At 33.8% G+C, this 57,671-nt stretch carries 58 protein-coding genes and 1 tRNA gene (1 of these 59 running past the window's edge); 31 read left to right on the top strand and 28 right to left on the bottom strand.

What is annotated here, in order from left to right; translation table 11 throughout:
• The 15 genes from IR213_RS10670 to IR213_RS10600 form a co-directional block, all read right to left on the bottom strand.
• Positions 1 to 263, bottom strand: partial view of an ABC transporter permease gene (locus tag IR213_RS10670; protein ID WP_194312304.1) — the 5' end (the start) only. It extends 844 nt beyond the left edge of the window; 263 of the gene's 1,107 nt are visible here — the first part of the coding sequence; its start codon is at positions 261 to 263; the stop codon falls past the left edge of the window.
• A 6-nt stretch (positions 264 to 269) separates the two neighbouring features.
• Positions 270 to 1,004 carry an ABC transporter ATP-binding protein gene (locus IR213_RS10665; RefSeq protein ID WP_194312303.1) on the bottom strand — a complete coding sequence of 245 codons (735 nt, stop codon included), beginning with the start codon at positions 1,002 to 1,004 and terminating at the stop codon, positions 270 to 272.
• Between the two features lie 84 nt (positions 1,005 to 1,088).
• Positions 1,089 to 1,985 (bottom strand): ABC transporter ATP-binding protein, encoded by an 897-nt coding sequence (locus IR213_RS10660; protein WP_194312302.1) that lies wholly within the window; start codon positions 1,983 to 1,985, stop codon positions 1,089 to 1,091.
• 7 nt (positions 1,986 to 1,992) lie between these two features.
• The gene (locus IR213_RS10655) at positions 1,993 to 2,868 is read right to left on the bottom strand and encodes an HlyD family secretion protein (protein WP_194312301.1); all 876 of its coding nucleotides are present in this window, start codon (positions 2,866 to 2,868) and stop codon (positions 1,993 to 1,995) included.
• A gap of 18 nt (positions 2,869 to 2,886) precedes the next feature.
• Positions 2,887 to 4,149: a TolC family protein gene (locus IR213_RS10650; RefSeq protein WP_194312300.1), complete on the bottom strand. Its 1,263-nt coding sequence runs from the start codon at positions 4,147 to 4,149 to the stop codon at positions 2,887 to 2,889.
• On the bottom strand, positions 4,146 to 4,739 hold the full coding sequence (locus IR213_RS10645; RefSeq protein ID WP_194312299.1) for a TetR/AcrR family transcriptional regulator: 594 nt from the start codon (positions 4,737 to 4,739) through the stop codon (positions 4,146 to 4,148). The genes IR213_RS10650 and IR213_RS10645 overlap by 4 nt, the downstream gene beginning before the upstream one ends.
• Positions 4,740 to 4,838: 99 nt before the next feature.
• Complete coding sequence (locus IR213_RS10640; RefSeq protein ID WP_228479167.1) at positions 4,839 to 5,441, bottom strand: methyltransferase domain-containing protein; 603 nt, start codon at positions 5,439 to 5,441, stop codon at positions 4,839 to 4,841.
• 17 nt (positions 5,442 to 5,458) lie between these two features.
• Positions 5,459 to 5,761 (bottom strand): DUF202 domain-containing protein, encoded by a 303-nt coding sequence (locus IR213_RS10635; protein ID WP_194312298.1) that lies wholly within the window; start codon positions 5,759 to 5,761, stop codon positions 5,459 to 5,461.
• A gap of 10 nt (positions 5,762 to 5,771) precedes the next feature.
• Entirely contained in the window at positions 5,772 to 5,975 is a 204-nt protein-coding gene (locus IR213_RS10630) for a YgaP family membrane protein (protein WP_194312297.1), read from the bottom strand.
• Between the two features lie 28 nt (positions 5,976 to 6,003).
• The gene (locus tag IR213_RS10625; protein ID WP_194312296.1) at positions 6,004 to 6,201 is read right to left on the bottom strand and encodes a DUF6132 family protein; all 198 of its coding nucleotides are present in this window, start codon (positions 6,199 to 6,201) and stop codon (positions 6,004 to 6,006) included.
• On the bottom strand, positions 6,201 to 6,503 hold the full coding sequence (trxA, locus tag IR213_RS10620) for a thioredoxin (RefSeq protein WP_194312295.1): 303 nt from the start codon (positions 6,501 to 6,503) through the stop codon (positions 6,201 to 6,203). The genes IR213_RS10625 and trxA overlap by 1 nt, the downstream gene beginning before the upstream one ends.
• Positions 6,500 to 6,703, bottom strand: a complete 204-nt coding sequence (locus IR213_RS10615) for a hypothetical protein (RefSeq protein ID WP_194312294.1) — start codon at positions 6,701 to 6,703, stop codon at positions 6,500 to 6,502. The genes trxA and IR213_RS10615 overlap by 4 nt, the downstream gene beginning before the upstream one ends.
• Position 6,704: 1 nt before the next feature.
• Complete coding sequence (locus tag IR213_RS10610; RefSeq protein WP_194312293.1) at positions 6,705 to 8,111, bottom strand: MBL fold metallo-hydrolase; 1,407 nt, start codon at positions 8,109 to 8,111, stop codon at positions 6,705 to 6,707.
• A gap of 80 nt (positions 8,112 to 8,191) precedes the next feature.
• Positions 8,192 to 8,995, bottom strand: coding sequence for a sulfite exporter TauE/SafE family protein (locus IR213_RS10605; protein ID WP_194312292.1), 804 nt, complete (start codon positions 8,993 to 8,995; stop codon positions 8,192 to 8,194).
• A gap of 65 nt (positions 8,996 to 9,060) precedes the next feature.
• Complete coding sequence (locus tag IR213_RS10600; protein WP_194312291.1) at positions 9,061 to 9,690, bottom strand: Crp/Fnr family transcriptional regulator; 630 nt, start codon at positions 9,688 to 9,690, stop codon at positions 9,061 to 9,063.
• 219 nt (positions 9,691 to 9,909) lie between these two features.
• On the opposite strand from IR213_RS10600, the gene IR213_RS10595 reads away from it, so the two are divergent.
• Positions 9,910 to 11,550: a CoA-disulfide reductase gene (locus IR213_RS10595; protein WP_194312290.1), complete on the top strand. Its 1,641-nt coding sequence runs from the start codon at positions 9,910 to 9,912 to the stop codon at positions 11,548 to 11,550.
• A 73-nt stretch (positions 11,551 to 11,623) separates the two neighbouring features.
• Here IR213_RS10595 and rocD read toward each other — a convergent pair whose 3' ends face one another.
• Positions 11,624 to 12,874: an ornithine--oxo-acid transaminase gene (gene rocD, locus IR213_RS10590; protein ID WP_194312289.1), complete on the bottom strand. Its 1,251-nt coding sequence runs from the start codon at positions 12,872 to 12,874 to the stop codon at positions 11,624 to 11,626.
• A 146-nt stretch (positions 12,875 to 13,020) separates the two neighbouring features.
• Between rocD and IR213_RS10585 the strand changes: the two genes are divergently transcribed.
• From IR213_RS10585 to dcm (IR213_RS10560), 6 genes are all read left to right on the top strand, one after another.
• Entirely contained in the window at positions 13,021 to 13,473 is a 453-nt protein-coding gene (locus IR213_RS10585) for an Lrp/AsnC family transcriptional regulator (RefSeq protein WP_194312288.1), read from the top strand.
• A 94-nt stretch (positions 13,474 to 13,567) separates the two neighbouring features.
• On the top strand, positions 13,568 to 14,341 hold the full coding sequence (locus IR213_RS10580; RefSeq protein WP_194312287.1) for a dienelactone hydrolase family protein: 774 nt from the start codon (positions 13,568 to 13,570) through the stop codon (positions 14,339 to 14,341).
• A gap of 42 nt (positions 14,342 to 14,383) precedes the next feature.
• On the top strand, positions 14,384 to 15,400 hold the full coding sequence (locus IR213_RS10575) for a M28 family metallopeptidase (protein ID WP_194312286.1): 1,017 nt from the start codon (positions 14,384 to 14,386) through the stop codon (positions 15,398 to 15,400).
• Between the two features lie 166 nt (positions 15,401 to 15,566).
• The gene (gene dcm, locus IR213_RS10570) at positions 15,567 to 16,802 is read left to right on the top strand and encodes a DNA (cytosine-5-)-methyltransferase (protein ID WP_194312285.1); all 1,236 of its coding nucleotides are present in this window, start codon (positions 15,567 to 15,569) and stop codon (positions 16,800 to 16,802) included.
• A gap of 6 nt (positions 16,803 to 16,808) precedes the next feature.
• The gene (locus IR213_RS10565) at positions 16,809 to 17,645 is read left to right on the top strand and encodes a TdeIII family type II restriction endonuclease (protein WP_194312284.1); all 837 of its coding nucleotides are present in this window, start codon (positions 16,809 to 16,811) and stop codon (positions 17,643 to 17,645) included.
• Between the two features lie 6 nt (positions 17,646 to 17,651).
• Positions 17,652 to 19,187: a DNA (cytosine-5-)-methyltransferase gene (gene dcm / locus IR213_RS10560; protein ID WP_194312283.1), complete on the top strand. Its 1,536-nt coding sequence runs from the start codon at positions 17,652 to 17,654 to the stop codon at positions 19,185 to 19,187.
• 70 nt (positions 19,188 to 19,257) lie between these two features.
• Here the strand turns inward: dcm (IR213_RS10560) and IR213_RS10555 are convergent.
• The 4 genes from IR213_RS10555 to IR213_RS10540 form a co-directional block, all read right to left on the bottom strand.
• Positions 19,258 to 19,331 (bottom strand) — tRNA-His (locus tag IR213_RS10555).
• Between the two features lie 62 nt (positions 19,332 to 19,393).
• Positions 19,394 to 20,110 carry a bacillithiol biosynthesis deacetylase BshB1 gene (gene bshB1, locus IR213_RS10550; protein WP_194312282.1) on the bottom strand — a complete coding sequence of 239 codons (717 nt, stop codon included), beginning with the start codon at positions 20,108 to 20,110 and terminating at the stop codon, positions 19,394 to 19,396.
• A gap of 160 nt (positions 20,111 to 20,270) precedes the next feature.
• Entirely contained in the window at positions 20,271 to 21,314 is a 1,044-nt protein-coding gene (locus IR213_RS10545) for an isochorismate synthase (protein ID WP_194312281.1), read from the bottom strand.
• Between the two features lie 2 nt (positions 21,315 to 21,316).
• On the bottom strand, positions 21,317 to 21,751 hold the full coding sequence (locus IR213_RS10540; RefSeq protein WP_194312280.1) for a PaaI family thioesterase: 435 nt from the start codon (positions 21,749 to 21,751) through the stop codon (positions 21,317 to 21,319).
• 128 nt (positions 21,752 to 21,879) lie between these two features.
• On the opposite strand from IR213_RS10540, the gene IR213_RS10535 reads away from it, so the two are divergent.
• From IR213_RS10535 to IR213_RS16330, 4 genes are all read left to right on the top strand, one after another.
• A complete protein-coding gene (locus tag IR213_RS10535; protein ID WP_194312308.1) occupies positions 21,880 to 23,406 on the top strand; it encodes a hypothetical protein in 1,527 nt (508 codons plus the stop codon).
• Between the two features lie 84 nt (positions 23,407 to 23,490).
• The gene (gene purL, locus IR213_RS10530) at positions 23,491 to 27,144 is read left to right on the top strand and encodes a phosphoribosylformylglycinamidine synthase (protein ID WP_194312307.1); all 3,654 of its coding nucleotides are present in this window, start codon (positions 23,491 to 23,493) and stop codon (positions 27,142 to 27,144) included.
• 184 nt (positions 27,145 to 27,328) lie between these two features.
• Positions 27,329 to 27,709, top strand: coding sequence for a PAS domain-containing protein (locus IR213_RS16335; RefSeq protein WP_228479165.1), 381 nt, complete (start codon positions 27,329 to 27,331; stop codon positions 27,707 to 27,709).
• A 294-nt stretch (positions 27,710 to 28,003) separates the two neighbouring features.
• Positions 28,004 to 28,417: an ATP-binding protein gene (locus IR213_RS16330; protein ID WP_317173144.1), complete on the top strand. Its 414-nt coding sequence runs from the start codon at positions 28,004 to 28,006 to the stop codon at positions 28,415 to 28,417.
• Positions 28,418 to 28,619: 202 nt separating this feature from the next.
• Here IR213_RS16330 and dnaK read toward each other — a convergent pair whose 3' ends face one another.
• On the bottom strand, positions 28,620 to 30,509 hold the full coding sequence (gene dnaK / locus IR213_RS10520) for a molecular chaperone DnaK (RefSeq protein WP_194312279.1): 1,890 nt from the start codon (positions 30,507 to 30,509) through the stop codon (positions 28,620 to 28,622).
• 446 nt (positions 30,510 to 30,955) lie between these two features.
• Between dnaK and IR213_RS10515 the strand changes: the two genes are divergently transcribed.
• From IR213_RS10515 to IR213_RS10450, 14 genes are all read left to right on the top strand, one after another.
• Complete coding sequence (locus tag IR213_RS10515; RefSeq protein WP_194312278.1) at positions 30,956 to 31,513, top strand: tetratricopeptide repeat protein; 558 nt, start codon at positions 30,956 to 30,958, stop codon at positions 31,511 to 31,513.
• 251 nt (positions 31,514 to 31,764) lie between these two features.
• The gene (locus tag IR213_RS10510) at positions 31,765 to 32,451 is read left to right on the top strand and encodes a hypothetical protein (protein WP_194312277.1); all 687 of its coding nucleotides are present in this window, start codon (positions 31,765 to 31,767) and stop codon (positions 32,449 to 32,451) included.
• 270 nt (positions 32,452 to 32,721) lie between these two features.
• A complete protein-coding gene (locus IR213_RS10505) occupies positions 32,722 to 33,321 on the top strand; it encodes an SOUL family heme-binding protein (protein ID WP_194312276.1) in 600 nt (199 codons plus the stop codon).
• 84 nt (positions 33,322 to 33,405) lie between these two features.
• Positions 33,406 to 34,956, top strand: coding sequence for a SulP family inorganic anion transporter (locus IR213_RS10500; RefSeq protein ID WP_194312275.1), 1,551 nt, complete (start codon positions 33,406 to 33,408; stop codon positions 34,954 to 34,956).
• Positions 34,957 to 35,089: 133 nt separating this feature from the next.
• A complete protein-coding gene (locus IR213_RS10495; protein ID WP_194312274.1) occupies positions 35,090 to 36,517 on the top strand; it encodes an L-serine ammonia-lyase in 1,428 nt (475 codons plus the stop codon).
• A 6-nt stretch (positions 36,518 to 36,523) separates the two neighbouring features.
• Positions 36,524 to 36,904: a ribosomal maturation YjgA family protein gene (locus IR213_RS10490; RefSeq protein WP_194312273.1), complete on the top strand. Its 381-nt coding sequence runs from the start codon at positions 36,524 to 36,526 to the stop codon at positions 36,902 to 36,904.
• A gap of 133 nt (positions 36,905 to 37,037) precedes the next feature.
• Positions 37,038 to 37,856, top strand: a complete 819-nt coding sequence (gene panB, locus IR213_RS10485; protein ID WP_194312272.1) for a 3-methyl-2-oxobutanoate hydroxymethyltransferase — start codon at positions 37,038 to 37,040, stop codon at positions 37,854 to 37,856.
• A gap of 60 nt (positions 37,857 to 37,916) precedes the next feature.
• On the top strand, positions 37,917 to 38,690 hold the full coding sequence (locus tag IR213_RS10480) for a glycosyltransferase (protein ID WP_194312271.1): 774 nt from the start codon (positions 37,917 to 37,919) through the stop codon (positions 38,688 to 38,690).
• Positions 38,691 to 40,112, top strand: a complete 1,422-nt coding sequence (locus IR213_RS10475) for an ArnT family glycosyltransferase (protein WP_194312270.1) — start codon at positions 38,691 to 38,693, stop codon at positions 40,110 to 40,112. It begins immediately after the preceding gene.
• Between the two features lie 16 nt (positions 40,113 to 40,128).
• Entirely contained in the window at positions 40,129 to 40,818 is a 690-nt protein-coding gene (locus tag IR213_RS10470) for an RluA family pseudouridine synthase (protein ID WP_194312269.1), read from the top strand.
• Between the two features lie 43 nt (positions 40,819 to 40,861).
• The gene (locus tag IR213_RS10465) at positions 40,862 to 42,190 is read left to right on the top strand and encodes an aldehyde dehydrogenase (RefSeq protein WP_194312268.1); all 1,329 of its coding nucleotides are present in this window, start codon (positions 40,862 to 40,864) and stop codon (positions 42,188 to 42,190) included.
• Complete coding sequence (locus tag IR213_RS10460) at positions 42,181 to 42,918, top strand: nitroreductase family protein (RefSeq protein WP_194312267.1); 738 nt, start codon at positions 42,181 to 42,183, stop codon at positions 42,916 to 42,918. Before IR213_RS10465 ends, IR213_RS10460 begins: the two co-directional genes overlap by 10 nt.
• A gap of 29 nt (positions 42,919 to 42,947) precedes the next feature.
• Positions 42,948 to 43,745, top strand: a complete 798-nt coding sequence (locus IR213_RS10455) for a DUF2189 domain-containing protein (RefSeq protein WP_194312266.1) — start codon at positions 42,948 to 42,950, stop codon at positions 43,743 to 43,745.
• A 292-nt stretch (positions 43,746 to 44,037) separates the two neighbouring features.
• Positions 44,038 to 45,327, top strand: coding sequence for a DEAD/DEAH box helicase (locus IR213_RS10450; protein WP_194312265.1), 1,290 nt, complete (start codon positions 44,038 to 44,040; stop codon positions 45,325 to 45,327).
• Between the two features lie 265 nt (positions 45,328 to 45,592).
• Here the strand turns inward: IR213_RS10450 and IR213_RS10445 are convergent, their stop codons facing one another.
• The 4 genes from IR213_RS10445 to IR213_RS10430 form a co-directional block, all read right to left on the bottom strand.
• The gene (locus tag IR213_RS10445) at positions 45,593 to 46,243 is read right to left on the bottom strand and encodes a hypothetical protein (RefSeq protein WP_194312264.1); all 651 of its coding nucleotides are present in this window, start codon (positions 46,241 to 46,243) and stop codon (positions 45,593 to 45,595) included.
• Positions 46,244 to 46,330: 87 nt separating this feature from the next.
• The gene (locus IR213_RS10440) at positions 46,331 to 46,570 is read right to left on the bottom strand and encodes a hypothetical protein (RefSeq protein ID WP_194312263.1); all 240 of its coding nucleotides are present in this window, start codon (positions 46,568 to 46,570) and stop codon (positions 46,331 to 46,333) included.
• A 95-nt stretch (positions 46,571 to 46,665) separates the two neighbouring features.
• The gene (locus IR213_RS10435; RefSeq protein WP_194312262.1) at positions 46,666 to 48,201 is read right to left on the bottom strand and encodes a YifB family Mg chelatase-like AAA ATPase; all 1,536 of its coding nucleotides are present in this window, start codon (positions 48,199 to 48,201) and stop codon (positions 46,666 to 46,668) included.
• Positions 48,202 to 48,357: 156 nt separating this feature from the next.
• The gene (locus tag IR213_RS10430; RefSeq protein WP_194312261.1) at positions 48,358 to 49,338 is read right to left on the bottom strand and encodes a Gfo/Idh/MocA family protein; all 981 of its coding nucleotides are present in this window, start codon (positions 49,336 to 49,338) and stop codon (positions 48,358 to 48,360) included.
• Positions 49,339 to 49,457: 119 nt separating this feature from the next.
• On the opposite strand from IR213_RS10430, the gene IR213_RS10425 reads away from it, so the two are divergent.
• From IR213_RS10425 to IR213_RS10405, 5 genes are all read left to right on the top strand, one after another.
• Complete coding sequence (locus IR213_RS10425; RefSeq protein ID WP_194312260.1) at positions 49,458 to 50,474, top strand: dipeptide epimerase; 1,017 nt, start codon at positions 49,458 to 49,460, stop codon at positions 50,472 to 50,474.
• Complete coding sequence (locus IR213_RS10420; RefSeq protein WP_194312259.1) at positions 50,474 to 51,490, top strand: aminotransferase class I/II-fold pyridoxal phosphate-dependent enzyme; 1,017 nt, start codon at positions 50,474 to 50,476, stop codon at positions 51,488 to 51,490. Before IR213_RS10425 ends, IR213_RS10420 begins: the two co-directional genes overlap by 1 nt.
• 164 nt (positions 51,491 to 51,654) lie before the next feature.
• Complete coding sequence (locus IR213_RS10415) at positions 51,655 to 52,980, top strand: ammonium transporter (protein ID WP_194312258.1); 1,326 nt, start codon at positions 51,655 to 51,657, stop codon at positions 52,978 to 52,980.
• A 245-nt stretch (positions 52,981 to 53,225) separates the two neighbouring features.
• Positions 53,226 to 53,753, top strand: a complete 528-nt coding sequence (locus IR213_RS10410; protein ID WP_194312257.1) for a superoxide dismutase family protein — start codon at positions 53,226 to 53,228, stop codon at positions 53,751 to 53,753.
• 115 nt (positions 53,754 to 53,868) lie between these two features.
• On the top strand, positions 53,869 to 55,083 hold the full coding sequence (locus tag IR213_RS10405; RefSeq protein ID WP_194312256.1) for an LETM1-related biofilm-associated protein: 1,215 nt from the start codon (positions 53,869 to 53,871) through the stop codon (positions 55,081 to 55,083).
• Positions 55,084 to 55,164: 81 nt separating this feature from the next.
• Here IR213_RS10405 and can read toward each other — a convergent pair whose 3' ends face one another.
• The gene (gene can, locus IR213_RS10400; protein WP_194312255.1) at positions 55,165 to 55,800 is read right to left on the bottom strand and encodes a carbonate dehydratase; all 636 of its coding nucleotides are present in this window, start codon (positions 55,798 to 55,800) and stop codon (positions 55,165 to 55,167) included.
• 123 nt (positions 55,801 to 55,923) lie between these two features.
• Here can and IR213_RS10395 point away from each other — a divergent pair, with 123 nt between their 5' ends.
• Positions 55,924 to 56,865, top strand: coding sequence for a LysR substrate-binding domain-containing protein (locus IR213_RS10395; protein WP_194312254.1), 942 nt, complete (start codon positions 55,924 to 55,926; stop codon positions 56,863 to 56,865).
• A 39-nt stretch (positions 56,866 to 56,904) separates the two neighbouring features.
• Here IR213_RS10395 and IR213_RS10390 read toward each other — a convergent pair whose 3' ends face one another.
• A complete protein-coding gene (locus tag IR213_RS10390; RefSeq protein ID WP_194312253.1) occupies positions 56,905 to 57,102 on the bottom strand; it encodes a hypothetical protein in 198 nt (65 codons plus the stop codon).
• Positions 57,103 to 57,347: 245 nt separating this feature from the next.
• A complete protein-coding gene (locus IR213_RS10385; protein WP_194312252.1) occupies positions 57,348 to 57,545 on the bottom strand; it encodes a hypothetical protein in 198 nt (65 codons plus the stop codon).
• Positions 57,546 to 57,671: the final 126 nt, after the last annotated feature.

Genomic DNA, 57,671 nt, shown 5'->3' with positions numbered 1-57,671 from the left:
ACACTTTCTATTTGGTCCTCATTCGTAATTTTTTCATTGATTTTGAAATAGCTTGAAGCACTGATTTTGTTGATTATTTTTTGGGTTTCATTATCTTTAGATTTGTCCAAAATAGCAATATTGACATTGTTGATTTCGTTTGTAATGGCGAAACCAAACAACATAATTTGGGCAATTGGCATCCCAAAAAGGATGAACATAGTTCGTTTATCACGAAAAATGTGATAGAATTCTTTTTTTACAAAACCGATGAATCTTTTCATATTTCTTTATTCAACATTTCTGGCTAATTTCAAAAAGACATCATTCATAGAAACCACATTGTACTTACTTTTTAGGTTTTTTGGAGAGTCAAGTGCTTCAATGACTCCTTCGACCATAATGGAAACCCGGTCGCAATATTCAGCTTCGTCCATATAATGTGTAGTCACGAAAATAGTGGTTCCTTTATTGGCTTCGGCGTAAATCATTTCCCAAAATTGTCGTCTCGTAATAGGATCGACTCCTCCGGTTGGTTCGTCCAGAAAGACGATTTTAGGTTCGTGCAATAAAGCAACTGAGAATGATAATTTTTGTTTCCAACCTAATGGCAATGAGCCAACTAATTTACCAATTGCATCTTCAAGTCCTAATTCTTCGACTAATTGCGCAGTTTTTTCTTTGATTTGAATTCTGCTCAATCCATAAATTCCTCCAAAAAAAGTGATGTTTTCCTTGATCGTCAAATCGTCATACATCGAGAATTTTTGACTCATATAACCAATGCTTCTCTTGACCATTTCGGTATTGCTTTTCACATCAAAACCGGCAACAAGCGCTTCGCCCGAAGTGGGTTTCGAAATTCCGATAAGCATTTTCATAGCCGTCGTTTTTCCAGCACCATTAGCACCAAGAAAGCCAAAAATCTCTCCTTTATACACATCAAAAGAAATTGAATTTACCGCCGTAAAGCTGCCAAATTGCTTGGTTAGATTATGTACTTGTATGATTTTTTCTTTGTTCATATTGTTATTGTGGAGCCTGAAGCAATCTCATTTTTAAACACACTTTTTTCAATTTGCAATTCGTAATTTATAATTCGTAATTATTTATAAATCCATGAAAACATCTTCAATTGTTGGGTTTGTAACCCGAATTTCTATTTCTGAATGTTGATTTTGTCGTAAATAATTATCTAAATCCGTTGCACTAAAATTTTCATTTTTATCAATATAATGGATGTATTCTCCAAAGGCAAAAACGCTATATTGGCTTGGATAATTTTTCAAATCCAGAATTAATTGGTGCCTGTTTTTTGCTTTAACATCATAAATTATTCGATGATAATCCTTAATAATGTTTGCGGGTTTATCAATTTTTAAAATACTTCCTTTTTGGATTAAAGCGATTCGGTCACAGAGCTCAGCCTCATCCATATAAGGCGTGGAAACTAAAATCGTGAGACCTTTTTCTTGCAATCGCTTGAGCATTTCCCAAAATTCTTTCCGAGAAACGGGATCCACTCCCGTGGTGGGTTCGTCAAGAAAAAGGACTTTTGGTTTATGAATCAAAGCACAACAAAGTGCAAGTTTTTGTTTCATACCGCCCGAAAGTGCTCCTGCCCTTCTCGCTTTGAAAGGTTCGATTTGGATGTAAATATCTTTGATTAAATCATAATTTTCTTCAATCGTTGTCCCGAAAATAGTGGCGAAAAATTTCAGGTTTTCCTCCACGGATAAATCCTGATACAACGAAAATTTTCCAGGCATATAACCAACGGAATTCCGAATGGCTTTATAATCTTTCACCACATCGAAACCCGCAACGGATGCTGAACCCTCATTGGCAAGCAAAAGTGTCGTCAGTATTCTAAAAATTGTCGTCTTACCTGCTCCATCAGGTCCAATCAATCCAAACAATTCTCCTTCTTTTACTTCAAAAGAAATCGCATCAATAGCTTTGATTTTGTTGTAGGATTTGGAAATATTTTGAACAATTATACCCATTAAATAATTATTTTACCCACATTTCAGCCGGCATTCCTATTTTTAAAGTTCCGTCATTTTTTACTTTCACTTTCACGGCATAAACTAAATTCACGCGTTCTTCCTTGGTTTGAATTACTTTTGGCGTGAATTCGGCCGAAGATGAAATCCAAGAAACAGTTCCTTGATACGATTTCATTTCTTTATCCGAATCAATTTTTACGCTCACATTTTGACCTACTTTTATTTTCGATAATTGGTTTTCGCTGATAAAAACGCGTAAAGTCATTTCGGAAATATCGGCGATTTTATAAAGTGGTTTTCCAAAAGAAGTAACTTCATTTGCCTCGGCATATTTGGCCAAAACTGTTCCTTTTATTGGATTGATAATTTTGCTTTTCTCCATTTGGTCGTTGATTTTTTCGATTTGAACATCAATCGATTTGACATCATTTACAATTGGCGCATTTTGGGTTTCGACGCTTTTTATCTGCTCATTCAACACATTTACTTTACCAATAATTTCGTCAACTTGGCGTTTAGTTGCAGCGTTTTCGGCAAACATATTTTCGATTCTGTTTTTCTCAATCAATGTAGTTTTGAGTTGCTCTTGCAATACATTTCTTTGTGACAACACGTTTTTAGATTTCGAAAAAACAGTTGCTTTTGAAGCAATTAATTGCTGCTTATTGAAATATAATTGCGTGGTATCAACCAAGCCAACTTGTATTTTTGGTTCAAGAATATCGCCTTCTTCGAGTTTTAAATATTCGATATTTCCGTTGGCTTCTGCCGAAATCGTAACTTCTGTAGCTTCAAAATTGCCGTAACCATCGGCTTTGTCTTGGTTTTTATTACAAGAAACTAGACTTGCAAACATTAGAAATGTGATTATTTTTTTCATTATTATACATTTTTATTTTTAGTTTCCTTTTACAGTTTGATAATTCGCTTTCGCCAAAGCCAATTGAATTGCATGCAGTTTTTGATTCGTTTTGGCTTCATACAAATTGGTGAATTCCACCAAATATTCCGATGAAGTTATCACGCCATTTTTCAATTGTGAATCCGAAGATTTGACAACATATTCAAGCAAGGAAATGATTTCCGAATCGGTATTGATAACAGCTTCCGTTTTATGAATTTCATTTTCCATTTCTTGTAATTGTAACTTATTGTTCAGCAAAAAAGTCTCTTTTTCTGTCGAAACGATGTTTGCTGAAACTGAAAGCGCTTGTTTCTCAGTTTTTGATTTATTCCAATCGAACACATTCCAATTGGCTTTCAAGCCCACCAAATAAAAAGTTTGAAATGAATTATCCAACATATTCAAGCCAGGATTTCCATAACCCGCTTGACCAAAAGCATTTATTTTTGGCAACTTATTTTTAGAAATTATATTTTTTGAATCCTCAATTTGCTCATTTTGAAAATCAAACAATTTTAGTTCTGGACGATTATTTTCTAGATTAAAATCATTGGAAATTATTGGTAGAACCAAAGTAATATTTTCGTCAATTGTCGAAAAAGTAAGCGAAGATAAATTTTCTAATAATCGTTTTTTATCAAATTGAATTTCGACAAGTTGCTGTTTAATTTTCAAATTTTCGGCTTCAAGCACTTTCTCCGAAGCGGGAAAAATAGCACCAAATTTAACGCCGGCTTTCACTTCATTAATTTTAGTAATCAATTGCTCTTGTTTCGAAATCAGAATCGCTTTTCGTTCCTGCAACAACAAAACCGAAAAATATAACTGATTGATTTTGGTTTTAATTTGGTATAAATTTACCGTAACTTGTTGTTGCTGTGTTTTGGTTTGAACTTCTTTAAGTTTAGAATTCGCATCAATTATTCCACCATTATACACCAATTGATTGACATCTAAAGTCGCACGATATTGGTCTTTATTAGCTGGATTCACCGTTAGATTTGGCAAATGAATCGGCAATTCCGTAACCGCTGATTGATAGGTTCCTTGTGCATTAAGATCAATTTTAGGCAATTTCCCTTTGATGAGTGCATCAATTTCGAAAGCTGATTTTTGTTGCAATAATTCCGTTTGTTTGGCCAAAGGATAATTTTTATTGACTAAATCATAGCAATTTTCCAATGACAAAGTTTGTTGTGCATTGGATAAAATTGGCAACAGCAAAAATGCAAATGTTATCTTTAAAAGTAGTTTCATTTTTTAATTGAATTAATGATTTGTTCAGCAATGGATGTTTTACGTTCTTCCATCATTAGATTGAATTCTGCATCTGAAATTTGGATCATTCCTTTTACCATCATTTTAGCGGCAAACGGAAAAACAGTCATCGAAAAAATATCCAGCAAAAGCTGTTTTGGATGAATCGGTCTTATGATTCCGTCCATAATTTCTTTTTCGATTTGGGCAATTAAGACAGCAGGATTCGGTCTATTCTCATAATTCATAAAAGACATCACAAACTCAGGATTGTTATTCATTTCCTGAATTACGAATTGCGGCAAATACGGATTAAGAATCACAAACGAGATATAACTATGGGTAAACTTGGTTATTTTATCAAAAACCGTTTCTTGAGAATTAAAAATCTCGTTAATTTGGGGCGCTAACTGACCAAAAGCATTCATGAAAATTGCCTTAAAAAGCAATTCTTTATTCTTAAAACAATAATGTAACATTGCTTTGTTTATGCCCGCTTCATCGGCTATTTCCTGCATTCGAGCACCGGCAAAACCTTTTTTTTGGAATACAATCCGGGCGGCATTGAATATTTTTTCTTCGGTTGTCATTCTGAATTAACTGTTTAGTTTAACCATATGGTTAACAAAGGTAAATAAAAAAAGTATTTCAGCATGAAATACTTAAAATATTTTATTAATGAAATAAAATTATTTTACATCTTTCTTTTGGAATTCAAAAAATAATTCGGAATTTGCTCTAGGTTTAATTGAATTATGGCATAATTCGAATATTTTAAATTCAAAATAATTTTTAAATAGGTGCTCATATTCTGCTTTGCTTCCTCCAAAAGGTGGGCCGCCATCAAAATTTTTATTAAATAATAATCCAACTAATTTACCATTTTCAACCAAAAGTTGGTTCATTTTCAAAACGTATTTTTGACGCAATGTTGGTGATAAAGCACAGAAAAAAGCTTGTTCCAAAATTAAATCATATTTGCCTTTGAGAGCAAAAAAATCACCTAACATAATTTTTATATTGGGATAATTTTTGAATTTTTCTTGAAGGCTTTCAACTAATGTTGGTGCAATATCAATAACCGTAACATTAGTAAAACCTTGACCTAAAAGATATTCTGCTTCGTAAGAATTACCGCAACCCGGAATTAAAATTCTACTATTCTTGTTTTTTAATGTGTCAATATATTCTTTTATTGAAGGAGAAACTTTTCCTAAATCCCAACCGGTAGCGTTAGTATTATATTGGTTATTCCAATATTCTTGATCCAGTTGTTTTTCATTTGCCATCATGTAATTGATTTCTTAATTTATAAATAATTATTTATAAAATCTCCAATATTTTTTTCGCTTTCTATAATTAATTTTTTCTGCCTGAAATAATTTACAATTCCTATCAAAAAAATTATGAATGAACTAGTAAAGAAGAATATTTCAATAGTGATACTGTTAGTCAAATTTAACAAACTAGTTATGCTTAATCCGGCAACAAAAAAATAAAGCGATGTTCTAAGAAATGCTAAAAAAGTAGATTGATTGGCTAAGATTGTTCTTTGCAAAGCCAATCGCTCTCTTAAAATAAGATCCTTATTTATTGGACTTTCAGTTTTCATTCAATTTTCATTAAGATTTTTTAGAGGTATTTATACCAAACATCGAATACAAAGGGCAAAAACTGATTAAACTTGTAAGTAAAAAGATAATAACAAATACTCCCAAAACTGTAGCGATTGTTCCGCTAATTATTTCCTTGTACCACAAACCCACAATTACAAGAGCGATAAGAATACGGATAATTTTGTCTGTTGAGCCCATGTTTTTTTTCATGATTTTTGAATTTAATTGGTTAAAAATATTAAAATCTTTTTGGTGATTTTACAAATATATTGAATATCAATCCGCCCATTAATGCGCCGTACAAAGTGCTATTCAACGGTTTTGATGTTATAGCACAGGTTCCGGAAGCACAACCAACATAAAAGTAATAAAGATAACCTGCAATTGCTCCAATAATTATTCCTATTCCTCTTATAATCATTGATTTCTTAGTCATTAGTTACTTTTTTCTAAAATCGTTTTTAAAATTTCTTCTTTGCTTAAAACTCCGGATTGACGCCACAATTGCTTACCGCTTTGAAACAAAACCATTGTAGGAACTCCACGAACCTGATATTTTGCTGCTAATTCCTGGTTCTTGTCCACATCAATTTTTAGTATGGTAATTCGTTCTCCCATATTGTCTTTAACCTGTTTTAAAATTGGCGCAAGCGTTTTACAAGGTCCACACCAAGTAGCGAAAAAATCAATCAAAACTGGTTTTTCTGATTGGATAATATTTTCAAAACTATTGTTCATTTTTTTGAATATTTATTGTTTGGAACAGCGCAGCCATTTGGCCCACAGCCTAAATTGAAAATAACCTGAAATAAAAAAAACAAACCAAAAGCTATAAAAAGCCACTCGTGAATGGTATAAGCCTGAACAAATAGAAAAACTGCAAAAGCTAATCGTGCCCAACGCATTAAATGCCAATTTGTAAACAGTAAATTTTTCATCTTATTTTGATGTTGTTGGACAAACATAATTTGTGGTTTTAATCGCAGTTTTTTTAATGGCAGTAAATCCGCCTAAAACATTAATTACATTATGATAACCTCTTGCTTTTAGAATTGACGCCGCAATCATAGAACGATATCCTCCAGCACAATGCAAATAAAATTCTTCTTCTTTTGGAAATTCGGATAAATGGTCATTAATAAAATCCAAAGGCGTTGACGGAACATCAACAATATGTTCAGCGGTATATTCTCCTTCTTTTCTGACATCAAAAACGGGAACTTTTTCCTCCATTATTTCTTCTAAAGTCTCGGCTGTAACCGAATTTACGGTATCATATTCCATTCCGGCAGTTTTCCAAGTATCAAATCCCCCTTTCAAATAACCCAAGGTATTGTCATAGCCTACTCGTGCTAAACGCGTGATACTCTCCTCCTCTCTGCCTATAGGTGTTACCAATAGTAAAGGCTGTTTGATGTCTGGAATTAAAGCCCCAACCCATGGAGCAAAATCTCCGTCGATGCCTATGAAAATAGATTTTGGAATATGTCCTTTTGCAAAATCATCCTGATGACGAACGTCAAGAATTACAGTATCGATTTTATTGGCAACTAATTCAAAAGTTTTGGCATCATAAGCAATGGCTTCACTAATAATGTCTTCCACATTTTCATAACCTTCTTTATTGAGTTTCACATTCATTGGGAAATAAGCTGGCGGAGACAATAAACCGTCCGTAACTTCCTTAATAAATTCATCTTTTGTCATATTGGCACGAAGCGCATAATTTATTCGCTTTTGCTCCCCAATAGAGCCTATTGTTTCCTTGCTCAAATTTTTGCCACAGGCACTTCCGGCACCATGAGCCGGATAAACAATGACATCATCAGCTAGAGTCATCACTTTGTTTCTTAAACTATCAAACAAAATTCCAGCCAGTTGTTCTTTAGTCATATTAGCCGCTTTTTGGGCTAAATCTGGACGACCAACATCACCTAAAAATAAGGTATCACCACTAAAAAGTGCGTAATCCTTGCCATTTTTATCCTTCAAAAGATAACAAGAACTTTCTAATGTATGTCCGGGTGTATGCAAAACCGTTATTGTAATTTCTCCTAATTTAAAAACTTCGCCATCAGTGGCAATATGAGCCTCAAAACTAGGATTGGCCGTTGGCCCGAATATTATTGGAGCGCCTGTTTTTTTGGCTAAAGTAACGTGACCACTAACAAAATCAGCGTGGAAATGGGTTTCAAAAATATACTTGATTTTTGCATTATTTTTATTCGCTTTATCAATATAAGGCTGTACTTCACGCAATGGATCTATAATGGCGACTTCTCCTTTACTCTCTATATAATAGGCTCCTTGTGCTAAACAACCTGTATAAATTTGTTTAATTTTCATTTTTCAAAGTGTATTTATAATGTAAATTTATTTAATTTTTTAATTACTTTCTACCTCACAAGCAACATTTTATGAAATTATTATGACATAAAAAGTTCTTTTATAATGATGTAAATTCCCATTGCAAGCACAAACCAACCAAAACCAGTTTTCAGTTTTTCATCTTCCACTTTTTTGGAGAGGATACTTCCAATAAATATTCCAATTATTGATGCTAAAGTAAAGAGTTGCAATAATCCCCAATCTATGATTTGGCTTCCCATTATGTCTCCTATAAATCCAATTAACGATTGTGAAGAAACTATAAAAAGTGAAGTTCCAACAGCCATTTTCATTGGAGTCTTTACAAAAAACAATAAAGTAGGAACTATTAAAAATCCGCCTCCAGCTCCCACAAATCCAGAAATAAGCCCAATAATAATTCCCAGTAATGCTATTTTATAATAATTGAGTTTTTCACCATCTGTATTAATTTTTCCTTTTATAGGTTTTATCATTCTGACCGAGGCAAAAATCATCACAACAGCAAAAACTATCATAATAAGAATTGACTTACTCAAAGTGAAGTTTCCGCTCGAAAAAATAATATCCGGAATTCTTGGAACAAGAATTTTTCGAGTAATAAAAACCGTAATTACCGCCGGAATGCCAAATAAAATAACCTTATTAAAATCAACTAATTTTTGTCTGGCCTTTTGAATTCCGCCTACCAAAGATGTTGTACCAATTATAAATAACGAATAAGCCGTTGCCAATGTAGGTTCGATGCCCATTACATACACTAAAATAGGAACAGAAAGTATAGAACCTCCACTTCCTAACATACCTAGTGTCATGCCAACAAAAACTGCTAAAATGTAACCAATTATTTGAGATATTTCCATTTATAAAAATTTATTGACACAAAAATAAGTCTTTTATAATTTCAATTTTGTAACAAATGTTACCTCTAATTCAGCATTACAATTGAAGCTCTGTTTAAACTGATTTTACCTTTGTTTTCTAATGCTTTTAACAAGCGCGAAACAACAACTCTGGACGTATGCAAGTCATAGGCAATTTCTTGATGCGTATTATTAATTTCGTTTGAGTTATTTATTTTAGATTTTTCTTGAAGATAATTCAGTAATCGTTCATCCATATTCATGAACGCCAAATTATCAATCGCAGAAAGCATTTCTTTCAATCGATTATCATAACTGTTGAAAACAAAATTCCTCCAGCTTTTATATTTCCCCAGCCATTCTTCCATTTTCATTACCGGAATCATTACAACTATACCATTTGTTTCGGCAACAGCTCTAATTTCACTTTTGGTTTCCCCCATACAACAGGCCATTGTCATGGCGCAAGTATCCCCTTTTTCAATAAAATATAATAACAATTCGCCTGCATCAAAATCTTCACGCAATATTTTAATAGCTCCTTTTATCAATAAAGGCATCTTTCTGATAGAATCACCAAAATCAATAAGAATATCACCTTCCTTGAAATCTCGTAGCAAAGAAACCTCGGCAATTTCATCAATTAATTTCTCTTCATATATATATCCGTAGGTTTGTTTGAGTAAGTCTTTCATTATTGTTTCTAACTTTTTAAGAACTGTAAATTTCGCAAAAAAAAACTACTTTAAGAACAAAACAAAAATACTTTGGAATATTATTAAGTATATTGCCTTCTCCATTTCTACCAAAACCCATTTTCATTTCAAAGATTTTAACTTATGTAACAAAAGCTACAAACCCTAAAAAAAGGTTTGCAGAAATTTGTTCCAGAATTAAAACATAATTAGCTACAGATGAAAATACTTATTATAGGCGGAGTTGCCGGTGGAGCCACTGCCGCAGCAAGATTAAGAAGATTGAGTGAAGAAAATGAAATTATAATTTTCGAAAAAGGAGAACATGTGAGTTTTGCCAATTGCGGGTTACCGTATCATATAGGCGGTGTAATTGTGGAACGTTCCAAATTATTATTGCAAACTCCCTCTTCTTTAAAAACAAGATATAACTTAGATGTTCGCATTTTTAATGAAGTTTTGAAAATAAATGCAGCAGAAAAATATATCGAAGTTCGAAATCTTTTCACCAAAGAAACGTATACCGAAACCTACGATAAATTACTGCTTTCTCCCGGTGCAGAACCATTTAGACCAAATATTCCCGGAATTAGTTCGGATAAAATAATGACACTTCGAAATGTAGCCGATATGGACAGAATCATTGCTAAAACCAAGGATTTAAAGAATATTGCCGTTGTAGGTGGCGGTTTCATTGGTTTGGAAGTTGCGGAAAATCTGGTTGAAAAAGGACTCAGTGTAACTGTCATCGAATTAGGAAACCAAGTTATGGCTCCCGTAGATTATGAATTTGCAAAAATGGTTCAACATCACGCAACTTTCAAAAAGCTAAATATTCTTGTCAATACAGGCGTCGAAGCTTTCGAAGAAAAAGGCAATGCAATTGAATTAAAATTGAATAATGGCAAAACCATTCTTGCCGATGCAGTCGTTTTTGCCATTGGTGTAAAACCCGAAAATAGTTTGGCCAAAGCTGCCGGACTCGATATTGGCGTTACTGGCGGAATTACTGTTAACGAGTTTATGCAAACTTCGGATCCGGATATTTATGCCGTGGGCGATGCCGTAGAAGTTTCACATTATATCAATCAGGCAAAAGTGCTGATTCCGCTTGCTTGGCCGGCTAATCGCCAAGGTCGAATTGTTGCCGATAATATCACTCGAGGAAATAAAATTTCCTATAAAGGAACTTTGGGAACTTCGATTATAAAATTCTTCGATCTGACCGTTGGAGCAACCGGACTCAACGAAAAATTATTGAAACGCTATAACATTCCGTACCGAACCGTTACCGTAACCAGAGCGAATCACGCCAGTTATTATCCTGGAGCGACGAATATTGTTTTGAAAATGAACTTCGGAGAAGACGGAACTATTTATGGTGCTCAGGCTTTAGGACAAGAAGGAGTTGACAAGCGCATCGATGTTTTGGCGACGGCCATAAAAGGAAATTTAACCATTTATGATTTACAGGAAATTGAAGTCGCCTATGCTCCGCCTTATAATTCGGCCAAAGACCCTGTGAATATTCTGGGTTACGTTGCCGAAAATATGCTGAACGATGATGTACGATTTATAAATTACGACCAATTGAACGATTATATTGCCACCGAAAATGCAGTCCTGATTGACGTAAGAACCAAAACAGAATTCGAAAATGGCGCCATACCAAAAGCCATAAATATGGACGTAGATACTTTGAGAGATAATCTTGATTTCTTTGATAAAAACAAAAAGTATGTTATATATTGTCAGATAGGTTTAAGAGGTTATTTAGCACAGCGAATATTGAGAAATAACAATATTTATTCCGTGAATCTCAATGGTGGTTACGGGGTTTGGAAACCGGTGAATAGTTAAAAACCAACATTAATTCTAAAAAAAACGGCTGTTAATATCACATAACAGCCGTTTTCTATTTATTGAGATTCGATTATCTAAAATCGTTCAAAGCCCTTTCAATAATGGCAAGACACTCCTGAATTTGACTTTCAGTAATCACTAATGGTGGCGCTAAACGAATTTTATTGCCATGCGTTGGTTTTGCCAATAAGCCATATTCGCTAAATTTTATGCAAATATCCCAAGCCAAATCGGAGTTTTCATCACAATCAATCACAATGGCATTCAGCAAACCTTTTCCTCGAACCAAGGTAATCAAGGAATTTCTTTGGGCAATTTCGTTCAATCCTTTTCTCAGAATACTTCCTAAACGTTCTGCATTTTCGGCTAATTTCTCGTCTTTTATAACTTCAAGAGCGGCAATGGCAACGGCTGCAGCAATTGGGTTTCCACCAAAAGTAGAACCGTGTTGACCCGGTTTTATGACGTTCATTATTTCGTTATTGGCCAAAACTGCCGAAACTGGATAAACGCCTCCAGAAAGTGCTTTTCCTAAAATCAAAATATCGGGTTGTACATTTTCGTGATGTACCGCCAATAATTTTCCAGTTCTTGCAATTCCAGTTTGCACTTCGTCAGCGATAAATAACGCATTATGTTGCTCGCAAAGCGCTTTGGCTTTCGCCAAATAACCGTCGGAAGGAACATAAACACCGGCTTCTCCTTGAATGGGTTCTACTAAAAATCCGGCGATATTTGTTGATGATTTTAATACGTTTTCTAAAGATTCGATATCATCATAAGGAATTTTAATAAATCCGGCAGTGAAAGGTCCAAAACTTTTACGGGCAGTTTCGTCATTCGAAAAGGAAATAATCGTTGTCGTTCTTCCGTGGAAATTACCTTCACAAACTATAATTTGCGCTTGATTTTCGGGAATTCCTTTGACTTCATACGCCCATTTTCGGCATAATTTAAGCGCTGTTTCTACTGCTTCGGCACCGGTATTCATTGGTAAAACCTTATCAAAACCAAAATATTTGGTTACATATTCTTCGTAATTCCCTAATTGGTCATTATAAAAAGCACGCGATGTCAATGTCAAAGTTTGCGCTTGCTTAATCAACGCATTCACAATTTTCGGGTGACAATGCCCTTGATTTACTGCTGAATAAGCTGAAAGGAAATCAAAATATCTTTTTCCGTCCATGTCCCAAACAAAAACCCCTTCTCCCCTTTCGAGAACCACAGGCAGTGGATGGTAATTGTGAGCACCATATTGATTTTCTTTTTCTATCATTGCTGATAATTTAGTAGAAAGGGTTTGATGTAATTGTTCCATTTGGACTGCTTTTAAAATTTTCGAATACAAAAATAATAAAATATTTTATTTTACAATAAAAAATAAAAATTTTGACTTACTTTTGATTAAAATAAGTCATATTTAACTTTTAAAGTTAAATAAAAGTCAATTTAATTAATAAAATCATGGAGACATTAGATCAATTCGATACCAATATCATCAAAGAATTGGAAAAAGACGGGCGAATGGCCTATTCAACAATCGCTGCCAATTTGAAAATTTCAAACACAATGGTGCATCAGCGAGTGAATCGGTTGATAGAACAAGGAATTCTACTTGGAATAAAACCCGTAATCAATGAGAAAAAAATAGGCTACGATTGGGGAGCTTTCACAGGAATTACCTTGAATAAAGACCAAGATTCTAATAGAATTATCGAAGAGTTGAAAAAAATTCCCGAAATTACAGAATGCTATTATATATCGGGTTTATACACGCTTTATATTAAAATTATTGCCAGAAATCATGAACACATGCGGAAAGTGCTTTATGAAAAAATCGACAATATTCCCGGGATATCAAAAACCGATTCAATAATGGAATTAGGTTGCGCTTTCAAGCGGAATGTTACTTTGTAAATGGTATCCCTGATGATAAAAATTGTACAATTAACAACCGTTTATAGATAACTATTCTATTTTATTTCAGATATTTGTTTAAAACAATTTATTTATGAAAAAATTAAAATATTTATTCTTGGCAATGTTATCATATTCAAGTGTTTCATTTGCCCAATTAAAACCAGTGAAATACAAAGATGGAGTTCAGGTTTTAAACGGCTTTGGCATTCAGCCAAAAACCAAAAGTCAACAAAAACCTGGAATTCTTATTCTTCCGGCTTGGAGAGGAATCGACAAACTTTCGAAAAATACTGCCGAAAACTTATCTAAATTGGGTTATTATGCTTTCGTAGCCGATATTTATGGAGAAGGAAATTATCCAAAAGACAATACTGAGGCAGGAAAAATTGCCGGTTATTACAAAACTAATTTTACAGAATATCAAAAAAGGATTTCATTGGCACTGGAACAATTAATTCTTTCGGGTGCCAATGCTGATAATATTGTTGTGATTGGCTATTGTTTTGGAGGGACAGGAGTTCTTGAAGTTGCACGTTCAAATATGAACGTAAAAGGAGTTGTTTCCTTTCACGGAGGTTTGGGCAGAGATGCAAAAAGAACGATTGAGCCAATTAAAGCAAAGGTTTTGGTTTGCCACGGCGCGGACGATCCTTATGAATCCAAAGAAGAAATTGCTGCTTTCCAACAAGAAATGCGAGACACAAAAGCCGATTGGCAAATGATTTATTACGCTAATGCAGTTCACGCTTTTACTAATCCAGAATCAGGAAATGACAATTCAAAAGGCGCAGCCTATAACGAAATTGCAGCTAAAAGATCTTGGGAGCATATGAAACTTTTCCTTAATGAAGTTTTAAAAAAATAAAGCCTTAATTTAGCCCCAAAAACATACCAATAGCTATTTAAAATGAAAAAAATACTAATTCTTTTATTACTAGGCGCTTCAATTTCTTGTACTTCGCAAAAAAGTAGTGTTTCTGATGTTTCACCAACAAAATATACGAATACAATTACCGCCGCTGATTTAAAAACACACCTTTATATAGTAGCTTCTGACGAAATGGAAGGTCGTCAAACAGGTTCTGTTGGTCAGAAAAAAGCAGGAGAATACCTTATCGGTCAGTACAAGGCAAATAATATTTCTTTTCCAAAAGGAGCAACAGATTTTTATCAACGAATTCCGGCTTCTTTCCTGAATGCCATTCGGAATGATAATTTGCCTGATTCTGAAAATATTTGGGCTTTTATCGAAGGTTCTGAGAAGCCCAATGAAATCATTGTAATTTCAGCCCATTATGATCATATTGGCATAAAAAATGGAGAAGTTTACAATGGAGCCGATGATGATGGTTCCGGAACCGTGGCTTTACTCGAAATAGCTCAAGCATTTTCAAAAGCTAAAAAAGAAGGTCACGGCCCAAAACGTTCTATTTTATTTCTTCATATGACTGGCGAAGAGCACGGATTATTGGGTTCCAGCTATTATTCTCAACACCCTTTATTTCCATTTGCAAACACCATAACCGACATCAATATTGATATGATTGGTCGCCATGATGAATTACATAATAATTCGAGTAATTATGTTTACCTAATTGGTTCTGATTATCTTTCGACAGATTTATATAACATTTGTGAAGATGCCAATAAAAAATATGTGAATTTATTGATAGATTACAAATACAATGATAGAGCGGATCCAAATCGCTTTTATTATCGCTCGGATCATTATAATTTTGCCAAAAACGGGATTCCATCTGTTTTTCTTTTCAATGGTGTTCATGCTGATTATCACAAAGCTACCGATGAAGTCAATAAAATTGAATTTGATGCTTTGGCAAAAAGAGCGCAACTCGCATTCACAATTGCCTGGGAATTAGCAAACAGAGAAAATCGTCCGATGGTTGATAAAAGCGGGAGTTAGATTTTATAACTTAAATAAAATAACAGAAAGCTTCGAAGAAATTCGAGGCTTTTTTATGGTTTGTTTTTTTAGAAATTTTAATAATTATAATTTTCTTTATTAATATAGGTTATTCCATTTTTAATTCTAAATTTGTAACCAATGTATAAGGTTAAACTACTTGGTTATGAATGAATATTTAACACTGTCCGAAGCCGCAGAATTGATTGGGAAAAGCAAAGAAACTTTAAGGCGTTGGGATAGAGAAGGGAAATTATCAGCTGTTCGTGAGCCTATGAGCAATTATAGAGTGTATCATAAAGAACAAGTTGAAACTCTATTTACTGATTTTTTAATTCAAAACAATGCGATAGAAACTGTTTCAAATTATGTAGAACCCCATAATGAATATTCAGTTTTAGAATTATTCGCTGGAGCAGGTGGTTTGGCTGTTGGAATGGAAAAATCAGGTTTGAAATGTGTTGCTTTAAATGAAATTGACAAATGGGCTTGCCAGACTTTAAGAAATAATCGTCCAAATTGGAATGTTTTGGAAGGCGATATAAAATCATTTGATTTCTCTGAATATCATAATAAAGTCGATGTTGTAACTGGCAGTTTTCCTTGTCAAGCGTTTAGTTATGCTGGCAAAAAACTAGGTTTAGCCGATGCTCGCGGCACTTTGTTTTACGAGTTTGCAAGAGCCGTAAAAGAAGTAAATCCTCCGATTTGTATTGGTGAAAATGTTCGTGGTTTGTTGAGTCACGAAAACGGAAAAACTCTGCAAGGAATGATTTCAATCCTTGATGAAATTGGTTATAATGTTGTACCTGTCCAAGTTTTGAAAGCAATAAATTTTAATGTTCCCCAAAAACGTGAACGTCTAATTTTAGTTGGAATCAGAAAAGATATCGATTTAAAATACGAATATCCTAAACCTTACAAGAAAATCTATAATTTAAAAGATGCGCTTAAAAAAGGAGATTTATTTGATTGCAATGTTCCAAAATCTGAAGGTTCAAAATACCCAAAAAGCAAAATCGATGTTTTAGATTTAGTTCCACAAAAAGGGTATTGGCGTGATTTACCATTAGAAATTCAAAAAGAGTTTATGGGCGGAAGTTTCCATCTTGGCGGTGGAAAAACTGGAATGGCTAGACGAATGGGTTGGGACGAACCTTGTTTGACTCTTATGTGTAGTCCTGCGCAAAAGCAAACCGAAAGATGTCATCCCGAAGAAACACGACCGTTTACAGTTCGAGAATATGCGAGAATTCAAACTTTTCCTGATGATTGGAAATTTGAAGGTTCTATTGCACAGCAATACAAACAAATTGGGAATGCAGTTCCTGTAAATTTAGGGAAAGAAGTTGGCTATTCAATTGTGAATTTTTTGAATAAGTATTATCATTGTATAAAATAAATAAAGATGAGTAAAGAAGAACGTGTAGCATTAGCCATCAAGAATGTAGTTTCAAAAATGATGGATCGAGTTTTGGAAAACGTTTTATATAAAAATCCATTTGAAAAAGAAGTGCATCGGGCTAATAAACCGCTTTATGCTGCATTAGTTCCTGACGAAATATTTAAAGGCTCTCATTTTGAAAGAAGATTTGTTACTCCTTTTGGAGGAGTTTGGGAAAAACTAGCTCAAGTTGTTGCAATCGAAGCACACGGAAATTGCTCGATGGGTCATAGTGTTAATGGAATTGTTGGAAGCGAAAGTTTGAGGAGAATTCAAGAAGTTTTAAACAAACTAGAGCACAATAAAAAAGGAGAATTAAAAATAAAACCAGATTGGGAAACCGAATTAAAATACATACAAGAAGGTGGTGGAAATCCTATCCCTGTTAGTGTAACTTGTGATGTTTTTATTCACAACGAAACTACAAATATTAAATATGCTTTTGAGTTAAAAGGGCCATTACCAAATAGCGACCAAACAAAAGTGAGTAAAGAAAAAATGTTCAAACTTTTGGCAATGAACCCTAAACAGGTAGATTTTGCTTATTATGCCTTGCCTTACAATCCGTATGGTAAGAAAGAAGAATACAAATGGACATTCCCATTGAGATGGTTCAATATGCAAAGTGATAGCTCTGTTTTAATTGGAAATGAATTTTGGGAATTAATTGGAGGAAAAGGAACTTATAATAATTTCATTAAAGAAGTTAATCTTTTGGGCGCAACTTACAGAGAACGGATTTACAGAGAGTTTTTAGAAATGGAGCCACCTCTTGATTTTGAAGAAGTTATACTTAAATAAACCAAAATGAATAGCAATAATAATTTTACTTTTATAGACCTTTTTGCAGGTATTGGTGGTTTTAGAATGGCGCTCAATAGCATTGGTGGAGAATGCTTGAACTTTAGCGAGATAAACAAAGATGCAATAAATACTTATTGTACCAATTTTAACGAAGGTTTTGAATATAATTTAGGTGATATTACTAAAATTAAAGATTTACCCGCACACGATTTATTAACTGGAGGTGTTCCGTGTCAAAGTTGGTCGATTGCTGGACGGAATTTAGGATTTGATGATGATAGAGGACAATTGTGGAATGATACAATTTACTTATTAAATAAGTCAAAACCAAAAGCATTTGTTTTTGAAAACGTAAAAGGATTGGTCGACCCAAGGAATAAAGAAGCATTAACTTATATTTTGCAAAGAATAAAAGAGGCAGGATATTTTGCCAATTATTATTTGATTAACTCATTCGATTATGGAGTCCCACAAAATAGATTAAGAATATATATTATAGGTTTTCGAGAAGAAGAATACTCACTAAAATTCAGTTTGCCTAAACCAATTCAGAACAAAATACGATTAGGAAATATTTTAACTGATTTTGTAGCAAGCCCAGTAAAATCAAATGAAAATTTTGAAAAAGATTTGTTTGGCGAAGTTATAAAACCAAGAAATATGAGTTTGTCAAACAGTAATGGATTTAATGATTATTTTTTATTCAATGACTTAAGAAATGGTCATTCGACCATCCATTCCTGGGATATTTTAGACACAACTGATAGACAAAAAGAAATTTGTTATTTATTGCTTAAAAACAGACGGAAAAGTGCTTACGGAAATTTAGACGGAAACCCGTTATCGTACAAACATTTCAAAGATCTAGACCAAACAATTGGCAAAGTAGAGCTAGACGATTTAGTTTCGCTTGAAATTCTAAAAAAGGAAGGTTATTCATTTTTGATAAACGAATATGATAAAAATGAAATTTCTGAAGATGAAAAACGTATTTTAGAATGTAACATCAATACTGTTTTATTTGTAGATTATTTAAAAACAAATCGAGACTTGAAATTAAAGAAAATTTCAATTTCAAAAACTTTAAAAACTTTACAAGAAAAAAATATAATTACTCCTGAAGAAATTCGATACGATTTTAAAAACACTAAAATAAGTACCGGTCTATACGGTATAAATAGAATATTCCTACCAACATCAAACATTTTTCCAACATTGGTAGCCAGTGACACCAATGATTATATTACTACTAAAGAAATTAACGCTAATAGCGAACTAGAATATCGAGAAAAGTTTTTAAAAGAAATATATAAAACTCAAGAATTTAGAAGGATTACAAAAAAAGAAGCATGTTTAATTCAAGGTTTTCCTGAAGATTATTTATTACCCGAAAATCGTGCTAGATGGATGAAATTAATAGGAAATAGCGTTTCTGTCCCAGTAATAGAAAAACTAGGAAAAGCAATAGTAGAAACTGGAGTTTTTGATATTCAGAAAGAAATTGAGATATATCAATCGGCCGTAAATAGCAGTTTTTAATCTTAAAAACAACATCGCAAAATATGCCCACAAAAAAAGCCTCGAATTTCTTCGAAGCTTTTGCGTTCTGGGTGGCTGACCGGGTTCGAACCGGCGACCCTCGGCACCACAAACCAATACTCTAACCAGCTGAGCTACAACCACCATTTTTAACGAGTGCAAATATAGTATTAAAGTTTTCTTTTGCAAAGAAAATATTCAAAAAATTACATTAAGTCGCCTAAACTATTGACTGCCAAATATCTTTCGACCGTAAATCCTTCAGCATAATCTGTACCAATCAATCTTCCTAAATCCTGTGCTCTATAATTAAGGCTTTCCAAAAAGTTTTTTGATGCAATCAGTGTTTCTGGCTCATCCGAATTTGGATTGTAAAACTGGGAACTGTATGCTAAAATAGCCTCTACCTTTTTGTCGTTATAACCTGTAATATCAACTACAAAATCGGGTGTTATGTGTTTCCATTGTATATAATGATAGACTAATTTTGGTCGCCAGACTTCTTGTTTTTCTCCATTAATTTCGGATTCAATTTTTATCAAACCAGACAAAAAACAAGCATCTGAAACTAATTGGCTTCCTTTTCCGTGATCAATATGACGATCGTCAATAGCATTGCATAAAACTATTTCAGGTTTATATTTTCGAAGCATTTTTATTATTCCCATTTGATGTGATTCGTCATTTACAAAAAATCCATCACGCATATCCAGATTTTCCCGAGCAGAAACACCCAGAATTTTTGCTGCATTAGTAGCTTCTTGGTTCCGAATTTCAACAGAACCTCGTGTGCCAAGTTCGCCACGTGTCAAATCAATAATTCCCACTTTTTTTCCCAATGCTATTTCTTTGGCGATAGTTCCGCCACAACCTAATTCCACATCATCAGGATGTGCACCGAATGCTAATATGTCTAGTTTCATTTGTTTTTTTTATTAATATTAATTTAGGATGTGTGGATAATCACCGATTAGCTATGCTAAAACATGGATAAAAAGAGATTTTAATTATGTTTGAATACTTAAAAAAATCTGTTTTTATCCGAGTCTTTACGAAGAAAATCAGTCTCATTTGTATTCCGTTTTATAAAACCCTTTTCATTGTCAACGATTTATTAATGCTTTCCTCCCACTCTTTTTCTGGTATGCTGTCTTTTGTTATGCCACAACCCATAAACAAATTTGCCTGCGATTCACAAATTTCCATACAGCGCAAATTTACAAACAAATCGGTTTTGTTTTCCAAATTTAATTCCCCAAGAAAACCGGTATAAAAAGTTCTGTCGTAATTTTCGTTTTCTAAAATAAATACTTTCGATTGTTCTTTTGGCAAGCCACAAACAGCAGGTGTCGGATGCAATAATTGAATCACTTGTTGCAAGCCAAAATCCGAATTCAGAACACCCGAAATATCAGTTTTGATATGCCAAATATTCCCTGCTTTGACACTGTAAGGTTTTGAAACTAATATATCAAAAGCAACTTCATTCAGAATTTCCACAATATAATCGGTGACAAATTGCTGTTCTTCTTCTTCTTTTTTATGCCAAAAAACTTCATTCGAACCATTGTCTTTTTGAGTTCCTGCCAAAGCAATAGTTTCGAATATGCTATTTTTAGATTTCAATAGTCGTTCTGGAGTAGCGCCAAGCCAAATTCCAATCTTTGGATGAAAAAAGCAATAAACAAAAGTGCTGGGATACAACTGAACCAACTTTTCGAAAGCACCAACTAAATCAAAATTATCTACAGTAAGCGTTTCTTTTCGAGACAGAACAACTTTCTTGAATTCGTTATTTTCAATGGCTTGAATCCCTTTGGTAACCAAATTTTTAAAATTATTACTGTCTGGTTCATTTGGCAAACTGTATTCATTTTCAAGAAGAACAGCAGTGTTTTTGTTAAAAACAACACTAATTATTTCGGAATCCTTTTCCGGAATTATCACAGTTTTACTTCCGTCGAAAGAAGCAAAAACAAAACCTTTTTCGGTAAAATCAGTTACTTCAAATAAAGTATCGTTTTTCTGAAAAATCCCGATAACAATAGCATCATTAGGCTTTTTATAAATTGCAAAAGGAAGATTTTGTTCAAATTGATTCTTGACTTTGTCTAAAATTATTTCCATTATTAATCTTGGCTTTTTCTTTTTGGTAAAACCATATTGGTCAGTTTACAAAGCGAAATTAAAGAATTTTTTTCATCGGTAATTCTAATTTCCCAAAGATGGATACTTCTTCCTTTGTGAAGAATTCTTGCCGTAGCTGTTACAATTCCTTCTCGTTTTGCTTTAAGATGATTTGCTGATATTTCAATTCCACGAACTTCACTATGTTCCGCATTAACAAATAACATCGAGGCCGCACTTCCTACACTTTCGGCTAAAGCTACTGAAGCTCCACCATGCAATAAGCCCATGGGTTGATAAACAGTAGGATTCACAGGCATTGTTGCCACTAAATAATCTTCTCCTGCATCAACAAATTCAATATTTAGTGTTTGCATTAAAGTGTTTTTCGAAATATCATTGCAATATTGAATGAATTTATCTTTGTCGAATGTCATATGTTTTTCCTATAAAAGTGTAAATTTATATAAAAGATTAGGAAGTTAAATGGTATTATATGTTCAAAATTGAAAATCGTTATTCAATGCTATTAGTTTTTTACTATTTTTACAAAAAATCTAACGAAATGCGTCAGTTTACTTTTTTGTTTTTTATTGGAATCCTTATTTCTCTTAGCTCATGTCGAACAGATTTTGAAACCGTTCCAAGCACTGGAGATTTAAAATTTTCAAGAGATACCATTTATTTAGATACAGTTTTTACTAACATTAGTTCAAGCACTTATACCTTAAAAGTTTACAATCACAGCAAAAATGACATTACCATTCCAAGTATAAAATTAGGAAAAGGATTAAGTTCAAAATACAGAATGACTGTTGACGGAATGCATGGAAATCAAGGGAAAACATTCGAAAACGTAAATCTTTTGGCAAAAGACAGTATGTATATTTTTATTGAAACAACTGCAAACATTGCAGATGCCAACCCAACTGATTTTCTATACACAGACCAAATTTTATTTGACGGCGGAGCAAATCTTCAAAAAGTGGAACTAGTGACGCTAATTCAGGATGCTGTATTTCTTTATCCAAAACGATTTGCTAATGGAACAACAGAAACACTTCCCATAGGTGATCAGGAAATTTATGGTTTCTTTTTAAGTGAAAGTGACCCATTAAATGGCAATGAACTCACCTTTACAAACGAAAAGCCCTATGTTATTTATGGTTATGCAGCGGTTCCTACCGGAAAAACGGTATCTTTTGATCCAGGGGCAAGAGTCCATTTTCACGCAAATTCAGGGCTTATTTTAGCGGCAAATACATCACTAAATGTAAATGGTTTAGCTTCAACAACAGATAAATTAGAAAACGAAGTGATTTTTGAAGGCGATCGATTAGAACCTGATTTTGCAGATGTTCCAGGACAATGGGGAGCAATTTGGCTAACCGACGGAAGTACAAATCATAAAATAAATCATTTAACGATTAAAAATGCAAGTATTGGATTGTTGATTCAAAACAATAACGGAACTACAGTACAAATAAAAAACACACAGATTTATAATTCTACCAATTATGGAATTCTTGCTCAGACAGCCAAAATTAATGGGGAAAACTTGGTCATCAATAATGCAGGACTTGGCAGTTTAGCCTGCACTTATGGTGGAGATTATAAATTTACTCATTGTACTTTCAACAATAATTGGCCTAGTTCTAGTCAGGTAGCAGTTTTAGTTAACAACTATTATACTGGTTCAATTCCGGAAGTAAAGAATTTGACAGCGGCTACATTCAACAATTGTATCGTTTATGGTTCGTATTCAAACGAAATGATTTTAAACAAAAAAGCGGGAGCCACATTTGTTTACCAATTTAATAATTGCCTTATAAAGTTTGAAAACACTTCAAATCAGTACACTAATAACCCTGAATATCAATTTACTACAGACCCAGTTCATTATAACGCAATTATTCAAAATAAAGATCCCAAGTTTTTTAAAGTATCATTAAATAAATTAAATATCGATAATACTTCTGCGGCTTTCGCCAAAGGGAATTCGACTTATCTAATACCTTTGGATATACAAGGAAACACTAGAACTTTGCCTCCAGATTTGGGTGCCTATCAAAGCAAAACATTTCCAAAATAAATTTTAAGGTCTTTGTTATTTTTTCCTTTGCTCTTCCTGTTTTTTAAACTAAATTTGCAAAACAACGATAACTACCTTATTACAATGATTCATTTCTTTGAAAACCAAAGCAAAACTGTCTTTGCAGTACAAACGCAAGACCTACTTTCGGCTCAAGACATTTCAAAACTCAACTGGCTTTTTGCCGATTCCAATAAAATAGAAAAATCCGTGTTAACGGATTTTTTTGTTGGTCCTCGTGCCACAATGGTTACACCGTGGAGCACTAATGCTGTGGAAATTACCCAAAACATGGGCATTTCAGGAATCATTCGAATTGAGGAATTTTATAAAGTTGCAGAAGATAATTCTGATTTTGACCCAATGCTTTCCCAAAAATATTCTGAATTAAACCAGAAAATTTTCACGATTAATATCAAACCTGAACCTATTTTAGACATTGATGATATTGCTGCCTATAACAAATCAGAAGGTTTGTCTTTAAGTCCGGACGAAGTGGAATACCTAGATAATCTATCCACAAAACTAGGACGAAAATTAACGGATTCCGAAATTTTTGCCTTCTCGCAAGCCAATTCAGAGCATTGTCGTCACAAAATTTTCAACGGAACATTTGTGATTGATGGCGAAGAAATGCCTTCTTCCCTATTCAAACTCATCAAGAAAACTTCGACTGAAAATCCCCACGATATTGTTTCGGCTTACAAAGATAATGTGGCATTTGTAAAAGGACCAAGAGTGCAACAATTCGCCCCAAAAACGGCTGACAAACCTGATTTTTACGAAATAAAAGAATTCGATTCGGTTATTTCCTTAAAAGCTGAAACCCACAATTTCCCAACAACTGTTGAGCCATTCAATGGAGCTGCAACTGGTTCTGGAGGAGAAATTAGGGATCGTTTGGCTGGTGGCCAAGGTTCATTGCCATTGGCGGGAACAGCAGTTTATATGACTTCGTATTCTCGTTTATCAGCAAATAGAGAATGGGAAAATGCCGTTGCCGAAAGAAAATGGTTGTACCAAACGCCAATGGATATTTTGATAAAAGCATCGAACGGAGCTTCTGATTTTGGAAATAAATTTGGACAACCGTTAATTACAGGTTCAGTTTTGACTTTCGAACACGAAGAAAACAACCGCAAGTTAGGTTATGATAAAGTAATCATGCAAGCGGGCGGAATTGGTTACGGAAAATTAGATCAAGCCCTAAAACATAAACCACAAGAAGGCGATAAAATCGTGATTCTTGGTGGAGAGAATTATAGAATCGGAATGGGCGGAGCGGCTGTTTCTTCTGCCGATACTGGAGCAATGAGTTCCGGAATTGAGTTGAATGCGGTGCAACGTTCGAACCCTGAAATGCAAAAACGCGCTGCCAACGCCATTCGTGGTTTGGTGGAAAGTGACCATAATCCAATTGTTTCTATCCACGATCACGGCGCTGGCGGACATTTGAACTGCCTTTCGGAATTAGTGGAAGAAACGGGTGGTTTGATTGATTTGGATAAATTGCCTGTTGGTGATCCTACGCTTTCGGCAAAAGAAATAATCGGTAATGAATCTCAGGAAAGAATGGGATTAGTTATTGGCAAAAAAGACATTGACATTTTACAACGAATTGCCGACAGAGAACGCGCTCCAATGTACCAAGTGGGTGACGTTACTGCGGATCATCGTTTTACTTTCGAAAGCAAAAAAACAGGTGCAAAACCAATGGATTACGCATTGGAAGATTTCTTCGGAAGTTCGCCAAAAGTGGTAATGACCGATAAAACTATTGATAGAAAATATGCTGATTTAGACTATTCGAAAGAAAATATTACCGTTTATTTGGAGCAAGTGCTTCAACTGGAAGCTGTTGCCTGTAAAGATTGGTTGACTAACAAAGTGGATCGTTGCGTTGGCGGAAAAGTCGCCAAACAACAATGTGCCGGACCTTTGCAATTGCCTTTAAATAATTGTGGTGTAATGGCTTTGGATTATTTGGGAAAAGAAGGAATCGCAACTTCCATTGGGCACTCACCTATTGCTTCCTTAATTGATCCGGTTGCAGGAACAAGAACTGCCATCGCCGAATCCTTATCGAATATCGTTTGGGCACCAATAAAAAATGGATTAGATGGAATTTCATTGTCGGCAAACTGGATGTGGGCGTGTAAAAACGAAGGAGAAGATGCTCGTTTATACGCAGCCGTAAAAGCGTGTTCGGATTTCGCAATCGAATTGGGAATCAACATTCCAACAGGAAAAGATTCACTTTCGATGAAACAAAAATATCCGAACGACGAAGTGATTGCACCGGGAACGGTGATTATTTCAGCAGGTGGAAATTGCACTGATATTCGAAAAGTGGTAGAACCCGTTTTGCAAAAAGACGGGGGTTCTATTTATTATGTCAATCTTTCGCAAGACGATTTCAAATTAGGCGGTTCGTCGTTTGCACAAATCCTGAATTCTATTGGAAACGAAGCCCCAACTATTAAAGATGCCACTTTCTTTAAAAACGCATTCAATACATTACAGGAATTAATTTTAGACGATCAAATCTTGGCGGGGCACGACATAGGAAGTGGCGGTTTGATTACCACTTTGTTAGAAATGTGTTTTGCCGACGTGAATTTAGGAGCCAAAATAGATTTCTCCGTTTTCGAAGAAAAAGACATTATCAAATACTTATTTTCCGAAAATATTGCGATTGTTTTCCAAGCCAAAGATGATGCCATTGTCGAAAGCAAGTTGAAATCAAATAATATCGTTTTCCATAAATTAGGGAAAGTTATCAATGAAGCAACTTTGGATTTTGGATCTTGCAAATTGGATATTGCCAAGTATAGGGATATTTGGTTTAAGACTTCATTCTTGTTAGACCAAAAACAAGCCAAAAATGGAACGGCTCAAGCGCGTTTCGACAACTACAAAAACCAAGTTTTAAATTATACTTTTCCAGCCCATTTCACCGGAAAATTACCAGTTATCGACAATACAAAACCTCGCCCGAAAGCAGCCATTATTCGTGAAAAAGGAAGTAATTCCGAGCGTGAAATGGCAAATGCTATGTACTTAGCAGGGTTTGATGTAAAAGACGTTCACATGACCGATTTGATTTCGGGACGTGAAAATCTGGAAGACATTCAGTTTATAGGTGCTGTTGGAGGATTCTCGAATTCGGATGTTTTGGGCTCTGCCAAAGGTTGGGCTGGAGCATTTTTATACAATGAAAAAGCAAAAATGGCTTTGGATAACTTCTTTAAAAGAGAAGATACTTTATCGGTTGGGATTTGCAATGGTTGTCAATTGTTTATTGAATTAGAATTAATTAATCCAGAGCACGATCAAAAACCAAGAATGTTGCACAACGAAAGCCAGAAACACGAAAGTATTTTTACTTCGGTGAAAGTTCAAGAAAATAATTCGGTGATGTTATCGAGTTTGGCAGGAAGTACTTTGGGAGTTTGGGTTTCACACGGAGAAGGAAAATTCCAATTGCCACTAGCCCAAGAACAATACAATATCGTTGGAAAATACGGTTACGATAGTTATCCTGCTAATCCAAATGGTTCTGACTTTAATACAGCAATGATGTGTGATAAAACCGGAAGACACTTGGTAATGATGCCACACATTGAGCGTTCCACTTTTCAATGGAACTGGGCTAATTATCCAAAAGACAGAAACGACGAAGTTTCGCCTTGGCATGAAGCCTTTGTGAATGCCAGGTCGTGGATTGAGAAGATATAAGTAACAATTTCTTTATATTTTTAAAAGCACTCTCCCCAATGGTGAGCACTTTTCTTTATCTAAATTTATCATAAAAGCAATAATTTTGTTAATTTATCAAATAATATCAAAATCTTGGTTTAAATCATTTATATTTACCTCCAATTCATTAATTTAGGTCGACGGATAATCTTAACGATAAAAAATGACAGGAAAGCATAATTTAATTCAAGAAAGTGAATATTTATTCGAACATTTTTTTGAATTGTCTCCAGATTTACTTTGTATTGCTGGATTTGACGGATTTTTTAAAAAAATAAATCCTGCTGTTTCTAAAATATTGGGATATACAAATGAAGAACTATTTTCTAAACCCATTAATGAATTTATTTATGTAGATGACCAGGAAATTACCGCAAAGTTTCGAGAAGAAATCACAAAAAACACCCCACTTCTGAATTTTGAAAATAGATATTTGACAAAAAGTGGTGAAATAATTTGGTTATCATGGACTTCTATGCCAATAGAAAGCGAGAAATTAGTCTATGCAATTGCTAAAAATATTACCCACAATAAAAAACACTAGGAAGACCGAAATATACTTCTTGCAAATTTTGCAAAAATAAATAAAGACCTCAAAAAAATAAGCTACACAAGTTCCCATGATTTAAGATCTCCCGTAAACAATCTTGTTTCTATTTTTAATCTTTTAGATTTTTCAAAAATTGAGGATCCTGAAACGTTTCAATTAATAGAACTGCTATATATAACCAGTGAAAATATAAGGCAGACATTAAACGAAACTATAGACCTTATTATTTTAGAGAATAACAATATTACTCAAATCGAAGAAATCGAGTTTAATAAATCCTTTAAAGTAGTGATTCATTCCATAAATTTCTTGATTCAAAATTCTAAAGCAACCATAAATGTTGACTTTTCCGAGCTTCAAAAAATTAATTTCAATAGAGCATATCTAGAAAGTATATTTCTAAATTTAATTACAAATTCTATTAAGTATGCCAAACCTGGACGATTGCCTATCATATCCGTTTATTCCAGAAAAATCAACGGAATTAGTCAATTAGTATTTTCGGATAATGAAATTGGATTTGACATGGATATCGTAAAAGACAAAATTTTTGGTTTAAACCAAAAATTTCATAATCATATTGACAGCAAAGGCATCGGACTTTATTTAGTTTATAACAACATTAGCAGTTTGGGAGGTAACATAACCGTAGAGAGTAAAGTCAACGAGGGAACAAAATTTATCATATCTTTTAAAGATTGAAATTAATCATATTCTCCACTTACTTTTAAATAATTAAAAGGAATATAAAAGACAGAAACGACGAAGTGTCGCCTTGGCACGAAGCCTTTGTGAATACCCGAAAATGGATCGAAAAAATTTAAATTATTATTATATAAAAAAACCGAGCTATTTCTAGACTCGGTTTTCTATTTTAGATCCCGATTAATCAGGAGTTCTCTTATTATTTAACTTCTTCGAATTCAACATCTTCAACATTGTCTCCTTGAGGTTGTTCTCCTTGTGGTTGTTGAGCACCACCTTGAGCTTGTTCTCCTTGAGCATACATTGCTTCAGTAGCAGTTTTCCAAGCAGCATTGATTTTGTCAAGTGCAATTTGGATAGCGTCGATATCTTGAGATTGGTGTGCCATTCTCAATTCAGTCAAAGCATATTCGATAGCCACTTTGTTTTCGTCAGTTAATTTTGCTCCAAGTTCTTTCAATTGAGACTCAGTTTGGAAGATCATTCCGTCTGCTTCGTTCAATTTTTCAGCTCTTTCTCTTGCAATTTTGTCAGCATCAGCATTTGCTTCAGCATCTTTTTTCATTCTTTCGATTTCTTCAGCTGTTAATCCAGAAGAAGCTTCGATACGAATATCATGAGATTTACCAGTTCCTTTATCAGTTGCCGAAACTTTGATGATACCATTAGCATCAATATCAAAAGTTACTTCAATTTGAGGAACACCTCTTGGTGCTGGTGGAATACCATCTAAATGGAAACGACCAATAGTTTTGTTATCAGCAGCCATTGCTCTAGCTCCTTGCAATACGTGGATTTCAACTGTTGGTTGAGAATCTGCAGCAGTTGAGAATACTTGAGATTTTTTTGTTGGAATAGTTGTGTTAGACTCAATTAATGTAGTCATAACGCCACCCATAGTTTCAATACCTAAGGACAAAGGTGTAACGTCAAGTAACAATACATCTTTTACATCTCCAGAAAGAACTCCACCTTGAATAGCTGCTCCAATTGCAACAACCTCATCAGGGTTAACTCCTTTAGATGCTTTTTTACCAAAGAATTTTTCAACTTCGTCAGCAATTCTTGGCATACGTGTAGAACCTCCTACAAGGATTACTTCGTCAATATCAGAAACTGATAAACCTGCATCTTTCAACGCTTTGGCAACTGGCGCCATAGAACGTTTTACTAATGAATCAGTTAATTTTTCAAATTGAGCTCTAGTTAATTTTTTAACTAAGTGTTTTGGTCCTGAAGCTGTAGCAGTTACGTAAGGTAAGTTGATTTCAGTTTCAGTAGAAGAAGACAATTCAATTTTTGCTTTCTCAGCAGCTTCTTTCAAACGTTGCAAAGACATTGGATCTAAACGTAAATCAATACCTTCTTCAGTCAAGAATTCAGCAGCTAACCAGTCAATAATTTCGTGGTCAAAATCATCTCCACCAAGGTGAGTATCACCATTTGTAGACAATACTTCGAAAACTCCGTCTCCTAATTCAAGAACAGAAATATCAAATGTACCTCCACCTAAATCGTAAACAGCAATTTTTTGATCTTTTCCTTTTTTATCCAAACCATAAGCCAAAGCTGCAGCTGTTGGTTCGTTGATAATACGCATCACTTTAAGACCTGCAATTTCACCAGCTTCTTTTGTAGCCTGACGTTGTGCGTCATTAAAGTAAGCAGGAACAGTGATAACTGCTTCGGTAACTGTTTGACCTAAGTAGTCTTCAGCCGTTTTTTTCATTTTTTGAAGTGTCATAGCTGACAATTCTTGTGCAGAATACAAACGACCGTCAATATCCACACGTGGAGTATTGTTGTCGCCTTTTACTACTTTGTAAGAAACTCTTTTTGCCTCAGCCGAAACCTCAGAAAAAGAATGCCCCATAAAACGTTTGATGGAAGCAATCGTTTTTGTAGGATTTGTCACTGCTTGTCTTTTTGCAGGATCACCCACTTTAATTTCGCCACCTTCAACAAATGCGATGATAGATGGTGTTGTTCTTTTTCCTTCTGAATTAGGAATTACTACTGCTTCACTACCTTCCATTACAGAAACACAAGAGTTTGTTGTACCTAAATCAATTCCGATTATTTTACCCATTTTTATTTATATTTAATTTTTATTGAATACTTATTTTTTACGGTTCGAGTTGCTATAGTCAATCTTTGTGCCAATAGAAAAAACCCAAATAAATTGTCAGTTAATGTTAAAATTGGCGCAAAAAGGTATGACAAGATGACATTTTAGGCGCTAATCCAGCTGTTCACTATATCTTTATGTTCTTAAAAAAAGAACATAAAGGATGCCGTTTCCATCTGGGCTAGGCAATTGAGTAAACCAGACGATTTGCTTTTATTTAGAAATCCCTCCGTTTAATATGCTAATTTGTAAGAAAATTTTAATATATTTGAAGGAAATATAAAGCGAAACAAACCTTTGCCAATCTACCCATTTTTGGATGTATATACGAATGTTTGTTTTGCCTATAAACAAGGAAAACACTTTTACAAAAAGACAAATTCAATAACAAAAAAACAGTTTTAATTATGAATTGGTTTTCAAATCTATTTAAGAAAAAAACAAAAAATAATACTAGTAATGATAATTCGGATTCCGAATGGGATGCATTTATTAGTTTTGCTCGAGGTGAGAAATATTTCTTTAATTCAGAATGGAATGATGCATTATATCATTTTGACAAAGCAATAGAAAAAGATTATAAAAAAGATGATATATTTGAATTGAGAGGTATGTGTTTACAAGCTTTAGGTTACGATTATGATGCTATTGAAGATTTCAATAAAGCGATAATATTTTCTCCCAATAATTGTAATTTATACTATAATCGTGCTCTAAGCAAAGAGGTGATTTTAGATTATGAAGGAGAAATAAAGGATATTGAAAAGGCGATTGAATTGTCAAAACAGGATACACAAATGAACAGACAATACAATAAAGAAGCAATTGATAGTGGATTTAGAAATGGTGTAGTAGGACTCTATGAAATAGGAATATTAAGAGTAAAATCAAGATTAGAATTTGACAATAGAGAAATGAACAAAGATTATTGTGAAGAACAATTAAAACTTATAAAACGAAGATAAAGTCATTGACGAGGCGAACACCGCCACAATAGGATGCCGTTTCCATCTGGGCTAGGCATTCAGGATATAAAAATCATTATGTTATACAGAAACCTTCTGAATCAAAATAATATAATTTGTAAATAAAAATAAATATAGTTGAAAGAAATATAAAACAAAACAAAACTTAGCCAATCTACCCATTTTTGGGTGTATAAACGAATGTTTGTTTTGTCTATATACAAGTTAGCGGTAATTTGCACAACATCCCCATGAAAAAAAACGAGATTATTATAAAGTTAATTAAGGTTCACATTGATATTAAAAAGAGTTTTGATTCATTGCTTACTATCTGTCAAGATGTTGTTTCATTTCGAGAGCAAAAACTTGAATATTTAAACGAGAAACTAGATATTTCACCAGAAGATTTACTAAATGATGATAAATTCACTGAATTTTTTAAATTAAATAGTGATGATTTAAAAAGTCAAGGAGTGTATTTATTTGAATTCAACTATCTTTTTTACAATTCAATTTTTATAAATCTGTTTTCATTGTTTGAAATACAATTTGTAAAACTTGGGAAAATATGTGAAGAATTGTCTGAAAGCGACCTTAAAATCAAAGATTTAAAAGGAACAAGCGACATTGATACAATAAGAAAATATATGAATTTAGTTTGTAAACTTGATTCAGCAAAGTCAAGTGAAAAATTATGGGCTGATATTGAAGAATTTAGAAATATCCGTAACGCAATTGTTCACAATGAAAACCAATTAAATAAAACAAAGACAAAAAACTTAAATTCAATACGTGGAATGCGTAAACTTAAACAGCATAAAATTGAATATTTTCAGGAAGAAGTTAGTTTTAAAATAAACAATGTTGAATTTTTAAAGGACTTTACAACTACAAGTGAAGAATATCTTGGCGTTTTGATTAAAGAAATTTTTAAATAATAAGCAAAGTCCCCCGATAGCGCAGATTTGCAATCCGTGCGCATAAACACCAATCCTAATGTGATAAACCATATTCAATTTTACATTAAACCAAACAATTAGAATTTAAGGTAAAAATCACGGCAATACAAATGACAATACAACTAAATACAGACTTGATTAATAAGTGAAAGATGTAAGTCTTTTAAATAATTGTGTAAGGTTTTAGTTCAAAAAATGTTTACCTTTATGCTTGTGTGAAAATTCATTAACAATCTAAAAGAATTCCCAATGAAAATATTTATCATCACAGTAATTATACTAATTGGAATATTTGTTCTATTTCAAATTTACACCATTATGTCCATCAATAAAACAGAAACTCAGGCATACAAAGTGATTAAGGTGGAAGAGAAATTTGAAATTCGGCACTATCCTGCTGCAACGATGGCAATGATTTCTTCCACTTCAAAATCGTATCGTGATTTAGGATCTTCTGGTTTTGGAAAATTGGCAAAATATATTTTTGGAGGAAATAGCGAACAGAAACAAATAGCGATGACATCGCCAGTTCATATGGATATTAGCGACACCAAATCTACTATGGCATTTGTACTTCCATCAGCTTACAATCAAACTAATTTACCAAAACCAAATGATTCAAGTATATCCATTATAACTACAGAACCAGAATATGTTGCAGTAATACAGTTTGGTGGCTTTGCTTCTAATGAAAGTATTGAAAAACATAAAGCTATTCTTGAAAATGAATTAAAGAATAAAGGACTTTCTTATTATGGTGATTTTCGCTACTTGGGTTATAATCCGCCTTATCAACTTTTTGAAAGAAGAAATGAAGTGATTGTAGCACTGAATTGGAATTCAAAATAAATCATTACATTAATTATTACGGAATTATTCATAAAATTGCTAGACCACTGTTTTCGCTACCTTTGGGAATAATCATTTTTCTCTATGAAACGAGCCATAAAATACTACCGGATTATTTGGTTCAAACACGATTTACCGGCTGGGCTTTCTGTTTTTTTAGTGGCGTTGCCGCTTTGCTTGGGAATTGCTTTGGCTTCGGGAGCGCCACTTTATGCTGGAATATTGTCAGGAATCATTGGAGGAGTAGTGGTTTCATTAATCAGTGGTTCTCAACTTGCTGTTTCCGGACCTGGTGCCGGCTTGACATCTCTAGTTGCCGCATCTATCATTTCATTGGGCGACTACAAACTTTTTTTGCTCGCCGTTATGATTGCTGGCGTGTTCCAGCTATTACTGGGTATTTTTAGACTTGGAGCAATCGCTAATTATTTTCCTTCATCAGTAATCAAGGGAATGCTGGCAGCAATAGGAATAATCTTGGTTTCAAAACAAATTCCACTGGCTTTGGGTTACGACAAACCCGACTTTTGGACGAGTGGTTTTATACAATTATTTTCGGTAGACAACTTTTTTGGTAATATAGAAAACTTCAACCATCACATAACCAGAGGTGCCATTCTGATTACGGCAATTTCGTTAGTCGTTCTTATTATTCTGCAACAACCTTTTGCAAAGAAACTAAAGGTAATTCCAGCTCCCTTATTAGTGGTAATTATTGGTATCATTGTCAATATTCTTTTTACAAATATAGCTTCGGACTTTTCCTTAAAACAAACCCAATTAGTCAATATTTCTTCGAACATTTTTGAAAACATATCCTTTCCAGATTTTTCGAAAATCTTTTCCACTTCCGAAATCTGGAAAGATGGAATCCTTATAGGTTTGCTTGCAACATTGGAAACCTTGCTTTGTATTGAAGCGGTTGACAAATTAGACAAACGCAATAGAATTACTCCCGTGAATCGGGAATTGATTGCACAAGGAATTGGCAACATGACTTGTGGACTTTTGGGAGCAATTCCCATTACGGCAGTCGTGGTAAGAGGTGCGGCAAATGTCGATGCTGGCGGAAGGACAAAACTTTCGGCTTTTACGCACGGACTTTTTCTGCTGCTTGCAGTTTTGCTTGTTCCGTTTTTACTCAACAAGATTCCTTATGCTTCTCTTGCAGCAATTCTTTTGATTACTGGATATAATTTAACAAAACCCAAATTATATCGCAATATGTGGAGTCTGGGACGCAAACAATTTATTCCTTTCATGATTACTGTTGTTGTCATCCTTTCTACTGATTTGCTTCTTGGTGTTTGCATTGGCCTTTTGATTTCTGTTTATTATATCGTTCAGAGTAATTTTAAAATAGAATATAGAATTACCCAAACACGACAACAGGGAATTGAAAGCCAATGCATCAAACTCAACCACAATGTGACTTTTTTGAATAAGGTCAAATTGAGAAAAACATTGGATGAAGTTCCTGAATATACTATTTTGACTATTGATGGTAGTGAAAGCCGTTTAATTGATTACGATATTTTAGAAATTATAAGCGAATTTCATAGAAAAGCAAAAGACAGGCATATTGAATTACACCTGATAAATATCGAAAGAGTAAGTGTGACAGCAGTACATTGAAAGTAAAAACATTGTCTTTATTTAAACTATCATCTGCATTTTAGTGTTGTTTTATCAAATCCTCAATTTTTAATTCTTAAAAATTCTTTTTGCCTGTTCAATACTATATATTTGTTCTACGAAAATTACTCTTATGGAAGAATGTATCTCGGTCTTTGATATGCTAAAAATCGGCATTGGACCATCAAGTTCTCACACTCTTGGACCTTGGCGAGCTGCCGAAAGGTTTTTGGGAGAATTGCGAAATGAAAACCTGATGCATTCCATAGACAGAATAAAAGTAGATTTATATGGCTCACTTTCTCTGACCGGAAAAGGCCATGCCACTGATCTAGCCATTATGCTTGGTTTAAGTGGTCAAGATCCCGAATATATTCCAATAGAAAACATTTCAAAAGTTGTAAAATCAATCCAAGACAGCAACGAAATAATTCTCGGAAATGAAATTACGATACCTTTTCATTTTTTGAATGATATTGTTTTCAATAAAAAATTTCTTCCCTTTCACGCTAATGGTTTGGCCTTTACAGCCTATACCGAAGATGGCGGAGAATACACTTCAACTTACTATTCCATTGGTGGAGGATTTGTTGTAGTAGAAGAGCGAATCAATGCTAAAAAGAAAATCCAGATAAAATGTGCTTTCCCGTTTCCAATTCAAAACGCCAATGAATTGTTAAATTATACAATACAGCAAAACAAAAGCATATCGGAAATTGTATATGAAAACGAAAAATCAATGCGCCCCGAAGCAGAGATTCATCACGAATTAATGCGCATTTGGAACACAATGCTCGAATGCATGTACATTGGTTGTCATTCCGAAGGAATTCTTCCCGGCGGTTTAAGCGTTCGCCGCAGAGCATTTGATATGCACCAACATCTTATTGGCTTAGCCAATTATGATTCGCCGCAAACCTGGCTGGAACAAATTCGCTTGACAGAAGTGAAGTTTCGGCAAATCTTAAAATGGGTTTCATGTTTTGCCTTGGCAGTAAACGAAGTCAATGCTTCTTTAGGCCGTGTGGTTACCGCTCCAACCAATGGAAGTGCCGGTGTAATTCCTGCAGTTTTAATGTATTATCTAGTCATCGAAAATCACAAGGCTGGCGAAAAGGAAATCAAACAATTCCTTATGGTTGCAGGTGAAATAGGCAGTATTTTCAAAAAAGGTTCTACCATTTCCGCAGCTATGGGAGGTTGTCAGGCAGAAATTGGCGTTTCATCAGCAATGGCCGCAGCAGCTTTGTGCGAATTAATGGGTGGGACTCCGGCTCAGGTATTAATGGCTGCCGAAATCGCAATGGAACATCATCTTGGATTAACTTGTGACCCCGTTGGGGGTTTAGTCCAAATTCCGTGTATCGAAAGAAATACAATGGGAGCCATAAAAGCAATAAACGCTGCCGAATTAGCATTGGAAACCGACCCAAAAAATGCAAAAGTGCCGTTGGACAAAGTCATTGACACGATGTGGCAAACTGCCAAAGATATGAACAACAAATACAAGGAAACTTCCCAAGGTGGTCTGGCAGTTGCAGTAAACATGGCTGATTGTTAATTTATTATGCTAAAAAACAATCGGTTTCCTTATTTCATTTTAATAGTTTCTGTAATCATTCTTGGAATATTATCCAGAAAAATTGATGGTTTCCCAACTTTTTTTGGTGACACTTTATATGCCGTTATGGTTTATTTTGGTATGCGGTTGTTCTTTATCAAAAACAGTTTTATAAAAACAATGGAACTTGCCCTGGCTTTTTGTTTTTGCATTGAGTTCCTTCAACTGTATCGAGCAGAATGGATCATGGTAATACGAAGAACTACATTAGGGCATTATGCATTAGGACAAGGTTTTCTTTGGAGCGATTTGGTTTTTTATATTCTGGGAATTTTGATTGCATATGGGATTGATTCAAGATTTTTTAAGAGAAATCAGGGATACTAACCTTCATCAAAAACATTTTGACAATTTAAAAGCCCATTATTTAAGATTCGATATTTTAAAGATAGCAATCTTTACTAATTTTAGATTAATTGATTAATTTTGCAGTCTAAAATCTAAATTCCAAACATAAAGGATGTCTGCAACAAAAAAAGATTACAAAAGAATTACCACAAAGTCATTAACTGAAATGAAGGCAAATGGAGAAAAGATTTCCATGCTTACGGCTTATGATTATTCTATGGCAAAAATTGTTGATGCTGCTGGTGTCGATGTAATATTAGTGGGAGATTCAGCATCGAATGTCATGGCTGGTCACGAAACAACTTTGCCTATTACATTAGACCAAATGATTTATCACGCATCTAGCGTAGTTCGCGCTATACATAGATCATTAGTTGTAGTCGATATGCCTTTTGGAAGCTATCAGTCAGACCCAAAAGAAGCCTTGCGTTCAGCCATCCGAATTATGAAAGAAAGTGGCGGACACTCAGTAAAACTAGAAGGCGGAAGCGAAGTTAAAGAGTCCATTAAAAGAATCTTGAATGCTGGAATTCCTGTTATGGGACATTTGGGTTTAACCCCACAATCGATATACAAATTTGGCACTTACACTGTTCGTGCCAAAGAAGAAGAAGAAGCCGAAAAATTAATGAAAGATGCCAAATTTTTAGAAAAATTAGGATGTTTTGCAATCGTTATCGAAAAAGTTCCAGCAGATTTAGCTGAGAAGGTAGCCAAAAGCGTTTCCATTCCCATCATCGGAATTGGTGCTGGTGGTGGCGTTGACGGACAAGTTTTGGTAATTCATGATATGCTGGGAATGAATAATGAATTTAGTCCGCGCTTTTTGCGTCGTTATATGAATTTATACGAAGAAATGACAACAGCCATCGGTCACTATGTTACGGATGTGAAATCGAGTGATTTTCCAAATGAGAAAGAGCAATATTAATTTTTAATCAAAGATAACATTACATTAGCTTGCTTTTTTGACCAAACATAAAACATTTATATGTCAACACAACACGATACCACCATTGTTATTCCTTGTTATAATGAAGAAAAGGGTATTTCAATTAATGAGTATTCGATTTTTTTGGAGAACAATCCGGAGGCATCTATATGTTTTGTAAATGATGGTTCAACTGATAATACGCTGGAAGTATTGAATGTTTTAAAAGCAAAACACCCGACTCAAATTCAAGTTCTTTCATTAGAAAAAAATTCAGGAAAGGCTGAAGCCGTTCGAGCAGGAATAAATTATTGCAATCAAATCTCCAAACATCAATACATTGGCTATTTAGATGCCGATTTAGCTACGACATTAGAAGAATTTATTGAACTTAGGAACCATTTAAAAGGAGAAATAATTTTTAGTTTTGGCTCCCGAATCAGAAAAATTGGTTCTACAATTGAACGTGAAAACAGTCGGTTTTTGATAGGAAGAGTTGTGGCAACCTTTATTTCAAATATACTTGACATCAAAGTTTATGACACCCAATGTGGCAGTAAACTTTTTACAAGAGAAATTTCGGAGCAATTATTCCAAAAAGAATTTATATCAAAATGGCTCTTCGACGTAGAAATATTTTACAGGATGATTCACCTTTACGGAAGAGAGAAAGCTATAGAAAAAATGAAAGAAATACCTTTGAGATTATGGGTCGAAAAAGGAGATTCCAAAGTAAAATTTACCTACGGTTTTAAACTCTGGTTTGATTTGTTTAAAATTAGCCGGGAATACAAAAAAATAGCAAAGAATACCTATAACACAAATTTATTGTAAATGATTTCAGAAAAACTTAAAAACAACTCCAAAATACTTTCCGTTTCGGTAATTGTTCTCTTGATTTTTAGATTGTTATTGACTGCAACCATTCCTTTATTGGACAAAACAGAAGCACGCTATGCCGAAATTGCCCGGATCATGCAGGAAACGAAACAATGGATTGTTTTACAAATAGATTATGGCGTTCCGTTTTGGGCAAAACCACCTTTATCTACTTGGCTGTCTGCGGGAAGTTTTGAGTTATTTGGAGTAAATGAATTTGCTGCCCGTTTTCCTTCTTTTTTGCTGAGTGTAATCCTAATTATTATTGCTGGGAAAATGGTAAAAAAGGAAGGCTATTCTTTTTATTTACCTGGTTTTATTTTGTTGACAATGCCCGAGTTTTTAATTCATACAGGCGTTGTTTCAACTGACACAGCTTTAGAATTTTGCATTACAATGATGATGATTTCCTTTTGGAAAACGATGAAAAGTGAAACAAAAACCTCTTGGAATTATGTATTTTTTGTTGCTTTAGGATTAGGATTACTTTCAAAAGGTCCGCTAATTATTGTACTTACATTTCCTCCGTTGTTTTTATGGTGCTGTCTAGATATGAAAAGATTTTGGGATGTATTTTCAAAATTTTCAATAGTATTGGGAATTTTAATAACCGCAATAATAGCTGTTCCATGGTATTATTTTTGCGAGCAACAATCGCCGGGTTTTTTAGATTATTTTATTGTTGGAGAACATTACAAACGTTTTGTAGAACCTGGATGGAAAGGCGATTTATATGGAAGTGGCCACTCACAACCAAAAGGAATGATTTGGCTTTATATAATAGCTTTTGTGCTTCCGTGGATTCAGATTGTGTTGTATAAATTATGGAAAAAAAGAGCCACTATTTTCAAAAACAATTGGATTTCCTTCTTGCTATTATGGGCGTTTTGGACACCACTATTTTTTACCATTTCAAGCAATATTTTACATACTTATGTTCTTCCATCAACAATGCCAATTATGTTTTTAGTGGTTTATTTCTGGGAAGAATTCACTAGAAAAAAACTCCTAATTAGTGTTGCATTATTTTTTCCAGTCTTAGTATTTATTGCTTATTTTGGCCTTTTTGCCACAGGAAAATTAGACTATAAAATGAACTCTGATAAATATCTTTTGGAAAATTTAAAGATGACAACCGAAAATAAAGAAATACCAATCTATTATTGGAAAAGCAAAAATTATTCGGGACAGTTTTACACCAATGGTAAGGCGCAAGTCGTAAAAACTGAAATGCAATTGGATTCTGTTCAAACTTTAAATAAAAAGATGTTTTTTGTAATTCCGACGAAAGAGGAGAAAGATATCTCAAAAAAACAGCTGGATAAAATGATTTTGACCCAAAGCAATTACAAAACTTCCATTTTTGTAACTAAATAAAGAAGTCTTTTAATTGATGAAAATACTATCCAACAAAAATAACATCCAAATTCTGCACGAAGACAATCATATAATTGTGGTCAACAAACGTGTGGGCGATATTGTCCAGGGCGACAAAACAGGCGACAAACCACTTTCTGAGGTTGTAAAAGAATACATCAAAGATAAATACAATAAACCCGGCGAAGTCTTTCTGGGAGTCGTACACAGATTGGACAGACCTACAACAGGAATTGTAGTTTTTGCCAGAACCAGTAAGGCTTTAACTCGAATGAACGAATTGTTCAGCAATCGGGAAACCCAAAAAACCTATTGGGCAATCGTGAAAAACAGGCCTGAAAATCCGGAAGATAAACTCATTCATTTTCTAAAAAGAAACGAAAAAAACAATACTTCAAAAGCACATTTAAAAGAAGTTCCCGACAGTAAATTAGCAAGTTTAGACTATAAAATTATCAAGGAACTCAATAATTATTTTGCCCTGGAAATCAACCTTCATACCGGAAGACATCACCAAATTCGTGCCCAACTTTCGGCAATAGGTTCTCCGATAAAAGGAGATTTGAAATATGGTTTTGACCGCAGCAATCCTGATGGAGGAATTCATCTTCATGCCCGAAAACTGGTTTTTGTTCATCCTGTTTCCAAAGAAAATTTAATAATTATTGCTCCTGTTCCAAATGATGTGATTTGGAATGCCATTTAATTTGAAAAAAATGTATCTTTAGGACTTATTTAAGTTTTAATTTATGGACTATAAAACCAACATTAATTTCAGAAAAGAGACACTGATAAAGCTTCTTAATGCTGTTATCACTCACGAAAAAGAAATCATTCAGGCTTTATACGATGATTTTAAAAAGCCAGCATTTGAAGCCGTTCTCACCGAAACCAGTTATGTAATTTCAGAATTAAAAGACACTATTAAGAACATAAAAAAATGGTCTAAACCAAAAAGAGTTTTTCCTTCAATTCTAAATTTCCCTTCAAAAGATTATATCTACAAAGAACCTTACGGCAAAGTTTTAATAATTGCTCCTTGGAATTATCCTTTTCAGTTGGCACTTTGTCCCTTAATTTCAGCGGTTGCAGCAGGAAATCAAGTCGTGGTAAAACCATCTGAACTCACACCAAAAACATCTGAGATTATTGCTGAAATAATTGCGAAAGTATTCGATAAAACCCACGTAGAAGTTATTGAAGGCGGAGTTGAAGTTTCACAAAAATTACTATCTGAACGTTGGGATTATATCTTTTTTACAGGAAGTGTAGCTGTAGGCAAAATTGTGGCAAAAGCCGCCGCCGAAAATCTTACTCCCGTGACACTTGAACTCGGCGGGAAAAACCCTTGTATCATTGATGAAACGGCTAATTTGAAAATGGCTGCCAAAAGAATCGTTTGGGGAAAATTTATGAATGCGGGACAAACGTGTATTGCCCCTGATTATATTCTGATTCAAAAAGATATGAAAAGTCATTTTATCGGCTATTTGAAAGAAGAAATTACCAAAGCTTATGGCAAAAATCCTAGTGAATCACCTGATTACGCAAGAATAGTAAATACAAAAAACTGGCAACGATTAGTAGATATGATTGAGCCTGAAAAGGTGATTTTTGGAGGACAAAGCGATATCAAAAATTGCTACATTGCCCCTACCCTTATGGAAGAGCCATTGCCTTACAGTCAAGTTATGAAAGACGAGATTTTTGGGCCCATATTACCAATAATAGCATACGAAAACGAGACTGATATTGAAACCGTAATTTCCAGATACGAAAAATCTTTGGCCTTATATTTATTCACCGAGAATCATATTTTTACAAAACAAATGATTCAAAAATATTCGTTTGGAGGTGGCTGTGTCAATGACACTATGGTTCATTTTTCGAATAAAAGATTGCCTTTTGGAGGTGTTGGTCACAGTGGCATTGGCGCATACCACGGAAGTTTAAGTTTTGACGTCTTTTCACATAGAAAAAGTATTCTAAAAAAATCAAATTTCTTAGATTTACCAATGCGTTATGCTCCCTATAAAGACAAATTAGCAACAATTAAAACAATATTAAAATGGTTGTAACCAATGAAAAAACGGTAAGCGAAGCCATAAACTACCGCCGTTCCGTTAGAGTTTATAAAACCGAACCTATCGATGATAACAAAGTAAAAGAATGCATCCATTTAGCAACATTGGCAGCGACAAGCAGTAATATGCAACTTTGGGAATTTTACCACGTCGTTTCTCCGGAAATTCTTAAAAAACTCACAGAAGCAAGTTTTGGTCAATCAGCTGCAAAAACAGCACAACAAATGGTGGTTATTGTAGCCAGAAAAGATTTGTGGCGAAAAAGAGCTCAATCCAATATTGACTTTTTAAAATCGCAATATGGAGATAAACCGGCATCAGAATATTCAAAAAGAGAAAAATTTGCCATGAATTATTATAAAAAAATTGTACCATCAATTTACTCTGAATTTTTGGGAATTCTGGGAATTATAAAATACATTGCCTTCCAAATTATTGGACTATTTAGACCCATTTATCGGGAAGCACGACAAAGCGATATGAGAGTTGTAGCGCATAAAAGTGCTGGACTTGCTGCTCAAAATTTTATGATTAGTATGGCCGCCATAAATTATGACACCTGTCCGATGGAAGGTTTTGATTCGGTAATGGTCAAGAAAGCATTGAAATTACCATCTTCTGCAGAAATAAATATGATTATCGCCTGCGGCATTCGGGAAGAAAAAGGAGTTTTTACAGAACGATTCAGAGTTCCTTTTGAAGAAGTCTATTTTAAAATATAATAATAAATTAAACTAACAAAAAACAAAATATGAAGTCAGTAAAAGAAAGAATAGAAGATATAAGAATTAATGGATACGAACTTGATTTTGGTACAGTTTTCGAAAATGCTTTTAAAAATTATAAAAAAATAGCATTGTATGCCGGTTTGATACTTTTGTTCTTTTTTATATTTATGATTATTCTTATGTCCGTTGGAATGATTTCTTACATTGGAATTGAAAATATGGAAGCGTTTAGCAAAAAGCTAATACATTTTTCTGAACTTAAGGAAAAGCCTCTAGATATTGTAATACAAATCAATGCAGTTACGATATTACTTTCCGGACTTCTAAATCCGTTTATGGCTGGTTTTCTTAAAATGGCAGATTGTGGCGAAAAAGATGAGGAATTTCATGTGTCAACGATGTTTTCGTACTACAAATCTCCCTATTTTTCTAATATTTTTATTGCAGTTTTTATAATTACATTGGTAAATATGAGCCTTACGACGCTCCTTGAATTTGTAGGATTTAATATAATTGGTTCTTTAATTTCTTTGACAATATCTTTTTTAACTTTTTTGACAATTCCGTTTATTATTTTTGGAAAATTGAATTCCATTGATGCCATAAAATCAAGTATTATAATCGTTTCAAAACAACCATTAATTCTATTAGGATTAATAATTGTATCACTTATTGCAGCAATGATTGGGATTTTTGGTTTTTGCATTGGTATGCTTTTTACAATGCCATTTGTATATTCAATGAATTATATGATTTACAAAAACATAATAGGGATTGATTCAATAAGTGAAATTGAGGAAATAGCCAATAAAGAAATTTAAGATTAACAAAATTTTGCTTTATAAAATCGCTAATAACAACAAGTTTGTTGCAAACTATCTCCGATAGCTTAGATTTGCAATCTATTCCCATAAATGCATGCAAAAAAGTAAGAACCGATACATGTAATTTTAATCAAAAAGACAGTCTTGATAATTGCAATGAGTACGCATTAAAAACCAAATATCGAAACAAAGTCAAGCAATCAAAACCACATCCATAAAATTAGCTGTACCTTCGCGCCAAATTAAAGAAGTACACAAAATAATAGTGTTTACTTCATAAACACAATTTATGTCATTTAACTCATTAGGCTTATCTGATGCTTTATTAAAAGCCATCAGCAAAAAAGGATACACAACACCTTCTCCAATACAAAAAAAAGCAATTCCACCCATCTTAGAAGGCAAAGATGTATTAGCATCTGCACAAACAGGAACTGGAAAAACAGCAGGTTTCACGTTACCAATATTACAAATATTATCGCAAGGAAAACACTTAAGTCATAGACCTATTCGTGCCTTAATATTGACCCCAACACGAGAATTAGCAGCTCAGATTTTAGCTAATATAAAAGAATACAGTGAGTTTGTCGATTTGCGCTCTGCCGTAATATTTGGAGGTGTAAACCAAAATCCACAAGCTGCCCAAATACGACAAGGTCTTGATATTTTGGTGGCCACTCCCGGTCGATTGATCGATTTGCATAATCAAGGTTTGGTATCGCTGTCTAAAGTTGAAATTTTGGTTTTAGATGAAGCGGACCGTATGCTTGATATGGGATTTTTACGGGATATTGAACGTATTATGAAAGTATTGCCATCCAAAAGGCAAAACTTGCTATTTTCGGCAACCTTTTCAAAAGACATCAAGAAATTAGCAATGGGAATTTTGCACCATCCTGTTCAGGTCGAAGCCACACCAGAAAACACAACAGTTGACGCAATTATCCAAAAAGTATATCCTTGCGCCAAAGAGAAAAAAACAGAATTTATCATAAAACTGATTACCGAAGGCAACTGGAAACAGATTTTGGTTTTTACGCGTACCAAACAAGGTGCCAATAAACTAACCGAAAGCATGATTAGTGCAGGCATAAAAGCAGCAGCTATTCACGGTAATAAAGGTCAAGGCGCCAGAACAAAAGCCTTAGCCGGTTTTAAAGATGGAACGCTAACCGCTTTAGTCGCTACCGATATTGCCGCACGTGGTTTGGACATTCCCTTATTACCACACGTTGTAAATTTTGAATTGCCTAATATTCCGGAAGATTACGTTCACCGAATTGGGAGAACAGGTCGTGCCGGAGCAAGTGGAGAAGCCATTTCGTTGTTTAGTCCAGACGAAACTGTTTTTTTACGCGATATCGAAAAATTAGTGGGTTTGAAATTGCCGAAAGAAAACATCAAAGGTTTTGAGCCAGATCCTAATGCTTCGACCGAGCCAATAAAGCAAGGCCAAGGAAGACAACAACGCAATTCAACTCCTCGACAACCCAAAACAGATACTACAAATAGAAGCAGTAATAATAGCTTTGGTCCAAGACGTCCTCAACAAAATAATGATAGACGTTCTAATAGATAAATTGTTTTTTAGGAGCACACAATTTTAGTTTCTTAAGAAAATATTTCCCGCTTTACGTTGCAATCTCCCGATGAAAAATCGGGAGGATTTCCTCTGCAATCGGGGTTATAATCTACTTTTTTTTTCTAAAGACTTTTATATTAAAATCTTTGAGATAAAAGTCTCTATCGTTAATGGGAACATTTTGCAAAACTGTGCTAACCAACTTGATTTGTTTAGTGAAAATCCGAGCGGACTAGTTTAATTTTAACTTTAAAAATCAAAACTATTTTCTATTTAATCTAAATTCAACTAATTTCTTATTTAAGTCTTTTATAGTAATATTAGAATGACAATTATTATATGATTTATTACTACCACAATAACATACAGTAAATCTTTTAACACCTTTACCAATATAATCTTGATAAAAATCAATTATATTTTTAACTTCATCTTGCATCCTTTTTACGTCATTGGGCATCGTAAATCCATTCTTGATTTTTATTGCGTAATCAAGATATAATTGATGGTCTATCGAAAACAAACTTATTAAAGTATCTATAGCTTTAGAATCAGACAAATTTATTCTGACATTTAACTCATCTACATTTTTGTATCTATTATCTGGTAAGAACATTATTTGTTTTAACCCAACTTCATTTGGTGTTACATCGATTAAATCACCCTCTGAGTTTTCCCAAACAACGTGTTTTTCCGCTTCACATAAGTCTTCAGATTGATATATTGACCATCCAAAACACGCTGTGCCGCCATCATTTTTTATTTTTTGTTCAACATTATAAAGACAATGTCTGTTTATAGCATATTTTTCTGGAATCACTGGAATAATCTCTTCTTCAAATTCGCTATTAATTTTATCAAATAATTTTTGAATGATAAGGGTTTTTATAATTGGGCTTAGGTAAGTAATCATATTATAAATTTACTGTTAGTAGTAAAAATTCTGCATTATAAGAAACGATAATTTTGCGCGCCAAATACTACATAAAATTCAATATTTTTAGAGTCCTAAGGGATGTCGAAGGTTTCCAATTTTCACTCTATCTCCATAATTTTTTTCTAACATATCTTCTATTTTAGCAATTTCAAATACTAAAGAAAGAGTTATATATTCTCTTTTTTCCAAGGGACCTGTTCGTGACTCTACAAAAAGCAAAATGATTTCTTTAAGATCCATCCCTCTTAGTTGTAGCATTAGTTTATTGTAATCCTCATATTCGTTTTGATTTATATTATTCATTTTATTCTTTTTACATTTATTATTCTGTACCTACTCAAACAAATCCGATAGCGGATTTGCAATCCGTGCCCATTCCAATTCAAACATACTCTAAATCATCCCAACCACCCATCTCTATCCAAACTTCTATACTGAATCGCTTCGGCAATATGTGACGAAATAACCTTTGGTGCGGCTTCTAAATCAGCGATTGTTCTGGCTACTTTCAAAATCCTGTCGTATGCGCGCGCCGAAAGATTCAGGCGTTCCATTGCGGTTTTCAATAATTGTTTCGAAACATCATCAAGAACACAATATTCCCTGATATGTTTGGTATTCATTTGAGCATTGTAGTGGATGTTTTCCATTTGCACGAAACGTTCCGTTTGGATTTCTCTCGCTGCGGTAACTCGTTTCCGGATATCGACGCTACTTTCGGCTTTTTGATCTTCTGATAATTTTTCGAAAGGAACTGGCGTTACTTCAATATGAATGTCTATTCTATCCAATAAAGGCCCTGAAATCTTACTTAAATACCGTTGCATTTCGTGTGGCGAAGAAGTTTGTGGTGAATCCGGATCATTAAAAAAGCCACTCGGACTTGGATTCATACTGGCAACCAACATAAATGACGAAGGGTAGGTCACAGTAAACTTGGCTCTGGAAATGGTCACTTCACGATCTTCCAGGGGTTGACGCATCACTTCGAGAACATCTCGCTTGAATTCCGGTAATTCATCCAGAAACAAAACGCCATTGTGCGCCATAGAAATTTCACCGGGTTGCGGATAACTCCCACCTCCAACAAGTGCCACATTCGAAATGGTATGATGAGGACTTCGAAACGGCCGTTGGTTCATTAATCCGGCCTCTTTTAATTTTCCGGCAACACTATGAATTTTAGTAGTTTCTAATGCTTCTCGCAAAGTCATTGGCGGCAAAATACTGGGTAAACGCTTGGCAAGCATTGTTTTACCTGCTCCAGGCGGGCCAATAAGAATGATATTATGACCACCGGCTGCGGCTATTTCCATACAACGCTTGATGCTTTCTTGCCCTTTGACATCAGAAAAATCAAATTCTGGAAAATCCAATGTTTTATAAAACTCCGCTCTAGTGTCGATCACTGTTGGTTCTAAAGTTCCTTTTCCTTCCAGAAAATCAACAACTTCCTGAATGTTTTCGACCCCATAAACATCTAGACCAGCAACAATTGCAGCTTCCTTAACGTTTTGCATTGGCAGAAAAAAACCTTTAAAACCTTCTTCTTTAGCTTTAATGGCAATGGGCAAAGCACCGCGAATGGGTTGTAAACCACCATCAAGAGAAAGCTCTCCCATAATAATATACTTATCAATTTCATCGGCTTTTATTTGGGCGGAAGCCACGAGAATGCCTATTGCCAAAGTCAAATCATAAGCCGAACCTTCTTTCCGCAAATCGGCGGGAGCCATATTGATGGTAATCTTTTTACCGGGCATAGAATAGCCATTGTTTTTGAGTGCGGCTGCAATTCTATAACTACTTTCTTTTATGGCGTTGTCTGGTAAACCAACTAAATGATAGCCAATTCCCTTGTCCATATTAACTTCGACTGTAATTGTTGTAGCTTCGACTCCAAAAACGGCACTTCCAAAAACTTTAACTAGCATACTTATTTATTAGATTTTAAAAATATAGAAAACATTTCAATATTTCGGCTATTTGAATTAAATATTTGAAAAAATTCCTACAATCTTCAGAAGTACCTGTTAAAACATTGGAATAAAATTGAAGAAACATACAATTATAAAAACAATATCTCTATTCTATAAAGGATATTCTAATCCTATTTGGCTTCTGACTTCATCAATTATTTTGATAAGCTCTAAACTATTTTGATGAGACCATAATTTACTTTCAATTCTGTTTTCCTTTATGCATTGGTGACATTCCTCAATTTCGTATGTATATCCTTTGCCTTTGGTAGGTAATTTAAATTTTATTTTATGATTGTTTTTTATCAGAGTATAGGATTGGGCTTCAAACCACAGAGGATTTAAATTAATTCTTCCTTTGGTGCCGCTAATTGTTGCTTTCATATTTGATGAAGAAACAAAACTTGAATGCAAAATGGCTTGTGCATTATCATATTGCAAAATCATGGATGTTTGTAAATCAGCACCGGACTCATGAAAATTTGATTTTGCCAGTATTTCTGTTGGAATCCCTAACAATACATAACTTAAAAACAAGGGATATACACCAATATCTAAAAGCGATCCTCCACCTAAATTTATGTCAGTCATCCTATTACCTTCGAGTTTTTCAACTTGAAAGGCAAAATCAGCATTAATGTATTTGATTTCTCCAATTTCACCCGTTTTAATTTTAGAAAAAGATTCCTGAAACGAAGGATTGAATCTTGTCCAAAAGGCTTCCATGAAAAATTTATTATTATTTTTCGATGCATTAATCATCTGCAAAGCATCATTATAGTTTAATGCAATGGGCTTTTCGCAAAGCACATGTTTATTATTCTGCAACGCTTTTATGGTTAAAGCGGCATGGGAATCATGGGGTGTGGCAATATAAATTATGTCAACATCTACATCATTAAAAATAGCATCGTAGTTGCCATACGCTTTAGTACAATTATAACTATTCGCAAAATCTTTTGCTTTATCTATATTTCTTGAAGCTACTGCAGTAAGTTGAGCCTCCTCAATTAGCAACAATTCTTTAGCAAATTGATGACCAATATTTCCTAAACCTATAATTCCCCATTTTACTTTATCTTTATTATCCATTTTATTTTTACTTTAAAATCTAAATTTAATTTAATTCCCTTTCAAAATGAAATTTACTTCCCGATTTTGTTTGCAAACTAATTTATATTAATTTCCTTTGTTACTAATTATTCATAAAAATGAAAGTAATTCTCCGAACATTTAACCTTCAGCTAAAACATACTTTTACCATTTCAAGAGAATCTTATGATGTACAACCTTCCTTAATTGTCGAATTACAAAGTGAAGGATATTCAGGTTTTGGAGAAGCTACGTCAAATCCATATTACAAAATTACGGTAGATTCGATGAAACATAATTTGGAAAAAATAATTCCATTTATCGAAAGTGTTACTAACGAAACTCCAGAAGAATTTTGGCTTAAAGCCCATAAATTATTAGAAAATGATATGTTTGCTCTTTGTGCTTTGGATATTGCTTACAATGATTTATACGCTTGCAAAAAAGGTAAAAAGCTATACGAATTATGGGGCTATTCCATCAATAAGAATCCAAAAACAGATTATACAATTGGCATTGACAGTATAGAAAAAATGGTGTCAAAAATGAAAGAATTGCCCTGGCCAATCTACAAAATTAAATTAGGAACTAAAGAAGATATTGCCATTGTCACCGAATTAAGAAAACACACCGATGCCATTTTTAGAATAGATGCCAATTGTGGTTGGACGGTTTCCGAAACTATAAACAATGCTATTGAATTGAAAAAATTGGGCGTCGAATTTTTGGAACAACCTTTAAAAGCCGATAATTGGGAAGGTCACAAGGAACTTTTCAAACACTCGGTTTTACCCATAATCGCTGATGAAAGCTGTATCATTGAAGAAGATGTCGCTAAATGTCACAATCATTTTCACGGTGTCAATATAAAATTAGTAAAATGTGGAGGCCTTACTTCAGCCAGAATGATGATTTCACAGGCAAAAAAATTAGGAATGAAAACTATGGTAGGCTGTATGACGGAGTCTACTGTGGGAATATCAGCGATTGCCCATTTACTTCCAGAACTGGACTTTGTAGATATGGATGGTGCATTATTATTAGCCGAAGACATTGCAACTGGTATAACAATTAAAAATGGTGTTATAAAATACTCCGAATTAAATGGAACTGGTGTCACTTTAATTTCTAAATAATGATTGTAAATGAATTCCCAGATCGAAAAATAAAAGTAGATGGCGTAGACTATTTATATTTTGGCGGTACCAATTATTTGGGAATGTCGACCAATACTGACTTCCAAAACATTTTATTCGAAAGTATCAAAAAATGGGAAACCTCTTATGGAAGTTCCAGAAATTCAAATATCGAGCTTTCAATATACAAAACTGCCGAAAAATTATTGGCAAAAAATATAAATACCGAAGCTGCATTGACAGTCTCTTCTGGAATGCTGGCAGGGAAATTAGTTATCGAATACCTTTTAAAAACTACCGATGCGATATTTCATTTTCCAGATGCTCATCCTGCAATAATGAGCTCTCAGAGCCTTCTTATCAAAAAAAACGGAGAACTAAACTCTAAAATATTTGATGAAAGTATTACAAAAATAACCGTTTTATCCGATGCTATTCCTTCTTTATGCATTGAACCAATTGACTTGAGCATTTTACTAAAGATTCCAAAAGAAAAGAAAATAACATTAGTCATCGATGAATCACATAGTTTGGGAATTTATGGGAACGAGTGGCAAAACATCTTAAAAAAAGAAAACATCAAGATAATTAAAGTGGCTTCTTTAGGCAAAGCTTTGGGGCTTTCTGGTGGTGTGATTGCCGGAAATAGTTCTTTTATTTCCGAAATACGTAATTTGGATTGTTTCATAGGAGCTTCAGGGATGAATCCTGCTTTTTTGGAAACTTATATCAATGCACAAAAAGTTTATCTTTCACAAAAACAAAAATTACTGCAAAATCTCATCTATATAGATGCTAATTTTACAAAAAGAGAACTATTTACTTTCAATGCTAACTATCCTAACATTTATTTTGAAGATGAATCTATTTCAAAAAAATTATTAGAAAACAAAATCATAACTACCTCTTTCAAACACACTAATGCATCCGGAAGACTTAATCGAATTGTCATAACATCTAATCACACTACTCAAGATTTAGAACAACTATTGACACAATTGAATTCAAATTTATAAATTTCTCCATTAACAAATTAAAGATTTTTGCAATTTATTTTACATACCCCCACAAAATTTTAGGGTATAAAATATAAATTTAATAAAAATAACGCTTTAAGTAAAGTTTTTTATGGGTATATGAAATGATTTTATACTTTTATCGAAATTTAAAACTAAAAACTATGCGAAAGATTATTTTAAGCGTGATTCTAATCACAATTTTGGTGTTATCCGTTTTTTCAATTTATTTATTTCCAGAAAGCACAACATTAGGAGCTCACATTGTTGCTCTAAAATTAGATACTGGTGACACAGCTTGGATGTTATGTGCAACAGGGCTTGTATTGCTAATGACTCCAGGGCTTGGATTCTTTTATGGTGGTATGGTAGGTAAAAAGAATGTTATTAGTACTGTATTACAAAGTTTTATGGCAATGGTTATAGTAACCGTGCTATGGGTAGTAGTTGGATTTGGATTATGTTTTGGCCCCTCAATTGGTGGTTTTATTGGTAACCCATCTTCAAATTTATTTTTTCAAGGCGTAGGTGCTAATACTGCTTGGGAATTAGCTCCAACTATTCCTTTTATTTTGTTTGCCTTATTTCAGGCAAAATTTGCAATCATTACACCTGCCTTAATAACAGGAGCATTTGCAGAACGTGTTCGTTTCTGGGCTTACCTGTTATTTATGGTATTATTCATAATATTTGTATATGCTCCATTATGTCACATGACTTGGCATCCTGATGGAATTTTCTTTAAAATGGGAGTATTAGATTTTGCTGGTGGAACTGTTGTACACATGAGTGCAGGTTGGGCCGCATTAGCAGGAGCTATCTTCTTAGGAAAAAGAAAAGTACAAAAAGCAAACCCTGCCCGTATTACTTATGTATTATTAGGAACTGGATTATTGTGGTTCGGTTGGTTTGGTTTCAATGCGGGATCTGCTGTTGGATCAGGTAGTCTTGCCGCACAAGCTTTAGGAACTACAACTGTTGCTGCTGCAGCTGCCGCAATGGGTTGGGTATTTTTGGATAAAATTCTTGGACACAAACTTTCAGCGATGGGAGCATGTATCGGAGCAGTTGTAGGATTAGTTGCTATTACTCCTGCATCAGGTTTTGTATCAATTCCTTCTGCATTGGCCATTGGTTTTATTGCCAGTATAGTTAGTAATCTAGTAGTTAGTAAATTCCCTAAAGGAAAAATTGACGATGCTTTAGATGTATTTGCTTGTCACGGTGTTGGAGGTATGGTAGGTATGCTTTTGACAGGAGTGTTTGCTTCAAAATCAGTAAATGCAATTGTAGGTGATAATCAAGGGTTAATCTATGGCGATGCAACCTTATTTTTAATCCAATTAAAAGCAATGGTTCTTGTTTCTATATTTGCCTTCTCTGTTTCTTACGCTTTATTTTTTATTGTAAATAAAATTACTCCTTTAAGAGTTAGTGAAGAAAAAGAAGAATTAGGATTAGATATTTCTCAACACGGAGAATTCTTGTAAATACCATTTTTTTTTAATTTTAAAACACTCTAAAGATTCGTCTTTAGAGTGTTTTTTTATAACATTTTCAGTTACAGATTGCATTGATTAATTTTTTAGCACTTTTTAAGTCTTGAATTTACCAGAATAATTCCTCTATTTGAGAATGTCAAAAAAATAAAATTGAAAGAAAATTGCAAAGAAAATTTAAGACATTTTACATTTTTAATGATTAATATTGTAATAAATAATTTAATCCCAATACTATGAAAAAAGTAATCTTCTCAACTGTACTTATTATTGCCGTCATCATTGGTTGCAAAACAAAAAGCAATTCAGGTGATTCCAAGAACCTAAACATTACTTTTGAATCCAAAAGTAATAGTACCGTGACAGGAACTGCCACATTTACCGAAAAGAAAGGCAAGGTGACTTTTGTTGCTAAATTAGCCGGATTAAAACCTGGTATTCACGCCATTCACATTCACGAAAAATCAGATTGTACGGCCGCTGATGGAAGTTCTGCCGGAGGACATTGGAATCCAACATTTAAAAAACACGGTCAATGGGGCGTTGGCGAATACCACAGAGGCGATATTGGCAATTTCATAGCCGACGAAAAAGGAAATGGAACCATCACATTAACCACCGATGAATGGTGCATTGGATGCGAAGATGCTTCAAAAAACATTCTTGGAAAAGGATTAATCGTGCATCAGGGTACCGATGATTTTACCACTCAGCCTTCTGGAAATTCAGGTGCTAGAGTAGCTTGTTCCGCTATTATCAAGTAAGATAATGCAAGAATTCATATGAAACCGTCTTGTTTATATAAACAAGACGGTTTTTTAATTTTAAAATAATACAAAAACCACAAAAAAACATAGCTTTGCAATTCAAAACTAAACAATGATTAACCCATCAGCACCCGGCTGGATAGACAAATTTTTCTTAAAGCAAAAGCAATCTTTGCTTCCAGCTGAGACACATCACAGTATATTTTACAAAAAAGTCAGGGAAACTGGTTTTATTTATGGACATATTGTCTCTTTTGACACCGCAATTCCTATTCAAACAAAAGGCTGGCTTGATAACGAGATTTCTAAACTCGCCCTTCTGAATACTTTGTATGGCATTTATAAACTAACAGATCAAGAAAGTAATCCCAAAAACTTTGTTTTAAAAGCTGTGGCTTTTTATAACGAAATGAATCCGCAAGGGTTTAATTTGTTTAGAAAAGTATTACCAGATAGTTCACCTTCAGTAAACTTGGAAAAAATTATCGACAGTAGGGTTCAAACCAATATAGATATTATTAGCAAAAATTTTTCGCATATTGTTACCAACGCTTTGCTGTTTATAGATGTTCTGGCTTTTCGCCAATACTTAATTCACGGTGCAATACCGGAAAAATATCTAAAGAAGATAGAAGAAGCCATCATCAGCATTGTTTCGCTGGCATTGAAAACCAAATCCAACAAGTCAAAATACGACGATTTATTGATTAAACTATTCGAATCCTCCGTTCGTTACAGTAAATTTTCGAAAGTGAATGTTCAATCCCGAAGTTTCGGAATGGACGAATTAAAATTAGATTATTTCACGAACGAATTAGAAAAACAATATCTGGTTGATATGGCAGGAATGGCATTGTGGAGTGACGGAATTATTGAAAAAAATGAAGCATATTTTCTACACAAATTAGCCGAATTAATGGGAGTTCCTGATAATTTTGTTACAGAAAGCATCGAGAAAACAAATGAGTTTATTACAAAATATAAAAATGAAATCCCTTATTTTAATTACTCTAATCCGGTCAAACATTTTTACGACCAGACTACACAAACCGTAATTAAACTTATTACCCGCAACAAAAACAGATTGGTGAAAGAAATCCTTGAAAGTAAGGAATTGATGGTGTTATTGGCGTATTCCACCCGAAGGGATTTGAATGAGAAAGAAAAGAAGAAAGTACGAAAACAATTGTTGGACATTTGCAAAACTGTTCCGTCCTTAGCAATTTTTTTACTTCCGGGTGGTAGTTTGTTGCTGCCTATTTTTATCAAATTTATCCCAACACTCTTACCATCATCTTTTAATGAAAACTTGGAGAACGAAGATTAATTTTTTCAGATATCAGATAACTACTAAACAAAAAAAAACTGCTTTCGGGCAGTTTTAAATTTTTAAATATATTTTGTTCTATTAAAATTTTAATTGATAGACTTCATCTAAATCTACATCAGAACTTATATTGACATCTAAATCAGTTACAAATCCAGAATTCAATCCATAAGCCCAACCATGTAGCGTTAAATCTTGCCCGTTTTTCCAAGCGGACTGAACAATAGATGTTTTAGCCAAATCAAATACCTGTTCCTTCACATTAACTTCTACAAATGCATTAAAACGATCAGTTACATCTTCAATGGAATCCAGATGAGCCTGATGCAAACGATAAATATCTTTTATATGACGAATCCAGTTATCAATTATTCCAATCGACTGATTATTCATAGCCGCCAGAACTCCCCCGCAACCATAATGCCCACAAACAATAACATGTTTTACCTTTAAAACATTGACTGCATAATCCAATACACTTAACATATTCATATCACTATGAATGACCATATTAGCAATATTCCGATGTACAAAAACATCGCCCGGTTTTGCACCAACTATTTCATTTGCAGGAACTCTGCTGTCAGAACAACCAATCCATAACAACGGAGGTGTTTGTTGTTTAGCCAAATCTTCAAAATAATTGGGGTCAAGTGCTAATGAATTTTCCACCCACTTTTTGTTGTTCTCTAATATCTTTTTGTAAAAATCGCTCATTGTTTTAGTCCCATTTTAAAGTAATTCAAAGATAGAATAAAAAAATTAACAGAATTTATTTAAAAACAACCATAATTAAAAATGATAGTTATTTATCTTTGTATCATCAAATACTATTTTTTTATGACTATTACACAATTACAATATGTTTTGGCAGTTGCCGAACACAGGAATTTCACGCTTGCCGCCGAAAAATGTTTCGTTACTCAACCCACACTGAGTATGCAAATTCAAAAAATTGAAGAAGAACTTAATATATTGATATTTGACCGAAGTAAAAAACCCATACAATTAACAGCTATTGGTCAAAAAATAGTGGAACAAGCAAAGAATATCGTCAATGAAGCAGGCAAAATAAAAGACATTGTCGAATATCAAAAAGGATTTATAGGAGGTGAATTTCGTTTGGGAATTATTCCAACAATTATGCCCACACTTTTACCAATGTTCCTGAATAATTTTATCAAAAAATATCCAAAAATTAAACTCATCATTGAAGAGTTAAATACCGATGAAATTATCCTCCGCTTAAAAAACGGCCATCTTGATGCAGCTATTGCAGCAACACCGTTGGAAGACGAAAAAATAAAGGAAATTGTACTTTATTATGAGCCATTTGTAGCTTATGTCCCTGATAATTTTAGCATTTCACAAAAAAATGAAATAGAAATTTCTGATTTAAATCTTGATGATATTTTGCTTTTACAGGATGGCCATTGTTTCCGTGATGGAATTTTAAATTTATGCAAAAATCAGGATATCGCAACCAAAAATTCATTTCAGTTAGAAAGTGGCAGTTTTGAAACCTTAATAAAACTTGCCGACGAAGGATTAGGGACAACGCTACTTCCCTACTTACATACATTGAATTTAACAGAAAAAGACAAATCAAAATTACGACAGTTCAAAGAACCAAAACCAGCCCGGGAAGTAAGCTTGATTTATCCAAAAAGCGAACTGAAAATCCATATTATTGATGCATTGAGAAATACCATTTCAGGAGTCGTAAAAGGAGCTATTGCTTTTCAGAATGTTCAAATAATTAGTCCAATTCAGAAGAAATAAAAAAAGGAGTCGATAATCTTGACTCCTTTTTTGTGTTTACTAATTCACAATGCTTAAATATTGTTTCAGCTCTGGCCTACCTTCGGTAAAGTGCTCCAGCCAAATTCTTAATTGTTCAATTTCGTAAGGCAATAAATTTTTATTTGCTTTTCTTAATTCCTTACGAAAAAGTGTGGGGTCAATGCTCACTTTTTCAAGTACAATTTTCGTGTAATCATATATCATTCTATAAGGCATAAAAAAATAGATTTGGGGTTATCTTATATGAACATAGCATAAAGATAGAATAAATAAACATTAATTTCAACGAATATTATTAAAAAAAACCGATTAAGTACTAAAAAACACGTTTATTAACACATTTTTTTAATTAATATAAGAAATAACGTATATAAAATATATTATTTAAAAAAGAAAGTAAATAAAATTGTCAGAATAATATTCACGAAAAAAAAGAGAACCAAATAAGGTTCTCTTTATATTTAATTATTTACAATTAACAGGCATTGTTTTAATTCTGGCTTTTCAATGATAAAAGTTAAAAGCCATTCTCGTAATAACTCCATTTCGTAGGGTAACAAAGCCTTTATTGCTTTTTCTAATTCTTTGCAAAAAAGTATGGGATCAAAACTAACTCTTTCGAGTACTGACTTGGTATAATCAAACATTACTTTAGACATATAAAATTAAAGTTTAGGGTTAGATTCTTATTATTAAAGCATTGAAAAAAAATTATTAAATTTATAAAAATGGTACAATCCAATAACGTACTATTGGAATTTTTATTGTGGTCAAAAATAACATTT

Source organism: Flavobacterium soyangense (genome assembly GCF_015277675.1).
In the GTDB taxonomy this organism is placed as follows: Bacteria; Bacteroidota; Bacteroidia; order Flavobacteriales; family Flavobacteriaceae; genus Flavobacterium; species Flavobacterium soyangense.
The sequence above is the reverse complement of the archived record's forward strand: the minus strand, read 5'-3'. Positions and strand labels throughout refer to the sequence as shown.

Bases quoted from the DNA above. Each gene is read 5' to 3' on its own strand.
- IR213_RS10665 (WP_194312303.1), bottom strand. From the start codon at position 1,004: ATGAACAAAGAAAAAATCATACAAGTACATAATCTAACCAAGCAATTT.
- IR213_RS10660 (WP_194312302.1), bottom strand. From the start codon at position 1,985: ATGGGTATAATTGTTCAAAATATTTCCAAATCCTACAACAAAATCAAA.
- IR213_RS10655 (WP_194312301.1), bottom strand. From the start codon at position 2,868: ATGAAAAAAATAATCACATTTCTAATGTTTGCAAGTCTAGTTTCTTGT.
- IR213_RS10650 (WP_194312300.1), bottom strand. From the start codon at position 4,149: ATGAAACTACTTTTAAAGATAACATTTGCATTTTTGCTGTTGCCAATT.
- IR213_RS10645 (WP_194312299.1), bottom strand. From the start codon at position 4,739: ATGACAACCGAAGAAAAAATATTCAATGCCGCCCGGATTGTATTCCAA.
- IR213_RS10640 (WP_228479167.1), bottom strand. From the start codon at position 5,441: ATGATGGCAAATGAAAAACAACTGGATCAAGAATATTGGAATAACCAA.
- IR213_RS10635 (WP_194312298.1), bottom strand. From the start codon at position 5,761: ATGAAAACTGAAAGTCCAATAAATAAGGATCTTATTTTAAGAGAGCGA.
- IR213_RS10630 (WP_194312297.1), bottom strand. From the start codon at position 5,975: ATGAAAAAAAACATGGGCTCAACAGACAAAATTATCCGTATTCTTATC.
- IR213_RS10625 (WP_194312296.1), bottom strand. From the start codon at position 6,201: ATGACTAAGAAATCAATGATTATAAGAGGAATAGGAATAATTATTGGA.
- trxA (WP_194312295.1), bottom strand. From the start codon at position 6,503: ATGAACAATAGTTTTGAAAATATTATCCAATCAGAAAAACCAGTTTTG.
- IR213_RS10615 (WP_194312294.1), bottom strand. From the start codon at position 6,703: ATGAAAAATTTACTGTTTACAAATTGGCATTTAATGCGTTGGGCACGA.
- IR213_RS10610 (WP_194312293.1), bottom strand. From the start codon at position 8,111: ATGAAAATTAAACAAATTTATACAGGTTGTTTAGCACAAGGAGCCTAT.
- IR213_RS10605 (WP_194312292.1), bottom strand. From the start codon at position 8,995: ATGGAAATATCTCAAATAATTGGTTACATTTTAGCAGTTTTTGTTGGC.
- IR213_RS10600 (WP_194312291.1), bottom strand. From the start codon at position 9,690: ATGAAAGACTTACTCAAACAAACCTACGGATATATATATGAAGAGAAA.
- IR213_RS10595 (WP_194312290.1), top strand. From the start codon at position 9,910: ATGAAAATACTTATTATAGGCGGAGTTGCCGGTGGAGCCACTGCCGCA.
- rocD (WP_194312289.1), bottom strand. From the start codon at position 12,874: ATGGAACAATTACATCAAACCCTTTCTACTAAATTATCAGCAATGATA.
- IR213_RS10585 (WP_194312288.1), top strand. From the start codon at position 13,021: ATGGAGACATTAGATCAATTCGATACCAATATCATCAAAGAATTGGAA.
- IR213_RS10580 (WP_194312287.1), top strand. From the start codon at position 13,568: ATGAAAAAATTAAAATATTTATTCTTGGCAATGTTATCATATTCAAGT.
- IR213_RS10575 (WP_194312286.1), top strand. From the start codon at position 14,384: ATGAAAAAAATACTAATTCTTTTATTACTAGGCGCTTCAATTTCTTGT.
- dcm (WP_194312285.1), top strand. From the start codon at position 15,567: ATGAATGAATATTTAACACTGTCCGAAGCCGCAGAATTGATTGGGAAA.
- IR213_RS10565 (WP_194312284.1), top strand. From the start codon at position 16,809: ATGAGTAAAGAAGAACGTGTAGCATTAGCCATCAAGAATGTAGTTTCA.
- dcm (WP_194312283.1), top strand. From the start codon at position 17,652: ATGAATAGCAATAATAATTTTACTTTTATAGACCTTTTTGCAGGTATT.
- bshB1 (WP_194312282.1), bottom strand. From the start codon at position 20,110: ATGAAACTAGACATATTAGCATTCGGTGCACATCCTGATGATGTGGAA.
- IR213_RS10545 (WP_194312281.1), bottom strand. From the start codon at position 21,314: ATGGAAATAATTTTAGACAAAGTCAAGAATCAATTTGAACAAAATCTT.
- IR213_RS10540 (WP_194312280.1), bottom strand. From the start codon at position 21,751: ATGACATTCGACAAAGATAAATTCATTCAATATTGCAATGATATTTCG.
- IR213_RS10535 (WP_194312308.1), top strand. From the start codon at position 21,880: ATGCGTCAGTTTACTTTTTTGTTTTTTATTGGAATCCTTATTTCTCTT.
- purL (WP_194312307.1), top strand. From the start codon at position 23,491: ATGATTCATTTCTTTGAAAACCAAAGCAAAACTGTCTTTGCAGTACAA.
- IR213_RS16335 (WP_228479165.1), top strand. From the start codon at position 27,329: ATGACAGGAAAGCATAATTTAATTCAAGAAAGTGAATATTTATTCGAA.
- dnaK (WP_194312279.1), bottom strand. From the start codon at position 30,509: ATGGGTAAAATAATCGGAATTGATTTAGGTACAACAAACTCTTGTGTT.
- IR213_RS10515 (WP_194312278.1), top strand. From the start codon at position 30,956: ATGAATTGGTTTTCAAATCTATTTAAGAAAAAAACAAAAAATAATACT.
- IR213_RS10510 (WP_194312277.1), top strand. From the start codon at position 31,765: ATGAAAAAAAACGAGATTATTATAAAGTTAATTAAGGTTCACATTGAT.
- IR213_RS10505 (WP_194312276.1), top strand. From the start codon at position 32,722: ATGAAAATATTTATCATCACAGTAATTATACTAATTGGAATATTTGTT.
- IR213_RS10500 (WP_194312275.1), top strand. From the start codon at position 33,406: ATGAAACGAGCCATAAAATACTACCGGATTATTTGGTTCAAACACGAT.
- IR213_RS10495 (WP_194312274.1), top strand. From the start codon at position 35,090: ATGGAAGAATGTATCTCGGTCTTTGATATGCTAAAAATCGGCATTGGA.
- IR213_RS10490 (WP_194312273.1), top strand. From the start codon at position 36,524: ATGCTAAAAAACAATCGGTTTCCTTATTTCATTTTAATAGTTTCTGTA.
- panB (WP_194312272.1), top strand. From the start codon at position 37,038: ATGTCTGCAACAAAAAAAGATTACAAAAGAATTACCACAAAGTCATTA.
- IR213_RS10480 (WP_194312271.1), top strand. From the start codon at position 37,917: ATGTCAACACAACACGATACCACCATTGTTATTCCTTGTTATAATGAA.
- IR213_RS10475 (WP_194312270.1), top strand. From the start codon at position 38,691: ATGATTTCAGAAAAACTTAAAAACAACTCCAAAATACTTTCCGTTTCG.
- IR213_RS10470 (WP_194312269.1), top strand. From the start codon at position 40,129: ATGAAAATACTATCCAACAAAAATAACATCCAAATTCTGCACGAAGAC.
- IR213_RS10465 (WP_194312268.1), top strand. From the start codon at position 40,862: ATGGACTATAAAACCAACATTAATTTCAGAAAAGAGACACTGATAAAG.
- IR213_RS10460 (WP_194312267.1), top strand. From the start codon at position 42,181: ATGGTTGTAACCAATGAAAAAACGGTAAGCGAAGCCATAAACTACCGC.
- IR213_RS10455 (WP_194312266.1), top strand. From the start codon at position 42,948: ATGAAGTCAGTAAAAGAAAGAATAGAAGATATAAGAATTAATGGATAC.
- IR213_RS10450 (WP_194312265.1), top strand. From the start codon at position 44,038: ATGTCATTTAACTCATTAGGCTTATCTGATGCTTTATTAAAAGCCATC.
- IR213_RS10445 (WP_194312264.1), bottom strand. From the start codon at position 46,243: ATGATTACTTACCTAAGCCCAATTATAAAAACCCTTATCATTCAAAAA.
- IR213_RS10440 (WP_194312263.1), bottom strand. From the start codon at position 46,570: ATGAATAATATAAATCAAAACGAATATGAGGATTACAATAAACTAATG.
- IR213_RS10435 (WP_194312262.1), bottom strand. From the start codon at position 48,201: ATGCTAGTTAAAGTTTTTGGAAGTGCCGTTTTTGGAGTCGAAGCTACA.
- IR213_RS10430 (WP_194312261.1), bottom strand. From the start codon at position 49,338: ATGGATAATAAAGATAAAGTAAAATGGGGAATTATAGGTTTAGGAAAT.
- IR213_RS10425 (WP_194312260.1), top strand. From the start codon at position 49,458: ATGAAAGTAATTCTCCGAACATTTAACCTTCAGCTAAAACATACTTTT.
- IR213_RS10420 (WP_194312259.1), top strand. From the start codon at position 50,474: ATGATTGTAAATGAATTCCCAGATCGAAAAATAAAAGTAGATGGCGTA.
- IR213_RS10415 (WP_194312258.1), top strand. From the start codon at position 51,655: ATGCGAAAGATTATTTTAAGCGTGATTCTAATCACAATTTTGGTGTTA.
- IR213_RS10410 (WP_194312257.1), top strand. From the start codon at position 53,226: ATGAAAAAAGTAATCTTCTCAACTGTACTTATTATTGCCGTCATCATT.
- IR213_RS10405 (WP_194312256.1), top strand. From the start codon at position 53,869: ATGATTAACCCATCAGCACCCGGCTGGATAGACAAATTTTTCTTAAAG.
- can (WP_194312255.1), bottom strand. From the start codon at position 55,800: ATGAGCGATTTTTACAAAAAGATATTAGAGAACAACAAAAAGTGGGTG.
- IR213_RS10395 (WP_194312254.1), top strand. From the start codon at position 55,924: ATGACTATTACACAATTACAATATGTTTTGGCAGTTGCCGAACACAGG.
- IR213_RS10390 (WP_194312253.1), bottom strand. From the start codon at position 57,102: ATGCCTTATAGAATGATATATGATTACACGAAAATTGTACTTGAAAAA.
- IR213_RS10385 (WP_194312252.1), bottom strand. From the start codon at position 57,545: ATGTCTAAAGTAATGTTTGATTATACCAAGTCAGTACTCGAAAGAGTT.